Source organism: Mesorhizobium sp. M1182, from assembly GCF_040318335.1.
In the GTDB taxonomy this organism is placed as follows: domain Bacteria; phylum Pseudomonadota; class Alphaproteobacteria; order Rhizobiales; family Rhizobiaceae; genus Mesorhizobium.
This window is the reverse complement of record NZ_JAMYMD010000030.1, coordinates 1-55498: the sequence shown is the minus strand read 5'-3', so window position 1 is coordinate 55498 and position 55498 is coordinate 1. Positions and strand designations below refer to the sequence as shown.

The window sequence follows — 55498 nt, the reverse complement described above, 5'->3', positions numbered from 1 at the left end:
GCGTCACCGGCGGAAATTGCCCTGATCAGCTCGCGGGCGATTGGGCCGGTTCCGATCACTGGTTCTGTCGGCGGCACGCTGATTACCAACGACAGCGTCTATTTCTGGCCTGGATCGGTGTCTGCGGCCGATGAATATCTCTCGACCTTGGAGCTTGGATTCGGCGCCGTGCCAGGGACAGCCCATATTGTCTTCGCCCACCTCGAGGGCGACGGGACGCTTAGCCTTGTTTCCGAGCAAACGATATCCGTTCCAGCCGGCCCGTCGTCAGTTGTTTCGGGACTCGCGATTCTGAAGCCGGCCGGGAGCGTCATGGGCGTCCAGCGCACTGGAGTTGGCAGCTGGTACTATACTGCCGGGGCAATTCCGAACGGTGGAGTCGAGTGGTTCACAGCGGTGGTACCGACCTCGCATACTGCCAAGACCATAGGCGCGGCAAATGGCCCGCAGTGGAAGGCGACCTTCACCGGCGAAGTCGCCGTCAAGGCGCGCGCTGCCTATTCCACGGCAAACGGTCTCGTCTCCGCTGTCGGCATTAGCCAGGAAATCGGCTGGCCGGCGCTGGTCAACACCGGGTCGGACGTTCCGGGCAGCTACAGCGTCATCATGCAGACGCCAGCGCCGGCCGACGGCTATATTACAGCGGTCGAAGTTGGCGCTGGCGCTGGCGCCGGCGCTGCGCTCATTCATGTAGTGGACTATCTCGGCGGGTTGGTGGTCAACGTCCTAAGCACATATGCGGTGACGCTGATCAACGGGGTCGCCCATATTCCGCTGGGTATCCCAATCCCAGCCGGCAAATATCCGGCGATCAGCGGCGGCGCCTACAAGTTTCAAAACAGCGTCAACCCGCAAGGCATCCCGGCATGGATCAAGGCAGGCGCACTGTCGCTTGGCGCGACCGTAGCATCGTCCGCCCAGCATCGATATGAGCTTCGCTTTACGATCAAAACCGGTCTGCTCGCCGATGCCGACCGCGCCTTGACCCGGGGCGGCGGTAATGACGGCATGAATCTGCTGGCTGGCGCAGATCCGAATGGCGTCGTTGATGCGACCGCGCTGTTTGCGTCGGCGACCGCCGCTCATCCTAATCCCTATGTGCCGCCTGGGAATTTCGCTTTGACGGCCATTCCTGCATCTGGCGACGGTTTTTGGGGACCTGGCAAGCCGGCCGTCAACGGTAAGCGCTTCTTCATTCCGCGCCAGCCGTCGCTGCAAAATCTTTATGACGGCTTTCGCGCGAAGATGGCCGAACATATTGCCAACAACGATGTGTTCTGCCTGATCGCCGATAGCATCGGCCTTTGGGCACTTGCCAGCGACGGGCCGAAACACTGGTTCAACCTGGTTACCCGCTTTGCCAATATCGGCATTGCCGACGATGAACCGGGCATGACTGCTTTGCGGCCAAGCTCTACCTACGTTCCGACCTTCTATGGCGTCACTGTCGCCGGCAGCGTGTCGACAGGGTCGCGCGGGCCGATCGGCGAGAGCATCATCCTAGCGGCCGGCGCGACCCTGTCGTTCACCGGCGCCTATGAACAGGTCGACGTCCACTACACCCAGGACGCAGCCCAGGGCTCACTTGCCTTTGCCTTCGACGGCGGCGCGGCCTATAAAACCGTCAATTGCGCCGGCGCCCTGGCGCTTGACCGATATTCGGGGCCGTCGCTCACCGCGCAGGCGGCAAGCGGCAATTACACTCTTACGGCTGTCGGCGGTCCTGTCGAGATTACCGGGCTCATCAGGCTTGGCGTCAAGGCGGCCGGCTCGCGTCCGCGCCTGCGCACCTTGCGCGCGGCACACGGCAGCTATGCCTTCTCGTCATTCAACACTGCGCGTCTTACATCGGCCGCCGCTCAATGCGGCTACGCCGGCGGCAAGATCGTGCCCATCCTGGCGCTCGGCATCAATGACAGCTTTGGCACGCCGCCAGCCACGATATCGGCAAACATCGCAACAATCATCAACGCGCTGGAAGCGGCCGCTGCACCGCGTATCCTTGTCATGCCGCCGACGCGGCCTTCGGCGGCATGGGATGCAAGCTACACCGGCGGCCGAACTTATGACGCCGCTCTCGGCGCAATCCGACAGACCTACAGGTCCCGGAACGTGCTGACCATCCCGATCGACGGCTTCGATTACATCAACTCTGGGAACTACCAAGAGGGGTTGCATTTCAACGATGCCGGCCATGACGGCAATGCGCTGCGCTTCATCGAACAAGTTGCGGAGCGGGGATAGCCCAATGCCATCTGCTATTCAGCACAAGGGCGAAATCGGCACGCAGCCGTGAAATCCCGGTTCCTGACGGCGACATTGAGGGTCTCATTGAGGTCTGGGCAGGCGGCGCCGTAGTCGACGCTGGACGCCGTTCGCAGGCAATGGCAGGATGAGGTCGGCGGGGGCTATCCTTGGAGGATTGTCCCATGGCGCATGCCGGCAGCATCATCGACATCTATGATGACTATTACGCCGATGGAAAAGTAGCCGCAAAACGGGACATAGCTTCGAACCAGTCGGTCGGGCACATCGAAGCGATCATTCAAGGCCAGTTCTTCGACAGGATTCTTGACATCGGGGCGGGCGAAGGTGCGGTGCTGGATAAGCTGAACAGGAAGGGGCTCGGTAAGAAGCTTGGCGCCGTCGAGATTTCGAAGAGCGGCGTCGAGGCTATCAAGGCAAGAAAAATCGCCAAACTGGCCAGCATCGACGTATTCGACGGCTATCACATCCCTCATCCCGACAAGTCGTTCGATCTCGGGCTTGCCATTCACGTCGTCGAACACGTCGAACACGAACGGATGTTTCTCAGGGAGGCGGCTCGGGTCTGCAAGAAGCTGTATATCGAAGTGCCTTTGGAGCATACGCGAGATCTCAGCAAGGCCATTCGGATGTCAGGGCCGTATGGGCATATCAACTTCTACACAACCCAAACGTTTGAAAACCTTCTCAAAACGTCCGGGCTGAAGGTCGAACGGCTAAAGGTTTTTGCGCACGACCTCGCCTATGAACAGCACCTGGCTGGCGAAAAAAAAGGATGGGTAAAACACAGACTGCGGACCGAATTTCTCAGGTTTGCACCCAAGATGGCGATGCGCAGCATGGCCTACATGGCCGGAGCTCTGTGCTTAAGTCGCTGATCTAGCGGCAGCGCCGCCGATTTGCTTTGCAGGATTACCGCCAACCATACTAAAGGGCGGCACGTCTTTTGTGACGACAGACCCCGCACCAACGACCGATCCCTTGCCGATCGTTACGCCCTTGAGAATGATGACGTTGAAGCCGATAAAGACGCTGTCTTCAATCTTCACTGGCGCAATGGTGATCTTTGACCAGTCCTTTTTTCTCTGATGCCAGTCGGCGATATCTTCCTTGCGGTCTTGCCAACCCGTCGCGTGTGAGTTGTGATCGACGACTGTGGTACCCCAACTAATGATCACGTCATCCCCGATTTCGATCCTCTCAGCCGCGACGAGGTGGCTCTTGCCGATATAGGATCTTTTTCCCACGGTGATCTTTGCATCAGCGCGATCGAAGGAAAAGACGCCGTTGATGATGCATTCTTCGCCGATCGCATGCTTGCCTCGCCGCAAACTGCGGACGCTCCGCAAACTTAGCTTCGTCGCGGGACCGGAGTTGATGCCGGCTAGGCGGTAGAGGAATGATGGAACGAATGGCATATCAGTTACGGTCGAAGTGCGGCTTGGACAACCTCTCAGCGAAAGGCTGCGATTGCTCAAAGAATCTGAAATGCTTCCAATGTTGGTGTACCCCTTCGAAGAATGCCGGCGCCGCGTCTTCGAGGTCAGTATCAGGGATTATGGGTGGGATTAGTTGCCCTTCGGCTAACTGAACCGACAGCCGAAGTTGGCTGTTCGCAATAAGCAGGTCAGTCTCCATCATCCATGCGACTCCTCACGGCCTAGCTATTGCGACAAGCGGCGGCGGTTTGCAAGCTTGCAAAACGCCCGCGGCCGCCAGTCTGGACGCCGTTTTAAATCGCCGAAAAGACGTCAGAAGAATTGCTCTGCGAGGGCCGCTCGGGATGCTGTGCGCACCAACAATGGCACAGCAGGCCGACCAGAAATCCTACAACTGGGCGGTATTTCGGAATTGTCAGGGTTCATCGCCGACGCAGACCCACCGCGCCGGCGGGCTACCGTCTGCTGTCCTGCGGCTTCTGGTGAGGGTCCTGGCTTTTCGACCACCAGACAAAATACAGCGAGCCCATCTTCATCACAGGCACGCGGCGGTCGCGTTCCCTGGCCCGCAACTCACGATAGGTCTTCATCTTCAGAGTGCCGCCAGGCAACCTGATACGCACTGCCATCGGTTCAACTCCCGTTGTGCAACGCAGCAATTGTGTGCAATGCGGTAAGTAGAGACCTTCCGTTGCGGAAGAGTCAACAGCAGGATCATCAACTTATTTTGCGAGCTGCGGAGGCTTCGCGGTGCCAGGCGGGCAGGGCCGGCCGAAGGAGCTTCATCCTGGCGACTGATCATCAATCAGGCGCTGGCGGTTCGACCACCAGGTGAAATAGATCCGGCCGATCTTGAAGACGGGTATGCGGCGGGCGCGTTCGCGGTCGCGCAATTCGCGGTACACCTTCACCTTCAGTGTGCCGCCAGGCATCCTGATACGCACCGCCATCGATTCCGCCACCCCATTGTGCAATGCAGCATCAGAGACCTTCCGCTGCGGAAGAGTCAATGCCTGCCCGCTGACTATTTCTGGGACTAGTCGAGCGGTCTTGAGGTTTGGGCGCACGCGGCGGTTCCCGATCCCGCACGGGGGCGCCAGTGCCAGTCGGGATCGTCGGGTGCGCGGGCTATTTCCTGGGCGAGGATTTTCTGGGCGAGGATGGGCGATCGGACACGCCGCTCGGCCACCAGATGACGAAGTAATTGCCGACCTGCCAAACCGGCACCTCGCGGTTCTGCTCGCGGCGCCGCAGCTCGCTCCTTTTCTTGATCTTCAAGGTGCCGCCCGGAAGCCTGATTCTTATCGTCACGTGTCCTCCCGCTAAAGCTACGAACGATAGACGGGAACAGTTTCATCCCGGCTAGGCAATTTCATTCAGCCCGAGCAATTTCGGGGCCGAAAACGCAGCGCGCCTGACCGCAGCGATATCGCCGGAACCGGCTTCATTTGAAGAAATCCGCAATGCCGTTGATGGCCAGCACCGCATAGACGATCGGTCCGGCGATAAACGCACAATAGAGACAGAGGATCGCCGCCAGCACCGCGAGCAACGGCTTGTCGCGAGCGACGGCGCGGAGCTCGGACTTCACCGACCAGCGTGCCGCAGCGGTTTGTTCATCATCAGACATGTGCACCATCCCGCGGCCATTTCACACGGCGGGTCGAAAACATCAACCTTGCTTGCCACATCGGCGCGGGCTGCCGCCAAATTCTGCTTTGCCGCCGCGCATCTGCTTTTTCAACCTCAAAACCTTGCCCGCAAGGGCGGAAAGGACTGCCCATGGACATGACGTTCAGGGGCGCCGCCAGGCGCCTCGATGATATAGACTTGCCGAAACTCGGCGCCCGGATCGGCGTCGGCGAGGACGAGATGCACGCGTTCCTCGATGTTGAAACCAGCGGGCACGGCTTCGACGCCGTTGGCCGGCCGGTCATCTTGTTCGAACCGCACGTCTTCTACCGCAACCTGTCGGGTGCCAAGCGGGCACAAGCGGTAGCCGCCGGCCTCGCCTATCCGAAGTGGGGCGCAAAGCCCTATCCCAGGGATAGCTACCCACGGCTCAGAGCAGCTTGTGCGATCGACGAAACCGCGGCGCTCAAATCCGCTTCGTGGGGCTTGGGCCAGGTTCTCGGCGAGAATTTCATGGCGGCAGGCTTCCTTACCGTGCAGGCGATGGCCGAGGCGATGATGGCGGACGAGGCGCTGCAGCTCGGCGCGGCGATCGATTTCATCGTCGAGAAGCGGCTCGACGACAATCTGCGCAATCATGACTGGTCGGCATTCGCCAAGGGCTACAACGGCGCCGGCTATCGCAAGAACGCCTACGATACCAGGCTTGCCGAGGCCTATCGCAAATGGTCGCGCATCAAGGACACGCCCTGGCCGTCTGCCGGTCCGGTGTCATCGGCGGTCACCCCTGCAGTCCCGCCAGAGCCCGCTAAGCCAATTGCCGTTCCCCAAGCGACCGCTACGCCCTCTGTACCTCCCGTGGCTGTCGCCAAGCCCGGCTTCTGGGCAGCGCTGATCGCCGCCATCCTCAAATTATCAGCCATCCTCAAGCTATTCGGAAGGAAATGACATGTGGACCCGGATCAAGAGCTTTTTCCGCGACAGCGAGACAATATTCTGGGCGCGGCTTCAGGCGGCCATCGGCGTCATCGCGACTATCGTCACCTATGTCGACCCGCAGGTTCTTTCGCCGGTCGTTCCGGGGGAATGGTTCCCCTGGTTTCTTGTGATCAACGGCGTTTTGACCGAGTTCCTGCGCCGCCGCCGCGCGGAGGACTTGTGATGGCAGCGCTTCTCAGCATTCTCAGCGCCATCATCGGCAACAGGGTCGTCATGACGGCATTCGCTGCTGTGGCGGGCGGCATCGGCCTTTACGTTGCCGGCGGCATCAACCGGGCGAGGAAGGAGGCGGTCAAACAGGCAGAGGCAAAAGTCGCGGCCGCCGAGGATCGTCTGGAAATGAGGCGCGAGGCCGCCGCCGAAGAGCGCAAGGCCGCCGGCATGGCCGATGCGGCAGCAAGGGCGGAGGCTGAGAAATGGGCAAGGCGCTGATCCTCTGCGTGGTGCTCGCCGGCTGCACGACAACCGCGCCGGCCGGCAATCCGCGCCAGGTCTGGTGCGACCACAACCAGCCGCGCCGGCCATCCTCCCCGGTCGTTGCCGCCATGAGCCGGCCCGAGCTCGACGAGATGAACGCCTTCAACGGGCAGGGCGCCAGATGGTGCGGGTGGACGCCATGATGCACGAATTGCTCGACGTCCTGGGCATCAAGGCGCCGGTGTTGGTCGCCGGCCTGTCCGGCGGCATTTTGCGGGCCTTGTCGCGCCATCGCTACAAGGTCCGCGAAATGGTGGCCTCGCCGATCTGCGGCGCGCTGGCGGCGGCCTATCTGACGCTGCCGGTCGTGCATTATTTCCGCGCCGCCGGCCTGCCCATTCCTTCTCCGGACGACGACACCACGACGCTGGCCGCGGCGTTCCTCATCGGCGTCTCGGCGATGTGGATCTCGGACATCGTCTTCGAGGTTATCGTGCGCCGGTTCGGGCCGGTGAAGGAGGAATAAGCCGCCCAAGCCCGCCGAAATAGTGACGTTCAGTTGGAGCCCGCCGCGCCGAAAGGTGCGGCGGGCTTTTTGCATTTTTGCTCGCATTCTGTACGATCTTTCTTTCGCGACAGGGCGGCTCGATCCGGCGCTGCCCGACCAAGATGCGCGTTAGGCATGGGAGATGGTGTCATGCTTGCCAAGGTCCAGACACAAGCGGCAGTCCTGACAGCCGGGGCGCTTCTGTTTCCCGCAACGGCCGACGCGCGGCCGGACAGCCGCGCGATGACATGCGAACAGACGCAGCTTCTGATCCAGAGGCATCGCTCTGTCGTGCTCACCACCGGCCAGAACACCTACGACCGTTACGTCCGCCAATTCGGCAATGAATGCGACTGGCCGCAGGTGCCGCGCGCCGCGTATATCAAGACGCGTGACGGTCAATGTCTGGTCTATCGCTGCCAGGAGCCGCTCTTCGACCTCCCGAATTGAAAGCAGGCGGCGGCTCATTCCTCGTCGAAAGGGCCACCTTCGCGTGCGAGATCGCGCGAAATGACACGTTCATCCGTATCGTCCGGCAAGGCCTCGTCGCTGTCCTGGTAAGCGTTGTCGTCGTCCTCCTCCGGCAGTTCGCCGCTCTTCTCGACGTCATAGCGAATATCGCCGTTTTGCGGCACGCCGTCAGGGAGGATTCTCCCGCTCCGGATGGCATCCCAGTCCTGCTGCTGGATCGTCGGGCTCTCCGTCTCGTCGTCGGTTCGTTCTTTGCTGCGCGGTTCCATCGCCGGTTCTCCATAATGTCAGCGGCCCCGAATTGGCTCAGTGGTTGAACTCATAACTCTGGCAGCCGGTTCCGGGCCGCTGCGGTCCGCGCGCATTGCCGCACGACGGAACCAATCGCGCCGGCCCGCCTTCACATTCAGAAGATACTGGCGCGAAAGGAGCTCGACATGAGACCGCTCATTTTCTTGCCGTACATGTTAGGTGCGCTGCTGCTGGCGGTGCCGGCGGCCGCGCAGCCGGGCGAACAGGCGCAATCCGACCGCTGCAAAGTCGAGCCGCCGGACCAGAACAGCCAACAGCAGAAGCCGGCCGGCAACAATTTGTCCGATACGCTCGAGCCATGCGGTGGGGTCCTGAAGCCGCCGCCAACGGGCGATCAGGGCATGGCGGCGCCACCGCCGGATGAGGGCAAGACCCCGGTGATCAAGCCCGGCGAGGTGCCGCCACAGCCGCCAAAGCAGTAGCAGCGACGAGCGGCAACTTCGCGCCGCTCGCGCCGGCAGGTTTGTTGCACTCGCTGAGGAACATTAGCTTGTCCTAAATGTTATTTCAGACGCAGTAGATATCACCCCCCTCCGGTATCGCTGCTGATCGGGAAACCGATCGGCCCGCGTCTTGCGACGCGGGCCACCGCAAGCTCATTCGCAGTCCATTCGCCGCATCGCGCGGGCACTTCACCGCTGTTCGATTAGCCGCCACTTACGGAACAACAAGGTGGCGTGGGCGTTTGCCTAGAGGGTTCGCCGCTTCGACCGGAATGCCGCGTCGCAATTGTAAGGGCGAGGCCCGTAACAACAGGAGTAGACGATGAAAATCCACCTTGTTCCTGCTGCGGCGGGATTGGCGTTGCTTGCCGGCGTCGGCGTGGCCACCGCGGACCAGGTGATTGTCACGCCCAAACAGCAGACGGTCATCCGCGAATACGTCCACAAGCACCCGCTGGCGTCGATCAGTCTTCTGGGGGTGGAGCTCAATATCGGTTCCACGTTGCCCGATACGGTCGAGCTGCAACCGATCGATGTTCCAGACGTGCGGTACAGATACGTCGTCGTCGGCAATCGCACCGTGCTCGTCGACCCAGACACCCGCAAGATCGTGCAGGTCATCGAGTGATCGGCGTTGCCAAACCGCGAACCGGATTTGGAAGGTCATGGCCTAAATTATCAAATGAGAGCTCCATCCCGAGGGATCGGAGGAGCCGCTGTCGTCTCGAAACAAGGAAAGGAGCCATTCCCATGCTGCCGCATGTCGAGCCGGTCAACGTGGCCGCAGCCGTCGACAAACTGCTTGCTGAACGAGGCGATGGCCTGCTGTCGATGAAGGCGGCGATAGCACTGTTGCGCGAACGCACCGGAACCGAGCGCTCGGACGCGGACCTTGAAGGGCTGATCATCAAGAAGGCGGCGCTCCTCGGGGTCGCCGTCCTGTGTGACAGAGAGGTTCAATGACGGTGTCGCCTGCCGCTCAAGACGCCGGTCGAAATTTCAGCTAGAACAAGGTTGCTTACGCATCAACCGAGCCGACGGAGGTATCAGTGACGGACAGGCAGGAACGGATTCGCCAGCGAGCACACGCGATCTGGGAACAGGCAGGCAGGCCCGACGGGGCGCATCAGCAGCATTGGGATCAGGCTACCGCCGAAATCGACGCAGAAACCGCCGCGCCGGAGACCGCCAGCCGACCGAAGCCGAAAGCACGCCAGCCTAAGCCGGCCGCCAGCAAGGACGGAAGCAAATCCAAGGCGCGACCACGTAAAGCGTGAACGCAAGCGGATTTGATTCCAACGCTGGATCTCGCGGGTGGTCGGCCCATACATCGTTCCATGATCGGCAGCAAAACCAGTCCTGACCGGTCCTGCTGCCGCAAGCCCGCGATGGCAAGCCCGATTGGCGCGGCTAACTACTTACCGCAATTGTTGTCGTTGACAGTCGGTGAAACCGTCCCGGCAGGCTTGTTGGATGCATCGGGTTGAGCTCCTTGCGGGGTTGCAGGGCAGTTTTCATCCCCATTGGAGTTCATGGTACCCGTCGTGCCCATCGTGCTGCGGGTCGTGCCAGGGTCAATACCGTTCGGCTTGGGCTGGACGACGATGCTCTTCTCGCTGCCAGGCGCATTGTTGTCCGACCCGGCGTTCTGGGCCATCGCCGCGGTCGCCAGACCGGCTGCAAGTATGGAAGCTGTCACGATTTTCGTAAGCATGTTGATCTCCATCATTGGGTTATCATCATGTGGCGACTACAGAAAAAACAACCCGGGTGATGGAAAGGTTCCGGCAAAAATGACGCAGCACAGTGAAGCAAACCCGCGCAGCGCGGATCTTCTCGGCCCCCCTTGTTCTATTACCGTAGGTAGGTTTGATGTTGTGGTTTGCTGATTAGGAATTCGCCTTCTTTGGCCGCCGACCGTCGCAACGTTCGTCTGTTGCGGCGCCATCAGCTGAGTCTCGCATCGCTTCAATTGGTAGAGGCCATCCCAAAGTAAAACTTTCGGAAAATTTCAGTACAAATTTCACGCGGCTGTTATTTGAAAATATACCATGAGGCCAGCGAGCTGATCGGCAACGAAACCGATCATCTTCTTGCAAATTAGTAGGTATGCAACCGGCGACGTCGCGGGCTGTTCAGCGCAACTACAGCAAGGAGAGTGTTATGACCACCTTAATCAAAACAATCACCGATGCGGTGGCAGGCAGCGCAGTTATTTTCATGCTCTCGATGCCCGTGAATGCCGCGGACGGAATTGCCGTTGGTGTTGGAACATCCATCGGCGGCATCGGCGGCATCAAAGCCGGCCTCGGCGCGACGGTTGGCGGTCGTGGCGGCATCAACGCCGGTGCCGGCGCGACGGTTGGCGGCAGCGGCGGCATCAAGGCAGGCCTCGGTGCGTCGTTGGGCGGCAGTAGCGGCATCAACGCCGGTGCCGGCGCGACGGTTGGCGGTTCCAGCGGAATCGCGGCGGGCGCCGGCGCATCGGTCGGGGGCAGAAGCGGCATCAACGCCGGTGCCGGCGCGACGATCGGCGGTTCCGGTGGCATTGCTGCCGGCGCGGGGGTAGGTATCGGCAGCGGCGTTAGGGCTGGCGCGGGGGTCGGGATCGGCAGCGGCATCAATGTCGGCGCCGGTGTCGGGATCGGCGGTGGTACCAATCCGAGCAATCCGTCCAACCCGGGCAGCCCTTCCAATCCCAGCAACCCCAGCAATCCCAGCTTGCCTCAGGTCGTTGCCGACATGTCGGGCGACAAATTGGCCAGGATGAAGAAGCGCTGCGTTGACGTGCTCAGCAGCGGAGGCACTTACGACAGCGATCTGCGCCAATTGTGCCTGCTGATCGCCCGCCGCTAAGGCGAATACATCGGATGAATGTCGGACCAGGCCGAGAGGCCTTCGTCCACCAAAGCTCCAGCAGTCCAAAGCCCGCCATTGCGGCGGGCTTTTTTCCGAGCACGTGGCGTCAGCATGGCGGGGGCTCACACGAGCACGCGCTCAGTGTGTTTGACGGCCAGGATCCGGCGAAGCGGACGCTTCGTCTTCCAGGGAATCCCAGCCCGCGGCGGGGCTGCTTTGCATCAGCTGAGGGCACGCAAGCTCCGCCAGATCGGTTTCCGCGTAGCCGTCGAACTCGATGGCCGCCCCGTAGAGCTGGGCTGCTTGCATGACGAGCCATTCGATGTCTTCGCGCGCAACATTCTCGGCGAGGTTCTGCAGTCGCGCGGCTTCGGCGACAGCAGTCAGATTGATGGCAATCCCGGACCGCAATACAGCCCGAACTCGGGAACTGACGTCTTCGTGCAGGCGAACCGAAAATCCGTAGCGCATGGAAAACCTTCCCTTCAGGAGCGGTTTGTCCCTCATGTTCCACGATGCGCCCAGGATTCGCGATCGGCAAGCGAAATTCCTTAAAAACTCGTTTTATGTCAAATAGTTAGCATATATTGTTGATTGCCTATCTGACGCTTGATCCGCTTCATCTGACTTCTGCATGACTCGCTGATCCGAAGGCCTTGACGCATTCTGCTCACGTACCTAATTCTACAGAAAATTAGGAACACACTAACTCAGCTGCATTTAGGCTGGTGTGACAGGAGGCCGAGATGTCCGAACTGGAACGCCCGGAACGATTGCAGATCATGCTGACCGTCGATGAACTGGCGGCGTTGGAGAACTGGCGCTTCGACAAGCACATGCCGAGCCGGTCGGCCGCGGTACGTGAGCTTTTGAGGCGAGGTCTCACAGCCGATGGTTTCCTGACGGCGGCGCATGGGACCAAGTCGCGCGATTTCGGCATTCTGCCGCATTCTGCAGATGGTGACCGCAGCGCGGCCGACGGACCGTCCCAGAAGGAATAGCGCCGAAGGAATAGCGCCGTTTCCGCCGCGGATCGCCCGCTCTGCGACCGTGCTTCGCGTCTCTCTTGCTTCGCGATGAGCTGTGAACGTCTGGTCTGCTGACGGCTGCGAAGTAGAAGAGATCCAAAGCTCTGTCTTGCCAGACGCTCCGTAATCAGGGAGTGCTTGATCGGCATAGTGCGGGCTCGGGAATATTGCCGATGACGCTGGAATTGACGGCCGGCGACCAGTCGATGCTGCATGGCGAGCAAGGCTCGGCAGCGGCTGCCGCCATGACGATCCTGGTTGCCTTTTCGAAGGCGGTCGGCGCGCGCAAGTTGCTGGACATTGCCGGTGCCCATATAGACGGCTGCCTCTATCACGGCCAGGCCAGCCTCGATTTCGTCGAAAGGCTGATCGAGGGCGGCGGCCGCGTTCGGGTGCCGACGACGCTGAATGTCGGTTCGTTCGACCTCATCCATTCCGGATTGGTGAAGATGCCGGTGTCGCAAGAAACGCCGGCGCGACGCCTGATGAAGGCGCATCTGGAACTCGGCTGCCAGGCGACCTTCACCTGCGCACCCTATCAGACCCGGTTCCGGCCAAGGTTCGGCGAGCAGATCGCCTGGGGTGAATCCAACGCCATCGTCTTTGCCAATTCGGTGATCGGCGCGCGGACCAACCGCTATGGCGATTTTATCGATTTGTGCTGCGCAATTACCGGGCGCGCGCCGGCATGGGGGCTGCATCTGAGTGAAAATCGACGAGGCCAGGTCCTGTTCGAGCTGACTGACGCTGCTTTCGAGCCAAGCGACGCTCTGTTTGTCGGCGTCGGGCTGATCATCGGGCAAAGGGCTGGCGACCGCATCCCTGTCATATCGGGCCTGCCGCAGCCGCGCGACGAGGACCAATTGAAGGCGCTGGGGGCGGCGGCGGCAACGACGGGTGCCGTGGCGCTGTTTCATGCCGTCGGCATCACGCCGGAGGCGAAGACGCCGGATGAGGCGTTGCACGGCCTGGCGCCGGAGGAAAAAATCCGGATCTCTCGCGCTGACATCCACCATGCGCTGGCCAGGCTGTCGAGCGTTCCCGACGGCGTGCAGCTCGCAGCCGTGTCGTTAGGCACGCCGCATTTCTCCCATGAAGAGTGGATGCGCCTGTTGCCGCTGCTGCGCGAAGTCGGTCCAGGCAAAGGTGTCCCGATCTATGTCAACACAGGGCGCGCGACGCTGACGCGGCTGCAGGACGAAGGCGCACTGGCCGGCATGGAAGCCTTCGGCCTTGTCCCGGTCACCGACACCTGCACCTATGTCACGTCGATCCTCGAGCGTCTCGATGGCGTGGTGATGACCAATTCGGGCAAATGGGCGCATTACGCACCTGGCAATATCGGTGTCTCGGTGGCCTTCGGTGACATGGAAGACTGCGTCCGCTCCGCTGCGGCCGGCCGCGTCGTGCGAGGCGCGCCATGAAGACGCCGGCCAGAACCGGTACATTCCACCTTTCCGGCTCGGCACAAGGCCCAGCGCTGGTGCTTTCGCAGGCGCTCAGCTTCTGGGGCGGGATCGACGTCGAAACGGGCGACATCATCGACCATTCGCATCCGGACCTGGGCGGCAATATCGCCCGCAAGATCCTGGTGATGCCGAGCGGGCGAGGGTCGTCGTCCTCGTCTTCGGTTCTGGCCGAAGCGATCCGCAGAGGCACGGCGCCGGCCGGCATTATCCTGGAGCGGCCGGACCCGATCCTTGCCGTCGGCGCCATCGTTGCCGAATTCCTCTACGAAATCAGCATGCCGCTGGTTGTCTGCGACGTGTCAGGCATTGTCTCCGGCGACCGGATCGCAATCGGTCTGGGCGAAGATGCGCAAGCGATGGTGAGCAAGCTCTAGCCGGCCATCAGTCCCGCCGCGCCCCGCCGCCAGTAGGCTGCCGCCAGTGTTTCGTTGCGGCCGAGCGCCAGCGTGCCGCGCCAGTGTTCGCGCACCGTCGTGGCGGCTGCCGCTTCGGCCGCAAACCAGCCGAATGCCGAACCGGTCGGCCATGCGACTGACCGGATGGCGCGCGCCAGCCTGTCGTCGAGCCCGGCTGGCACCCCATTTCTCGGCAGCCAGTGCACCTCTATTCCGGTTGCGTTGTCGACGACCTGCCGTTCGCCATCGTCGGCGATCTCTATGAAGGCCACGCCTTTGGTCTCGGCGGGCAGCGTCTCCAGCATGCGAGCCAGCGCCGGCAGGCCGGTTTCGTCGGCGCCCATGAGATACCAGGACGCCGGTCGCACCCGACGGCCGACCGGCCCCATCATGCCGATCTTCATGCCGGGCGCCGCCTGCATGGCCCAGCGGGCGCCGACGCTGTCGCCGGGGTGGATGAGGAAGTCGACCTCGATGATGCCCATTTCGACGTCGAGGGCCCGGATGGTGTAGACGCGCGCTGCCGGGCGCCTGTCGTCCGAGGGCCATGCCGGGAGGCCATTGCTGCCGAGCACGGGCCAGAGCGGATCGGGGACGTCCCTGGTCGGAAACAGCATGCGGATATGCATGCCGCCGAATTTCGCAAAACGAGAGAGATCCTCGCCGGCGAAGCGGATGCGGCGCATATGCCGCGTCAGGTCGCCGACTTGGGTGACGACCATCTCACGGAACTGCGCGAGGCGGGTTTCTTCGGCGAGATCGCCGGTCCAGACGATCTCGGGACTTTCTTCCTTGGCATATACCTCTACGGCGGTGGCCAGCAGGTCCTTGATGTGGGCCAGCCCATCGCGGTCGGCGGCGTTGGCCCGCATCACCAGCCGCTCCATGTCAAGGGACGCGTCGCCGAAGGCGAAGCGGAAGTCGAGCCGCTGCCCCTCCCGCGAGGCATCGGCATCGAAGCTCTGCAGCCTGTCGCTGATGCGGTCGATGTAATGCGGCAGGTTGCGCAGGTTCAAGCGCGCTTCGCAGGCCAGTCCGCTCACTGAAGCTTCCCCCATTCTCAACCTCCGATCCTGCCTGTGAGCGCCACCTTGAAGGTGCGGCCCTTGCCCTGTTCCGTCGCCGCCGTCGTCGACCAGGCGCTTTGCGGGTCGGTGTAGGCGGTGTTGAAGACGTTATCGACGCTGAAATCGAGCTTGGCGTGGTCGTTGATGCGCCAGTTGGCAAAGACGTTGACCAGGTCGAAGCCGTCATCGACCACGACCGGCGCGTCGGGATTGGTGCGGCTTGTCCGGGTGATCTTGCCGACGCTGAGATATTGCGCACCGACGGTGAGCTGGTCTTCCAGCATTCGGAAGCCGACGGTCGCCGAGAAGCGGTCGAGCGGCGTGTTGTTCAACGTCTGGCCGGAATAGACGCCGCTGACGACCTTGGCGTCGATCAGGGCGCCGGCGAGGTTCGCGAACCCCCAGCCATAGTCGTAGACGGCTTCGGCCTCGATGCCCTTCAGCCGCGCGTCGCCGATGTTGATCGCCATACGCGGCAACACGGTGAGGTCGACGTCGATATAGTCTTCGACGGCGGTGTGGAAGACGTTGACCTTGGCACGAAACAGGTCGCCCGCGGCCAGCACATCGTCATATCTCAGATTGATCCCGGCTTCCCAGTTCTTCGCCGTTTCGGGCTGCAGAAGCAGGTTAGGCTGGTAACTGTCGCCGCCGCCATGCGCGCCGCCGCCGCGATAGACGTCCTGCAGGCCTGGTGCCCGGTAGCCTTCCGAATAGGTGCCGTAGAGCTGGAAGCCATCCAACGGCGTCACGCCGACGGTGAGGCGAGGCGACCAGCGATCGCCCGAAATCGAGGCTTCCGCCGGCGGCACGGTCTTCGTTTTGCCGTCGAGCTGGTAGCCGTCATAGCGCATGGCGGCGATGAGCTGCAGCCAGTCGCTGTAGTCGCCCTGCCATTGCAGGAAGCCGCCATAACCCTGCTGCTCGCCCGAACCGAAATGCGCGGCCTCCGACGTGGCCTCCAGATAGTAGTAGTCGAGGCCGTAGGTGAGGGTATGTGCCAACTCCCAGGCGTCGAAACGCGAGGAGTTCTTCAGGTTGAAGCCGGTCGTGGCGACGTCGTAATAGCGGAAGTTGCCGATCGCCGTTGCCGGCCAGACCTGCGTCTGCTCGGCGCGCGTGCGGTTGTGGTATGCGTTGACATTGAGGTCGATCAGCTCGTTGTCGTCCGGCCTCCACATATAAGCAGCCGTGTAGGTCTGGTTGGTCGTGTCGGTGTCGTAGCGGCTCAGCGTTGGCGAGGTCGAGCCGCTCGATCCGGTGATCTGGTCATTGTAGCGCTGCAGGATCGCGCCGAGCTTGAGCTCGTGGCCGTCGGCCGGCCGCAGGGTCGTCTTCATATAGCCGCTGGTGATGCTCTCGCCGGTCCATGGCACGGCGTCGCCATTGCCATCGGTGTAGCTGTCGCGGTCGCGATAAATGAGGTTGCCGATGATGTCGGCGTCGTCGCTGAAACGGTAGGCGCCGGTGGTGCTGGTGGTGAAGCCGTCGCCATTATCCTCATAGCCCAGCTTCTCGCTCAGCGCCCAGCGCTCCTCCTGCTTGAGGAAATCGCCGGCATCCCTGGTTTCGAAGGAGACAACGCCGCCGATGCCGCCCGAGCCATAGGCGTTCGAGACCGGGCCGCGAATGACGGTCGCTTCCTTGATTAGTTCCGGCTCGACATAGAACGAGCCCGAGCCGTGGCCGACGCGCCAGTAATCCTGGCGGGCGCCGTCGAGCGTCACCACCACGCGGCCATATTGTTCGAGGCCGCGAATGTTGATGGCGGTTGCCGGATCGTCGCCGTTCACCGAAGCGGCAACGCCGGGCGTGGTGCGGAACATGTCGGCGGCGGTGTCAGGCTGGATGCGTCCGAGCTCTTCCTGATCGACGGCGCTGATGGCGGCCATCGATTCGATAATCGCCGTCTTGATCATCGTCGCCGAGATGGTGATCAGGTCGAGCACGGTCGGCTCGTTCTGCCCAGTTCTAGCCTGCTGGGCGACCTTGACCGGCCGATCGGCCTTGGCGGCGGCGCCGTTCTTCTCCGGCTCCTGCGCGGCGGCCAGCGGCGCGGCACACAGGCCGAGCGCGAAGGCGAGCGCGGTGCTCGCCATCAAGGTCTTGTTGCTTGTCTGTTTCATGCGTGCAGCCCCGGGAAAAGCAAAGATTGCTGGCGGCGGCCGTTGGCCCTGGCTGGCATGATGGAGAAGCCTCGACACACGGCCGGGCAGGGGTACTTATTAAAACATGATGATAGTAGTCAACTTAATTTTGCAGGTCTGAGCCTGATCGAAGATTCTCGGTCGGACCCTTGATCTGGCCGCCAAAATCTCGCCCGAGCGATTATGAATTTGTGACGCATCCCGTGCTTCACCTGGTTCAGATCTCCGGAATGCTTTCCCTGAAGATCACCTGCAGCCGTGGCTGGTGCAGTTCGTAAGGCAAGCCCCTGACCGCATGGCTCAAGGTGTTGAGCGCCTCGCGGGCCTCGACGCGCGGGTTCTGGTCGATGACCGCGTCGAGCGTGCCGTCGAGCAGAAGCTCCTTGGTGCCTTCCGTCACCTCATGGCCGAGAAAGACCGTCGACAGCGCGCGCCCACGCTCCTTGAGGGCGCGGGCGATGCCGGTGTTGCCGGCGCCGACATTGTAGATGGCGGCCAGGTCCGGGTGCCGGTCGAGCAGGGCGGAGGCCTCCGAATAGGCCTTCTCCCGGTCGTCGAGCATCTCGCGCATCTCGACGATCTGCAGATTGGGCGATTCTTCCGCCAGTATGTGGCGGAAGCCCATCTCGCGCTCTTCGTGGCCGCGGTAGGAGAGCGAACCGGCGAACAGCGCGACCTTGCCCGGACGCCCTGCGCCCATGAAGCGGTTGAGCAGGTAGCCGGCGAGCCGGCCGGCGGCGCGGTTGTCGATGCCGATATAGGCAACCCTCGGCACATGCAGGATGTCGGAAGCGATGGTGACGACCCTGACGCCGCTGGTCGAAAGCGAGCGGATCGCCTCGCGGACCGTCGGATGGTCGAGTGCGATCACACCGACGCCTTGCGTCTGCCCGTGCAGTTCCTGCAGCAGACGCGCAAGCCGGTCCGGATTGAAACCTTCGATAGTAGCGACACGGACGTCGAGGTCGGGCCGCGCCTGCGCCTGCGCCTCGATCTGGCGGTGCAGCATCTTGATGAAGGAATTGGTGCCGGCGGGCAGGGCGAAATCCAGCCGTATGACCTCGCCAGTAACCGCGTTGAGCGAGCTCGGATTATTCGAATTTTCAGCGATATAGCCAAGCCGCTGTGCCGTTTCGAGCACGACCTCACGGGTGCGCGCCCTGACCCCGGCGCGGTTGTTGAGCACACGGTCGACCGTGGCGGCCGAAACGCCGGCCTCCCGGGCTATGTCTGTCAGGGTGGACCGCACTGTCGATCACCTCATTCCAAAACGCGCCAGGGGCGCATCGAGATCACGCATTTCATGGGTCCACCGTCGGAGAGCGGCTTCATCGCCGTCCGCGATTCTGATGGGAAATGATGTAACCGGCCTTGGCCGATGCGCAAGCCGTTGCGCTACACCAGAGTGCCCAAGCAGACCAAAGCGGGGAGGTGGGCAGCCGGGCTCCCTCAAATTCAAGCACCGGCTTCAGTATGAGAGCCCTTACAAACGCCATTCTTCCCCTCCCGTGAGATGTTATGATGTATTTTGATTATTTATGATGTTGACAGGCTTCGTATAGTGCCGTCAATATCCATCATAAGGGCCGTGGAGGAAACAAGGCCCTGAGGGAGGAGTTCCAATGTCGAATTTGGTCCGCGTGTCGCGGCGCCGTTTGCTGGCGTCCGGTGGAAAGGCGGCAGTCCTTGTTGCCGCCGCAGGTATTGCACCGAAATTCATTCGCCCGAGCCGTGCCTATGCGGCCGATGCCCTGGCGCCCGGCATGATCGGTGGCCCGACGGGTTTCGACGGTTCGGAGCGCTATCAATATGGTGCCGATACGCCGGAGGGCCGCGCCATCGAGGCGGCCAAGGCGATGAAGGGCGCCGGCAAGGCGCCGGCCAAGATCGTACTTGGCCTGTCCGACGGCTCGATCGGCCAGTTGACCCAGCCGTTTCCGGCCGGCGCGCCGTCGATCAAGGATCTCTGGGAGAAGGAAACCGGCATTCCGTTGGAAATCGTCGGTGTGCCAAACGGCCAGGAATTCACCAAGACGATGCAGGACATCTCCACCAAGGGTGGGGCGTATGACATCTACGCGGTCGAATGGAACCGTCTTGGCGACCTCGCCGAAACCGGCGGCATCCTCAAGCTCGACGACTTCGTCGCGCAATACAAGCCGGAATGGGACGATCCCGAGCGCGGCTATGTCGACGGCGCCAAGGGCGTCTCGCTGCTCAACCAGTATCGCGGCTCGACCTACGGCGTGTCGCTGGATGGCGATTTCCAGACCTGGGTCTACCGCACCGATCTGTTCGGCGACGCAGCCGAGAAGAAGGCTTTCTCCGACAAATACGGCTATGAACTGGCGGCGCCGAAGACCTGGAAGCAGCATGACGAGATCGCGGCTTTCTTCCAGCGCCCGGACAAGGGCCTGTTCGGCTCGACCGATCTGCGCAACCAGGGCTGGGGCTACACCAACTGGTATCAGCGTTATGTCTCAATGGCTTCGCCCAATCAGTTCTTGTTCGACGATACCGGTAAGCCGCTGATCAATTCGGAGCAAGGTATCGCGGCGACCAGCGAGTACATCGCGTCGCTTTCGCACCATTCGCCGGATGCGATCTCCTGGGGCTGGCCGGAGCAGTACGGCAATTTCGCCAAGGGCGGCGCGGCCATGACCTGTGCCTTCTCCAATCTGCCGAAATTCCTCGACAATGCCGGCAACAAGGATTCAGCTGTCACCGGCAAGATCGGCTCGATGCTGCCGCCCGGCCGCGAAATCGACGGCAAGCTGGTCAGCCGGTCGGTGCTGTGGCTCAATCTGTCGGCGTCGGTGTCCTCGCAAGCCAAGAATCCGGAGGCCTGCTACCTGTTCCTGCAGTGGCTGGGCTCAAGCCGCATCTACGCCTGGATGACTGCCAATCCGGGCGGCTACTTCGATCCGTTCCGGCTATCGGATTTCTCGGATCCGCTGGTTCGCCAGACCTACCACGCCTACCACATGGACGTGGTGCGCGAGACGGTCGCCCGCACCGTGCCCACCATCAACTATCCCGGCGCCACCGCCTTCCACAACGCGCTGGACGAGAACCTCGTCGCCGCGCTGACCAAGGCCAAGACAGCCGAGCAGGCGATGGCCGACACCGAGGCCGAGTGGAAGAAGATTGCCCGCCGCACCGGCGAGGAGAAGCTTCTCGAAGCGATCAAGACCAACAAGGAGGCCTGGCCGACCGTCCTCGATCCGATCGCCTGATCCTTCCAAGGATCCTACCAAGAAGGGGAGGAGCGGTCGCTCTTCCCCTCGGCAACGAAGGACCCAGCAAAGCCGCAAGATGAAGCGTTCAGTTCCTTTCGAGATATTCCGCTATGCCGCGATCCTTGCGGCGATGGCGGTGACGCTGGTGCCGATCCTGTGGATGGTGTCGATGGCGTTCAAGCCGATCGCCGAATGGTCGGCGACCGGCGCCGACCTGACATGGTGGCCGAAGAACCCGACACTCAGCAATTTCCGCTTCGTCTTCGGTGAATCGACCAACAATCTGATCGTCGCCCTCGACCGCACAGCTTTGAAGCCGATCCTGTCGTCGCTGCTGTCGGCCACATTCGGTACGGCAATCGCCATGTCGGCGGGCACCGCGGCGGCCTACGGGCTGTCGCGCTTCGGCTCGGGCCAGAACCTGCCGCTGGCGCTGATCCAGCTTCGCCTGTTTCCGCCGATGGCGGTCATGACCCCGGTGATGATCATGTGGGCCTTCCTCAACTTCACCGACAGCTGGTGGGGGCTGTCGTTGATCTACGGCATCGTCACGCTGCCTTTCGCGTTCTGGCTGATGAAGACCTTCTTCGACGACATGCCGCGCGAGATCGAGGAGGCGGCACTGGTCGAGGGCTGTTCGCGGTGGCGCGTCTTCATCCGCATCACGCTGCCGATGATGCGCGCGCCGCTGGCCAGTGCCGCGCTGTTCGTCTTCATCCTCAACTGGTCGGACTATCTGATTGCGCTGCTTCTGACGACGCGCGAATGGGTGACGGTCCCTGTCTACATGGCCTCGCTGTCCTCCTCGATGACCGGCCAACTCTACGGCGCCAAGGCGGCGCTCGGCCTGATAGCCGCAGTGCCGCCTGTCATCATGGGCATCGCCATCCAGCGCCATCTGGTGCGCGGGCTGACCTTCGGGGCGCTCAAGCAATGAGCACGGTGACTGCGACGATTTCGGAGGGCGACATGCAAGCCTTCAAAGCGGCGTCGGTGCTGCCGGACGAGGGCGCAAAGCTCGGCTTCCGGCTGACGCTGCCGGCGCAGATCCTGGTGCTGTTCATCGCCGTCTTCCCGCTCCTGATGCAGCTCTACATCAGCCTGACCGACTGGTCGCCGCTGTCGGGCACCGGCTGGTGGAACGCCTGGTCGATGTGGAACAGTTTCGCCAACTACACCGACCTTGCCGCCGATGCGCGCTTCTGGAGTGCGCTGAAGCGCACGGCCATCGTCATGATCGTCTGCGTGCCGACGGAGTTCCTGCTCGGCTTGGCGCTCGCGACACTGTTTGCCGACGAGTTCCCCGGCAAGCGGATCTTCTACTCGATCCTCTTGATGCCGATGATGGTGGTGCCGGCGGTGGCCGGCTACATGTTCTTCATGCTGTTTCAGTCGGGCGGCCCGGTCAACGACATCCTGTCGGCGATCTCAGGCTTTCCCGTCACCATCGCCTGGCTGTCAGACCCGACGCTGGCGCTCATCGCCGTCATGGTCGCCGATATCTGGCAGTGGACGCCGCTGATGTTCCTGATCCTGCTTGCCGGCCTGGTCGGCGTGCCTGAGGACCAGATCAAGGCGGCGACGCTGCTCGGCGCCAACCCCTGGCAGCGCTTCGTCACCATCGTGCTGCCGAAGATGAAGACGATCATCATCATCGCGCTGGCGATCAGGGTGATCGAGAACTTCAAGATCTTCGACACGCTCTACATCATGACCGGCGGCGGTCCTGGCGTCGCTACCGAAACCATCTCCGTTTACATCTACAAGCTCACCACCCAGGACCTGATCTGGGGCTATGTGGCGGCAATCGCGCTGGCCATATTGATCGTGCTGTCCATCGCCGCGGTGTTTGCCATGAAACGCATGGCTCGGGTACGCGAGGTGGCGGCCTGATGAGCACCATCCATCTGCAGAACCTGGTCAAGAAATTTGGCGATTTCACCGCGCTGAAGACGATGGATCTGGCCATTGCCGATGGCGAGTTCATGGCGTTGCTGGGGCCGTCCGGCTGCGGCAAGTCGACGACGATGAACATGATCGCCGGCATGGAAGAGCCGACCAGCGGCAAGATCCTGTTCGGCGAGCGCGACATGGCCGGCGTGCCGATGGGGCGGCGCGGCGTCGGCTTCGTCTTCCAGAACTATGCGATCTTCACTCATATGAGCGTGCGGCAGAACCTCGCCTACGGGCCGAAAATGCGCGGCGCACCAAAGGCCGAGATCGGCCGCCGTGTCGGCGCCATTGCCGAGATGCTGCAACTGACGCCGCTGCTCGACCGCAAGGCGGACAGGCTGTCGGTCAACATATTGCAGCGGGTGGCGATCGGCCGTTCGGCGATCATGGAGCCGGCGATCTTCCTGCTCGACGAGCCGCTTTCCAATGTCGATGCCGCATTCCGGGCGGTGATGCGGACCGAACTGAAGCAGTTGCAGCGGCAGTTCCGGCAGACCATGGTCTACGTCACCCACGACCAGCTCGAAGCGATGACCATGGCCGACCGCATCGCGGTGATGGACCATGGCGTGCTGCAGCAAGTCGGCACGCCACTGGAAGTCTACAACGATCCGGCCAATGTCTTCGTCGCCCGCTTCATCGGCGCGCCGGGCATGAACCTGCTCAAGGGCTGGCCGGCGGAAAGCGACCGTGGCCTGGTCGTCGATCTCGGCCCGCTCGGCGTGACACCGCCGCTGCCGGTCGAGATCGCCGATGCGGCACGCCTGATGCGCGGCGAGGTGTTTTATGGCTTTCGACCGGAGCAGGTGACGCTGGCTGAAGACGGCCGTGGCCTGTCGATGCCGGTGAGTTTCGTCGAGCGGATCGGCGCGCGCACCATCATCCACCTTGGCGACGGCGAGACCGCGGTTAAGGCGGTGTTCGACAATGATGTCGGGCTGGCGATCGGGCAGACAGCCGTCGTCGCACCTGCGGTGGAGGCGGTGCGCGTCTTCGACGCCGTCACCGGCCTTGCCTTGAGAGCGGGCTGAGACCATGGCCGATATCGCCTTCCGCAATGTGACCAAACGCTACGGCAACACGCTCGCCGTCGACGACGCCTCGTTCACTGTCAACGACAATGAGTTCTTCTGCTTCTTCGGGCCGCCGCTGTCGGGCAAGTCGACGATACTCCGTCTGGTGCTCGGGCTGGAAACCCCGGACGCGGGCGAGATCCTGATCGGCGGAAAGCCGGTCAACACGGTGTCGCCGGCCGAGCGCAACGTCGCCATGGTGTTCCAGAATTTGGCGCTGTTTCCACATATGAGCGCGCGCGACAACATCCGCTTTCCGCTGGTCGAACGCCGGGTCGCCGAAGCCGAGATCGAAAAGCGCGTCGCCGACGTCGCGGCCAAGCTGCATATCGGCCATATCCTGCACAAGCCGCCGGCGCAGCTTTCCGGAGGTGAGCGGCAGCGCGTGGCGATTGCCCGCGCGCTGGTACGGGATCCCGCCGCCTATCTGATGGACGACCCGATTTCGGCGCTCGACGCCCGGCTGCGCGAGGAAACGCGGGTCGAGCTGAAGCGCATCCAGCGCGAGCTCGGCAAGACGCTGATCTATGTCACGCACGACCAGGAAGAAGCGATGTCGGTCGCCGACCGAATGGCCATTCTGGAGAACGGCAAGATCAGGCAGATCGGCGCGCCGGCCGAGATCTATGACCGGCCGGCCAGCACCTATGTGGCGCGGCTGCTCGGGTCGCCGATGATGAACATATTGAAGTCGGTGCACGGCGCGGAAGGCGTAGAGGCGGCGGAAGGCACAGTCCGCATCGCGGATGCCGGCGCCCCGGCCGATGCCGTGGAAATTGGACTCAGGCCGGAAGACATCAAGGTCAAGGCCTGGTCGGAGGGGGGCGCGGGCCGCCCGGCGCGAGTGTTCGAGGTCGAGCCGCTCGGCGGCTACACCGTTGTGACGCTCGCCGCCGGGCAGGCGCGTCTGCGGGCGCTGTTGCGCGGCCAGCCGGACATCAGGCCGGACGCGATGGTGGCGATATCCTGCGAGCCGGGCAGGGTGCATTATTTCGGACAGAGCGGGGGAGCGCTGGCACGATGACGGCGGCTGCAAGGAACGAGCTTCGGGAGGAACATATGGCAAGCCAAGAAATGGTGGGCAACGGCTTCGAGCCGGACGTTGAAGTCCGTACCAGGGAATACAGGATCGGCTGCGTCGGCGCCGGCATGATCATGGCCGAATGTCACCTTGCCGCCTATAAGGAAGCCGGTTTCCCCGTGGTGGCGATTGCCTCGCGGACCAAGGCCAGCGCCGAGAAGGTCGCCAAACGCTGGGATATCCCAACCGTCCACGACACGCCGGAACAGCTCATCGAGGACAAGAACGTCGAGATCATCGACCTTGCCTTTCCGCCCGACCAGCAGCCGGCGCTGATCCGCCATGCGCTGAAGCAAGCACATATCAAGGCGATCCTGGCGCAGAAGCCATTGGCGCTGTCCCTTGAAGAGGCCGTCAAACTCCGCGACGAGGCGGCCAAGGCCGACAAGATCCTCTCGGTCAACCAGAACATGCGTTACGACCAGTCGATGCGCGTCTTGAAGCAGATCATCGACAGCGGCGCGCTCGGCGACATCGTTTTCGCCCAGATCGACATGCATGCGATCCCGCACTGGCAGAGCTTCCTCGAGGACTATGACCGGCTGACGCTCGCCAATATGAGCGTCCACCATCTCGACGTATTGCGCTTCCTGTTCGGCGATCCCCTGGAGATCACCACCCTGACCCGCAAGGACCCGCGCACCCGCTTCGACCATTCGGACGGCATCACCGTGTCGACGATCAAGTTCCCGTCCGGCGTGCTCGCCGTATCGCTGGAGGATGTCTGGTCCGGGCCGCGCCAGGAGGGCTACAAGGGCGACCAGCACATCAATTGGCGCGTCGACGGCACCAAGGGCGTCGCCAAGGGTACCATCGGCTGGCCGACTGGCGCTGCCTCGACGCTGACCTATGCCTCGACCGAGACCACCGGTGGTGAATGGGTGACACCCAGCTGGGACACGATGTGGTTCCCGCATGCTTTTATCGGCGTCATGGAGCAGCTCCAGCACGCGGTCAAGACGGGCGAGCCGCCGGCGCTGTCGGTCGCCGACAACGTCAAGACTATGGCGCTGGTCGAAGCCGGCTATCGTTCGATCGACAAGGGCCGGACAGTCAAACTTTCCGAAATATCAACTGACTGAATCACTTACAGGGAGGACTTCACACCATGATGCAGGCAGGTATTTTCACGGGTTATTTCCCGTATGGCCTCAAGGAGACCGCGCAGAAGATCCGTGCGCTCGATTTCAACACCGTGCAGCTCGACCTGCATTTCAGGGATATCGACCTTTCCGCCGGACAGATCACTAGGGACAAGGCCAAGACTGTCCGCGATACGTTCCGCGACCACAATCTGCCGATCTGCTGTGTATCGGGTTATACCAACATCATCCATCCGGACCTGGGCGAGCGCGAGCGGCGCGTCGGCTATTTGAAGGAGATCATCCGCAACGCACGCCATTTCGGCACCCCTTACGTGATCTCGGAAACCGGTACCTACAACACCGAGTCCGACTGGGTGCATCACCCGAAGAACAAGACCGAGGAAGGTTTTGAGGAATGCCGCAAGGTCATCGCCGACCTTGCCCAGACCGCCTATGACCACGGCGCGGTCTTCCTGCTCGAAACCTATGTCAACAATGTCGTCGGCTCGGTCGAGGAGACGGTGAGGATGTTCGCGCAGGTCGACCACCCAGGCCTCGGCCTGCTGATGGACCCGACCAACTATTTCGAAACGCACAACATCGACAGGATGGACCAGATCCTGAACCAGGTGTTCGACACGTTGACCGACAAGATCAAGATAGCCCACGCCAAGGACGTCAAGCGTTCCGGCGGCGACAAGTCGGAAAAGCACGCAGATATCGGCGACGACGACGCGCTGGAGAGCCACACTTTCCGCGGCGTCGGCGAGATCGAGCTGCCGGCCCCCGGTCTCGGTTCGCTGAACTACGACCTCTATCTCAAGCGGCTGGCCGAAAAGCACCCGAACATCCCGGTCATCATCGAACATCTTTCGGAAGACGACGTGCCGCGCGCCAAGAAATTCCTCGACGGGAAATTCCGCGCCAACGGACTGTGATGGCGCGGTTCGGCTACGAAACAAGGGAGGAAGAGAAATGTTGAAATTCGCGTTGAAAATCGCTGCCGCGGCGACCGTTCTCGCCGGTGTGGCGCTGGGTACGCCGGCGCTGGCGCAGGACGCCCAGAAGACGTTCTACCTGCTGTCGCATGGCGGCCCGTCGGATGCCTTCTGGATCGACTGGAATGCCGGCGCGACCAAGGCCTGCGACCAGCTCAAGGTGACCTGCAAGATCTCGTTCAGCGGCGGCGACATGGCGGCGCAGAAGGAGGCCTTCAACTCGGCCCTTGCCGCCAAACCGGACGGCATCGCCACCACCTCGGCGCAGCCCGGCCTGTGGACCGAGGAGGTCAAGGCAGCCAAGGCGGCCGGCATCCCGATCGTGTTCTTCAATACCGACGATCCGGCAACCGGCCGGCAGGCCTATATCGGCGCCGACCTTAAGGAAGCCGGTGTCATCTGGGCGAAATATCTGGTCGACCACAAGATGGTGAAGCAGGGCGACAAAGTGTTCCTGCCGGTCGAAGTGCCGGGCGCCAGCTACCAGCAGCTCGAGACCGAAGGCATCGCCAGCGTCTTCGATCCGCTCGGCATCAAATATGATGTGGTCGATTGCGGCACCGATCCGGCCGGCATCATCGCCAAGATGACCGACTACATAGTCGCCAACAACCCGCCGGCGATCATCGCGCTCGGCGATTCCGTCGCGGCCAGCGTCAAGCGGGTGTTCGACGGCGCCGGCGTGCCGGCCGGCAAAATCCCGGTCGTCGGCTGGGGCAATTCGAAGGAAACGGCCGAGTCAGTGAAGTCTGGGTTCATCAACGCGGCTGCCTGGCAGTTCCCGTCAGCGCAGGGCTTCATGCCGGTGGCGCTGCTCGGGTTGGCCGCCGCTGGCGAACCGATCGGCTACGACATCCACACGTTCAGTCTCTACGACGCCTCGAGCGTCGAACCGATCCTGAAACTCTACAACAAGTGATTGGAACTGACGCTCGCCGCGCAGGCGGCGGGCGTCACCCTGAGATATGGTCGAAACAGTCATGACAATTGCCGCAGAAGAGGAAATGCCGCGTGCCAAACGCAGGTCGAGCCTGATGCGCTCGCCGCAGTTCTCTTCGCTCGTCATCCTGATTGTCCTGCTGGCGGTGTTCGCGATCGCCGACGCCAATTTCCTGTCGCCGGTCAACATCTCCAACATGATGGCGTTCCTGCCCGAGCTCGGCATCATCGCCCTCGGGATGACGCTGCTTCTGACGGCGGGCGAGTTCGACCTTTCGGTCGGTGCCGTGTTCGGGCTGGCGCCGGTCGTGGTCATGCTGCTGGTGCAGAACGGCGGCTTTGATATTGGTGTCGCGCTGCTGGCCGGCCTGCTGATCTGCATAGCGATCGGTGCGATCAACGGGCTGATCGTCACCAAGATCGGCATCTCCTCCTTCCTGGTGACGCTGTCGATGCTACTGGTGGTACGCGGGGCAGCGCTTTACATCACCCAAGGCTTTCCGCTGAAATCCTGGAACCAGCCAGGCTTCTTCGTGACGCTGCTGGCCGGCAGCTTCAATATCGGAACGTTCCGTTTCTATACCTCGCTGTGGTGGTTCATCGGCCTGTCGCTACTGGCGATCTATGTGCTGCACTACGCCAAGCTCGGCAACTGGATCAGCGCTATCGGCTCGAACCGTAACGCTGCCGTGGCGCGTGGTGTGCCGGCCGATGCGGTCAAGATCTGGCTGTTCATCCTGACCTCGGTGCTTGCCGGTCTCGCCGGCATGATCAGCGCCTTCCGCATCTCTGCCGCCTCGCCGGTGGCCGGCACCGGCTACGAGCTCGAAGTGATCGCCATGGTGGTGGTTGGCGGCACCGCGCTGACCGGTGGACGCGGCACCATTTTAGGCACCATCGTCGGCGCGCTGATGCTGCGCAGCATCCGCAACGGCATCGTGCTGATCGGCGTGCCTGGGCTCGCCTACAACATCTTCGTCGGCGTCATCATCCTTGCCATGCTCATCCTGCACGCTTTGCTGCAGAAGAACGCCGCCAGGAGCTGACCATGGAAGTGCTTCGGCTGCAGAATTTGCAAAAATCCTTCGGCAGCGTCCGCGCCCTGAAGAACGCGTCCTTCGCGCTCAACGAGGGCGAAGTGGTGGCCTTGCTCGGCGACAACGGCGCCGGGAAATCGACGCTGATCAAGGCGATCTCGGGCGTGTTTCCGGTCGATCGCGGCGAGATCTATGTGCGCGGCCAGAAGGTCTCCATCCGCTCGACGCGCGACGCGATGGATCTCGGCATCGAGACCATCCACCAGGACACCTCGCTGGCGCCCGACCTCAGCATCGCGCGCAATCTTTTCCTCGGCCGCGAGCCGGTCAATCTCAAATGGCTCGGCGTGTTCGCGCCGCTCGATCTCGCTCGATTGCGCGATGCTGCGTCGGCTCTATTGAAGCGCGTCGGCATCTCGAAAAAACTCGACGCCGATGCGCTGGTCAGCACATTGTCGGGCGGCGAGCGCCAATCGATCGCCATTTCGCGTGCCATGCAATTTGCCGCCAAGGTCATCATCCTCGACGAGCCGACCAACAATCTCGGCGTCGAGGAAACGCACGGCGTGCTGCGCTTCGTCAAGGAAGTGCGCGACGCCGGTCACTCGGTGCTTTTGATCACCCACAACATCCATCACGTCTTCCAGGTCGCCGATCGCATCATCGTCATGCGCCGCGGCGAGATCGTCGCCGAGCAGACGGTCGCCGATACCGATCTGCTGACCGTGGAAAGCATCATCACCGGTGCCGACATATCGGCCCTGCTCAAGGAGACGAGAGCGAAGTGAAGGACCGGAGCAAAGTGAAAGAACTGGCCGTCACATGGTAGAGCTTTACGGCAAGACGCTGTCGCGCCGGCAGGTCTCGGAACGCTCGGGCATGCTGTCGCAGTTCGCCGGCGTGCGGCTGATGACGCTTGGCGACGGCGTCGAGCGCGGCATCCGCATGCTCGAATTCCGCACCGGCTCCGGCCTGCGCTTCACCGCGCTGGTCGACCGGGCGCTCGATATCGCCGATTGCGACTTCAGGGGCCAGGCGATCGGCTGGCACTCGCCGAGCGGTTTTCGCCATCCCGGCCTGCACGAATATGAAGGCGAGGAGGGATTGGCGTGGGCGCGGTCGTTTTCCGGCCTTCTGCTGACCTGCGGCCTCGACCATATATTGTTCATGAACGAGGTACCCGCCGACACCTACAACTACCCGCCGAAGAAGACGGTACGCCATTCGCTGCACGGCCGTGTCAGCACCATTCCAGCGCGGCTGACCGGCTATGGCGAGACCTGGGACGGCGACCGCTGCGTGTTGTGGGCCGAAGGCATCGTCCAGCAATCGACTGTATTCGGCGAGGATCTGCACCTGCTGCGGCGGATCGAGGCCGATGTCGGCGGCAACGAGATCCGGCTTTCGGACCGTGTCGTCAATCACGGTTTCAACCGTACGCCGCATATGTATTTCTACCACATCAATGTCAGTCATCCGGTGCTCGACGAGGGATCGCGCTACCTGGCGCCGATCCGCGACGTCGTCTGGGCCGGGCATGCCGGCGAGCGCTATGAAGCGCAGAAGGTCGGCTACCGCACGGTGCCGGCGCCGCAACCGGGATTCAAGGAACAGGTCTGGCAGCATGAACTCGGCGCCGACAGCACCGGCGAAGTCCCGGTGGCGGTGGTCAACGACAGGCTCGGCCTTGGCTTCGAGGTGGTCACGCGCAAGGACCAGTTGCCTTGCGCCTATGAATGGCAGAATTTCCAGGCCGGGCAGTACGCGCTGGGCATCGAGCCGTCGACGCATCATGTGCTGGGCAATCTGGCGGCGCGCGAACGCGGCGAGATGATCTGGCTGGAGCATGGCGAGAGCCGCTCCTACGATGCGGCGTTCCGGGTCCTCGACGGCGCCGGCGAGATCGCCGCCGCCGAAAGCCGGATCGCTGCAATCGCCAGGCAGCCGCAGCAGGATTATCCGCAGCCGTCGGGCCGTTTTCCTGTTCTTGGAGGCAGGTCGTGATAATGGCGAAGACGATACGGGACACCAGTTGGGAGGCTGGTTCCGGCCGGAGCGGGGAGGGTTCGCGGCCGATCGGGAATTGGAGGTCACAATGGCTGGCACGGTAAAGCGCGATTACAGCCTGGTCGGCGAAAGCACGCGCAGGGCGATCGAGACGGGACTGGCCTCGGCGGAGTGGTACCACACGGATGTCCCCCGCAAGGCGATCAAGGAGTTGATGCAGCGCTCAGACGGTCCGGCGATCCGCGACACGATCATCTGGATCGTCGCCATCCTCGGCTCCGCCGCCGGCGCCATCTATTTCTGGGGTACCTGGTGGTGCGTGCCGTTCTTCTTCGTCTACGGCGTGCTCTACGGCTCGTCCAGCGACTCGCGCTGGCACGAATGCGGCCATGGCACTGCCTTCCGCACGCGCTGGATGAACGATGTCGTCTACCAGATCGCCAGCTTCATGCTGATGCGCAACCCGGTGACCTGGCGCTGGAGCCATGCCCGTCACCACACCGATACCATCATCGTCGGCCGCGACGCCGAGATCGCCGTGATGCGCCCGCCGGACCTTTTGCGTGCGGCGCTGGCTTTCACCGGCATCCTCGATTTTCGCTATTCGCTTCCGGCACTGGTACGCCAGGCGTTCGGCAAGCTGACGCCCGACGAGAAAAGCTACGTTCCCGAGATGGAACAGCACAAGGCCGTCATCGCGGCGCGCTGGCATATTGCCATCTACATCGCCACAATAGCACTCGCCCTTTTCATGCAGTCGTGGGTGCCGGTGGTGCTCATCGGCGTGCCGCGCCTTTACGGCACCTGGCACATGGTGATGACCGGCCTGCTGCAGCACATCGGTCTGGCCGACAACGTCGTCGATCACCGGCTCAACACCCGTACCGTGTACATGAACCCGATCAGCCGGTTCATCTACTGGAACATGAACTACCACGTCGAGCACCACATGTTTCCGATGGTGCCCTATCACGCGCTGCCCAGGCTGCATGAATTGATCAAGCACGATCTGCCGGAGCCGAACCCGTCGATATGGCATGCCTATCGCGAGGTCTGGCCTGTCCTGCTCAGGCAGCTCAAATACGAGGATTATTTCCTCAAGCGCGAACTGCCGCCAACCGCACGGCCCTATCGTGGCGAATTCCACGAGGTGAACATGTCGGCAGCGGCTGAGTAGGTACTGCGCACAAGCGCAACGCAGAAATTTCAGGAGAGATAGAGATGGCCGATTGGGTCGAAGCGTGCGCCGTGGACGATGTCGAAGAGGAAGATGTCATCCGCTTCGACCATGGCGGCCGCACCTTCGCGATCTACCGTTCGCCGGACGATGAATTCTTCGCCACCGATGGGTTTTGTACGCATGAGAAGGCGCATCTGGCCGATGGGCTTGTGATGGACGACATCATCGAATGCCCCAAGCACAATGGCCGCTTCAATTATAAGACCGGGCAGGCGAAGGGCGCTCCCGTTTGCGTCAATCTCGCGACCTATCCAGTCAAGGTCGAAGCTGGCAAGGTGATGATCCAGATCGCCTGACCGGCCTTCTGTCACGTAGCAAAGGGGACCAAAATCCATGAGCCGGAAAAGACCGACCGTCGCAGACCTGCGTGCCATGAAGGGCAAGCGGCAGCTGACGATGCTGCGCGTGCTGACGATGGACGAGGCCGAGGCCGCCGAACGCGCCGGCGTCGATATCGTCTCGGTGCCGCCGGAGCTGGTACTCAATCCGCAATACCGCGATGCGGCACCCAGCCTGTTCACCATGCCGGGCGAGAATTTCTTCGAAATCGGCACCGCCGATGATTTCGTCCGCTGGGCGTTCCGGCTCTACAAGGCCAGCGCCGATGCGGTCTATTGCAGCGCCGGGTACGCCACCATCAAGCGGATGGCCGACGATGCCATTCCGGTGATCGGCCATGTCGGCCTCATCCCGTCACGCGCCACCTGGACGGGCGGCTTCAAGGCTGTCGGCAAGACCGCCGATACCGCCATGCAGGTGTTCGAGGCGGTGAAGCAACTGGAGGCCGCCGGCGCGATCGGCGCCGAGATCGAGGTGGTGCCGGTCGAGGTGGCCAAGGCGATTTCGGAACGCACGTCGCTGATCATGCTGTCGATGGGAGCGGGCACCGGCTGTGACGCGCAGTATCTGTTCGCCGACGACATCCTCGGCCAGAACCGTGGCCACATGCCGCGCCATTCCAAGGTCTATCGCAATTTCGCCGCCGAATACGATCGCCTGCAGGCCGAACGAATCGCTGCCTTCTCCGAATATGTCGCCGATGTGAACAGCCTGGCCTATCCCGAAGACAGGCACGTCGTGCACATGGACCCGGACCAGCTCAGCCTGTTCCTGGAGAAGATCGAAGCCGCATGAGACGCCCCGGCAGCGGCACGAAGCGTCATCGCGGATCGTAAAAGGCCGGTTCGGCGCCAGCGCCGGGTCATCGCATGGCCGGCTGCGATGCCACACGAAAGTTTGTTGGACCAGGTCTGGACGGCACCGGCCAGATACTGTTGAAACCGGTGGGTCATCGGTTTGCCGGATAATTGTGCGGTTGCCGATGGAGCGGGTGAAAATTCCCCTTCGGACAGTTCTGTGCATGACCGCCATTCCCGAAAACAAAGCCTTGCCCGAAACCGCGCCGGCGGCGCGGCAAGCTCGGCGGGTGGCGCTGATCGTCGCCGTCGCCTTTTTCATGCAGCTTCTGGATTCGACCATCATCTCGACCTCGCTGCCGCAGATGGGAGAATCCTTCGGCGTGCCGGCGGTGGCGATGAGCATCGGCATCACCGTTTATATGCTGACCATGGCGGTGTTCGTGCCGCTGTCCGGCTGGCTTGCCGACCGTTTTGGCGCGCGCAACATCTTCCTCGTGGCGATCGCCCTGTTCACGCTGGCCTCGCTCGTTTGCGGCATCTCACAGAACTTGGCCGAGTTCGTCGCCGCACGCGCGGTTCAGGGCCTGGGCAGCGCGCTGATGACGCCGGTCGGCCGCATCCTGGTATTGCGCAACGCGCCGAAATCCGAGCTTCTCAACGCCACGGCGCTGATCACCTGGCCGGCGCTGTTTGCGCCGGTGGTCGGGCCGGTGCTTGGCGGCTTCATCACCACTTATCTCTCCTGGCACTGGAATTTCTTCATCAACATCCCGCTTGGCGTTGCCGGTTTGGCACTGGTCGCCCGCTTCATTCCCGGCGACCGCGAAGCCGGAGCCAAGCCGCTCGACTGGCCGGGCTTCCTGCTGACCTCGGTGGGGCTCGCCGCGATGCTCTATGGCCTCGAGCGCATCGCGCATCCGGAAGAGGGTGTGTTGCCGACCGTGGCACTGCTCGGCACGGGCATTTTGGTCGGCTGGCTGGCGGTGCGGCATCTGCAACGCGCCAACCATCCGCTGCTCGACCTCACAGCTTTCAAGGTGCAGACCTTTGCCATCTCGACGCTTTCGGCCGGCACGATCTTCCGCATCGCCATCAACGCCACTCCATTCCTGCTGCCGCTTTTGTTCCAGGTCGGCTTCGGCCTGAGCCCGGTCGATGCGGGCATGATGATCCTGGCCTATTTCCTCGGCAATCTCGGCATGAAGGCGGTGACGACGCCGATGCTGAGGCGCTTCGGCTTCCGTTCGGTGCTGATCGTCAACGGGGTGATCGCCTCTTTATCGATCATGGCCTGCGCGGCGCTTTCGCCGCAGACGCCGCAAGCGTTGGTGGTGGTGCTGATGCTGATCGCCGGCCTTTCGCGCTCGATGCAGTTCACCGCGCTCAACACACTGGCCTTCGCCGATGTGGCCTCACCGCAGCGCAGCTCGGCGGCGACGTTGTCCAGCATGCTGCAGCAGATGGCGATGCTGTTCGGCGTAGCGGTCGCCGCGGCACTGCTCAACCTGTCGCAGATCGCCAGGGGCGCTGCGGCGCTCGATCTCGTCGACTTCCGACTTGCCTTCGTGGCGATCGGCGCAATCGGGCTCGTCGCCTCGTGTCGCTTCCTGGCATTGCCGAAGGCTGCCGGCGCCGAGGTCTCGGGCCATGTTTTGCGGATTTGACGCAGGAATCCAGCGGCAATCGCGGACATAAATTATGCCTGCTTCGCTCGTTCCGGAGCAAACCTTTGCCGGCGCTTCGATCGGCGCGATCAATTGCAAAACAGCTTGAGTTCCCGGCATTGCGCCAGCCTCGCCAATCGGTGCATCCAAGCGCGGAATTTCCTCGCAAGCCGGCCTGCAATGCGCGGATTCATTTGACGAATTGGTCTTGAGCCGATTAGCTTTCGTTCCGATGGCCGCAGAGGGAGCAGGGCGTAGCCATCGCGGGTGAAAGCGGGCAATGAACGCGACCGGCTGGCTAAACTGGAGAAGCCTGAACCAAGAGGGCATTGTCTTTGCCATCGCGGTTGTGCTGTTCATTGCCGCCGCCATCGGACTGCCCGGGTTTATCAATTCGAACAATCTCGTTGCCATCGTGCGCTCGGTCTCGGTGCTGGGCATATTGGCGCTCGGCATGGCGGTCGTTATCATCGGCAGGGGCATCGATCTCTCGGCGGTGGCGATCATGGCGATGTCGGTCGCGTGGTATCTGCAACTGCTGAATTCGGGGATGCCCGACGGGCTGGCCTTCGCCTATGTGCTCGCCGGCGTTCTCGCCATCGGGCTGTTGAACGGAATCCTGGTCGCCTACGCCGAGGTCCCGGCGATCTTCGTGACGCTGGCGACCGCGTCCTTCGTCTTCGGCTATGTGCGTTCACAATTGATCACGCAGGACGCCGTGCCGGTGCCGCCCGGCCATTGGGTCGAGCTTCTGGGCGGGCTGCGTTTCCTCGACATCCCGGTCGAGGTGTTTGTCTTCGCCGGGCTGGCTTTCGCCTTCTTCCTGTTCCTGCGCTACACCAAATGGGGCCGCTACGTCTATTTCGCCGGCGACAACCCGGTCGCGGCGCGCAATATCGGCATTCCAGTGCGCCCGATGCTGGTGCTGCGCTACGTGCTGTCGGCCCTGGTCTCGCTGGTTGCCGGCCTGCTCACTGCGGCCAGCCTGCATTCGATCAACACCCGCATCGTCAATTCCACGCTGCTCTACGACATCGTGCTGGTTGCGGTGATCGGCGGCATCGGTCTGTCTGGCGGGCGGGGCGGGGTGCGCAACGTGCTGGTGGGTGCCGCGCTGATCGGCATCCTGCTCAACGCCATGACCATCATCGACATTCCGCTGCTCTATCAGAACCTGATCAAGGCCGCGATCCTGCTGGCGGCGATCATCGTCGACGGGTTCATCAATCCGCGCGACGAGCAGACCGCGCAGCAAGGCGACATTTAAACTGACGCGAACGGTTGGGGCCGGCCGCGAACGACATACCAAACCAGAGGATGTGACATGAAAATCATCAGGACATTTATGGCTGCCGCGGCAGCGCTTGCCGTCTCCGCCTTCGTGGCGCCGGGCTTCGCTGCAGAAGATCCGGGTCCGGCCGCCTATTCGCAAGCGCTCAAGGGCAAGCGTGTGATGCTGGTGCCGATGGCGATGGGCTTCGACCTGGCACAGGGCTGGGCGCATTACCTGAAGACGGAGGTCGAGGCCTGGGGTGGCGTGTTCGAGACGCGTGACCCGAACTGGGTGGTCGATGCCGGCGCGCAGGCGATAACCGACGCAATCTCGTCGGACGCCAGGCCGGACGTGCTGATCATCCATTCGCCGGACCTCAATTCCTATGCCAAGCTGATGAAGAAGGCGCAGGCGGCCGGCACCTATGTGCTTTTGGTCGACAATCCGGCGAACTTCCCGGCCGATGCCTTTGTCGGCAGCGACTGGGATCGCCTCGGCCAGCTGGAAGCCGAAGCGGCGATCAAGGGTTGTGGGCCGAACTCCTCCAAGAAGATCGGGCTGGTGCAGGGCGACCAGGCCAACTCATCGAGCCTCTACCAGTATGCCGGCATCATGAAGGTGCTGGACAAGAACCCCGACTTCAAGGTCGTGGCCAAGCCGGACTCCAACTGGGATGCGACGACCTCGCGCAACGTGACGACGACGATGCTGCAGCAGAACCCCGACATCTGCGCCATCATCGATTTCTGGGACGGCGACGCGACCGGCGCATCGGCTGCGATCCGCGATGCCAAGCTCGAGGGCAAAGTCTTTCTGGTCACCACCGGCGGTGGCGAAAAGACCGCCGACTGCGACAAGCTGCAGGACGGCACTTATGGCGCGGTGGTGATGACCGATCTTGCCCGCCAGTCGGGCGACATGAACGCCGTCATAAAATTCCTGTTGCAGAGCGGCCAGCCGGCCGGCACCTCGCACACCTACATCTACACGCTGGAGAAGGCGACGACCAAGGCCGACCTCAAGCCGGACAGCTGCTGGGACTTGAAAGCACTGCAAGCCCAAGCTGCGGCCAAGTAGGCCGGCTTTCCTGAGCTTCGCGCTGCCCCTCATCCGCCTGCCGGCACCTTCTCCCCGTATAGTGACGGAGAGAAGGGATACGCTCCAACGCTGGCGACCCCCTCTCCCCGTCTCTATACGGGGAGAGGGTAAGGGTGAGGGGCAGCGCAAACCTGAGGCGATTGTTCTGCGGATAGCCCGGCCCCTTTTTCCCTTTTCTCTCGAATAGCAGCAACCGATGTCCTTTCGCGAACGCCTCCAGTCCTGGCGCTACAATCTCGTGCCCGACCATCTCGTCGGCGAGATATTGAGCAAACGCTGGACCGACAACGCCATTCCGTTCCTGGCGCTGGTGGCGACGCTCGGCGTGTTCGGTTCGATCATTCCCGGCTTCTTCAAGCCGATGTCGCTACAGGAATCGACCCGCCAGCTCGGCGAGTTCTCGCTGGTCGTCACCGGCATGACGGTGGTCATGCTTGGCGGCGGCATCGACCTTTCGGTCGGCTCGATCTTCGCGCTGTCCTGCTTTTCCGCCGTCTTCGTCTTCTTCATCCTCGAACAATCGGTGTGGCTGGCGCTGGTCGCCTCGATCGCCACCGGCCTGCTGTTCGGCGCGATCAACGGTTACCTGATCGGCTATTTCAGGCTGCGCGCTTTCCTGACGACACTGGTCACCTTCATCTTCGGGCGGGCGCTGTTCGACATACTGGTCACCACCTATGCCGCCGACGTCCAGCTTTCCGATGCCACATCGGATGTGCTGGACTTCATCGGCGACGATACCTTCTGGGGCCTGTCGGTCGCAGTGTGGGCGGCGATTATCCTGGCGATTATTACGCATGTCGCGCTGACGCGCTCGCGGCCCGGCTGGCATGTGCAGGCGGTGGGCGGGTCGCGGCGATCGGCTCACAATGCCGGCATCCGCGTACGCCGCACCGTGTTCATGACCTATGTGTTCTCCGGCTTCTGCGCCTCGCTCGGCGGCTTCCTCATCGCCTGCCGGCTGAGCGGGGCAGGGCCGGGCACAGGCCTCAACCTCGAGGTCATGGCACTGACAGCGGCGGTCGTCGGCGGCGTCAGCCTGGGCGGCGGCCGCGGTTCGGTGATCAAGGGGCTGATGGGCGCAATCATCGTGCTGACGATGACCAACGGGCTGATCCGGCTGGGCTATGGCACCGGCACTAACCAGATGGTGCTGGGCATCATGCTGGCCGTCGCCGTCACCATCGACATTCGCTGGCTGAAGAACCGCCACAAGGTTCTGGACGAGGTCTATGTCGCACCGGTCTATTTGAAAATGGGCGCAACGCAGTCGGCTGCACCGGGCTCGGGCACCCCCTACGAGCTCGACAATCGGCTGTCTGGGGCTGACCATATCGGGCTCGGCGAGCTGGAAGGGCCGGAAGACGTCATCCTCGACCGCGACGACAATCTCTATTGCGGCACCAGGCATGGCGAGATCGTCCGCTTCTTCGCGCCGGACTACAAACGTTCGGAGGTCTTTGCGCATATTGGCGGCTTTCCGCTCGGCCTGGCCTTCGACAAGACAGGCAATCTGATCAGCTGCGTCGGCGCGATGGGCCTCTATTCGGTCTCACCGCAGCGGGAGGTGAAGCGGCTTTCGGCGGAAACGTCGCGCTCCTGGACCTCGATCGTGGACGATGCGCGGCTGCGCGACCCCAATGATTGCGACATCGCGCCGGACGGCCGCATCTACTTCACCGATTCCACCAAGCGCTATGACGCGCACGACTGGGCGCTGGATTCGATCGAGAACCGCGCCACCGGGCGGCTGCTCGTCTATGACCCGAAGGACGGTTCGACCAAGACATTGCTCGACGGCTACCGTTACACCAACGGCGTCTGCATGGCGCATGACGGCAAGTCGCTGTTCTTCGCCGAAAGCTGGGCCTGCCGCGTGCACCGCTACTGGCTGGAAGGGCCGAAGGCGGGCGTTGCCGAATGCGTCATCCGCGACATGCCGGGCTACCCCGACAACATCAACCGTGCCTCCGACGGCAATTACTGGATGGCCTGGCTCGGCATGCGCACGCCGAGCTTCGACCTGTCGCTGCGCCATCCCGACATGCGCAAGCGCATGACGCGCCGGCTGCCGCAGGACGAATGGCTGTTCCCCAACATCAACACCGGTGGCGTGGTGAAATTCAACGAGAAGGGCGGCATCGTCGAGGCGATGGGCGACCTGTCGGGCGCCGCGCATCCGATGGTGACTTCGATGCGCGAGCACAAGGGTTTTCTGTTCGTCGGCGGCATCCTCAACAACCGCATCGGCCGCTACCGGATTGCCGACGCCGACCCGAACTGGACCAGCCCCGCTTCCTACTGGGGTGCCAAGCCATGATGCTGGACCCGATCCTCGACATCTTCCGCGGCAAGGCAGTGACCATCCCGCCGCTCGACGGTGCCTTCAGGCCGAACACGCTGCTGGACGATGTTGCGGCCTTCGCCGAACTGCCCGAGCCCGACAATCTGCTGGTCGCCGACGGCCGGCTGCTGGCGTCCAGCGGCAATGCCCTCTACGCGCTCGCCGCCGGTGGCGCGCCTGTTCTGGTCGAGACATTTCCGGCCGCGGTCACCGCGCTCGCGCGCTCGCCCGCCGGCGAACTGACGGTCGGGCTCGAAAGCGGCAGGCTGCTGATTGCAGGCAACGAGGCCGCCCTGCCGGCCGAGATCCGCTGCATAACAGCACTCGCCTACGCGGAAGACGGCACGCTTTGGCTGGCCAATGGCTCGGCCGAACACGTGCCGTCGGAATGGGCCGCCGATCTGATGAAGAAGGGTGCGTCGGGTTCGCTGTGGAAGCGCGATCCGGCAGGCAGCGAATTCCGCAAGCTCGCCGGTGACATCGCCTTTCCCTATGGGCTGCATCCAACCGGCAAGGACGTGTTGGTCGGCGAGAGCTGGCGGCACCAAGTCGTCCGCTTCGACGGCGCGACAGGCAGCCGCTCGACGGTGCTGGCGCATCTGCCCGGCTATCCCGCGCGGCTGTCGCCCGCCGCCGATGGCGGTGCCTGGCTGGCGCTGTTTGCGCCCCGCAACCGTCTGATCGAATTCGTGCTGCAGGAAACGCACTATCGGAACGACATGCTGGCGCAAGTGTCGCCGCAACACTGGATCGCGCCGGCGCTCGCCTCCAACCGCAGCTTCCTCGAGCCGCTGCAATGCGGCGGCATCCGCACTATGGGCATCCACAAGCCGTGGTCGCCGAGCCGCTCTTACGGGCTGGTGGTCAGGCTCGATCGGGAGATGCGGCCGCAATTCAGCCTGCACAGCCGCGCCAACGGCACGCGCCACGGCATCTGCAGCGTGGCGGAGACAGACGGTCGCCTGTTCATTGCCTCGAAAGGCGGCGATTGCCTGCTGGCCATCGATCTGACTTCAGGAGAGCATCGCTGATGGAACCGATCGTCCGCCTGGAGAACGTGACCAAGACCTATCGCGGTGTTCCCGCAGTGAAGAATGTCAGCTTCGAGCTGCGCAAGGGCGAGATCCACGCGCTGCTCGGCGAGAATGGTGCTGGAAAATCGACGCTGACCAAGATCATCGCCGGCGTTGTCGACGCGACATCGGGAACGATGTTCCACAAGGGTCAGGAGATCGCCTACGCCTCGCCGCATGCGGCACTTGAAGCCGGCATCGCCATGGTGTTCCAGGAAACCAGCCTGGTGCCGTCGATGACGGTGGCGCAGAACCTCTACCTCGGCACGGAGCGCTTTCTCAACCGGCTGCGCGGCACCTATATCTCGGCGCAGCAGTTCCTGCAGTCGCTGAATTTTCCCGTCGACCCCAATGCCATGGTGGCGACGCTGGGCGCCGCCAAGCGGCAGATGGTCGAGATCGCGCGCGCCGTCCACCACAATGCCGAGATCATCATCTTCGACGAGCCGACGGCGACGCTGACGCCAGAGGAAAAGCGGCACTTCTTCGCGCTGATCCGCCGGCTTAAGGCAAGGGGCGTGTCGATCGTCTTCATCAGCCATGCGCTCGAGGAGGCGCTTGATATCGCCGACCGCATCACCATCCTGCGCGACGGCGAGCTGGTGATCACCGACGATACCGCCGCCTTCGATCGCGACAGGATCGTCGCGGCGATGGTCGGGCGCACGCTGTCGGGGCAGCTCTACAGCCAGCGCGACGAGACCAGGCTGCGCAAGGCCGGCAAGAAGGTGCTGTCGGTGCAGGACATCTCGATGAGCAATGTCGTGCGCAACAATTCCTTCTCGATCTTCGAGGGCCAGATCACCGGCGTGTTCGGGCTGATCGGCTCGGGCCGCACCGAGACATTCAAGATCGTCTCCGGCATCTACAAGCGCGATTTCCTGCGCGGCGGCACCATCGAGCTGGACGACCGGCCGGTGCGCTATCTCGTGCCGAGCGAGGCGGTGGCGGACGGCATCGTCTATGTCACCGAAGATCGCAAGAGCGAGGGGATTTTCGAGACGATGGACGTCGCCGAGAACCTGTTCGGCGGCTTTTTGGCGGCGGGGCGGGAAAAGGGCTGGGCAATCAATGCGCAGGAGATGCGGGCGCTGTCGGCCGAATGGACCAGGACGCTGAACGTCAAGGCGATCAACGACAATGCGCGCGTGATCGAGCTTTCCGGAGGCAACCAGCAGAAGGTGGTGATCGGCAAGGGGCTGGTGCAGAAGCCGCGCATCGTCATCTTCGACGAGCCGACGCGCGGCGTCGATGTCGGCGCCATCGCCGAAATCCACCAGATCATCAACCGCCTGGCCGACGAGGGCCTCGCCGTCGTCGTCATCTCGTCCTACCTGCCGGAGATCATGAACCTGTCCGACCGCATCCTGGTCTGCCGGCAAGGCCGCATCGTCGAGGAGTTCTCGCCGGTGGAAGCGACGGAGGAGAAGATCATGTACGCGGCGGTTCACTAGGTTCCCTGGGCGCGGAAGGTTGACATTTGGACGGTTTTGCGCGGGCGGATCGTACACTTTGGAGATCGGCCGAGGCGCCCGTCGTTTCGTCATCCTGGGGCGAAGCAAGGAGCGAAGCGACGCGGCGCAGATCCCAGGATCCATGCCGCTACATCAGAGCGCTGCAGCGGTGCAGCATCCTGCTCCGCTGCACCCCTCGGCTAAGGTCACGGCATGGAACCCAGGGTCTCCGCGACGGAGCTTCGCTCCTGCTTCGCCCAGGGATGACGAAGGTGAGGGGCCCCGGCCAGCCTTACGGTCTTGCCTCAGCGCGTCAATTGCTGATTCATCCAAGGCGGTTAGCCGCCTTTTCTCCCGACCTGATTCAACGACCTCGCATAACGATTCAAAGCGAAAGGACCAAGCCATGACCACGACGAAACTTCTGAGCGATGCCGAGGTGGAAAAAATCCCGGCGGTCAAGGCGGTGTTCGACGACATCCGCGCGACGCGCAAATCCGATTTCGTCAACAATTTCTGGCGTGGGCTGGCCAATGATCCGGTCTCGCTGAAGCGGGTGTGGGAGCAGCTCAAGGCGGTGATGGTCACTGAGAGCGCCATCGATCCGCTGACCAAGGAGATGATCTACATCGCCGTCTCGACCGCCAATGGCTGCTCCTATTGCGTCCACTCGCACACCGCCGCAGCGCGCGCCAAAGGCATGACCGACGCGCAGCATGGCGAACTGGTGTCGATCATCGGGCTGGCCGGGCAGACCAACCAGATGGTCACCGCGCTGCAGATCCCGGTCGATCCGCAGTTCGAGGTGCGGTGAGGTGAGGCGCGGCGCCTTCCCTTCTCCCCTTGTGGGAGAAGGTGGCCGAGCGAAGCTCGGTCGGATGAGGGGTGCTGGACGGATCGCGGCCGTGGAGACGTAAGTGCTTCAAATCGCTGGGATTTTCTCCGCCTAGTTTCTTCCAGCACCCCTCATCCGTCTCGGCGCTACGCGCCGATCCACATTCTCCCACAAGGGGAGAAGGGACGCGCGCTACACCGGCCGATAAACCTTCTCCGCCGTGTTCCAGAAAATATCGGCCTCGGCCGCCGCGCCGTGTTTCGCCACCGCCTCCCGGTGCGCCCTGATCAGCTCGGCGTGGCTGGTCCACAGCTTCTCGATCGGGAAGTTCGAGCCGAACATCAGGTGGTCGCTGCCGAGGATGTCGATGGTGTTGTCGACGATATAGCCGATCAGCGCCGGGTCGTTGTGGTGGACGAAGGTGCCGAGGCCGGACAGCTTTGCATAGAGGTTGGGCGCCGCTGACAGCGTGCGCAGGCCTGCCTTCCAGGCCTCGGTGGTTTCGGGCTCCATGTCGGTCAGCATGCCGGCGTGGGTGAGGATGAAATTGGTCTCGGGGTTCTCGCCGACGAGCGTCAGCCCATCCTTCATCTGGGCGGGGAAAAGCTGCAGGTCGAAGGACAGGCCGTAATGCTTGAGCCGCGCGACATTGGCCCGCACCTTCGGGTCGATGACCTGATCGGCCGAGGCGGCGAAGCGGAAGGCCGGCGTTTGGTGCCAGTGCAGCTGCATGCGCACGCCGCGCAGCAGCGGATACTTGATCAGCCGGTCGATCTGGGAACGCACGTCGTCCACGGTCATGTCGGCATAGCCGACGATGGCGTGCGGCCAACCGGTTTCTTCCGCGGTCTTCTGCAGGAACGCGACCTCGTTCTCGAAATCCTCCTTGGCCCAGTTGGTCTGGACATAGACCGCCTTCTCGACGCCCGAGCCTTGCTCGTCGGCGAGGAATTCCTCGATCGGATAGTCGCGGCGGATCGGCTCGTAAGGGCCAAAGATGCGCGGCACCATCGGCCCGACCAGCCATGGCTGGTCCTTTTGGCGCCAGATGTGGAAATGCGCGTCGATCGCCTTCTGCATCACGAAACCCTCTTCCAGATTGCCGCGGCCGCCGGGGCGGGGCGGGCGAGCGACAGGATGAACTCGGTGACGCCCGCGATGGACGAGCCGTCGACCAGGTCGTCGAGCACCGGCAGGATGGCGCGAAGTGCTGCCGTGGCCGGCCGGAAGCGCGGATCGCCGGCCAACGGCGTCGCCAGCGAAAGCCGAAAGGCGCGGGCGCTCAGCCGGCGCATCGCCGTCTCCAGCTCGGCATGATCGCCGCGCTCCAGCGCATCCGACAGGATGACGATCGCCGCCCCGCGTGCAAAGGCGGAGAAGCGCGGCACCGATAGAAACGCGAGCAGCGTCGGTCCCATACGGGTGCCGCCGTCCCAGTCGTCGACCTGGGCAGCGGCGCGGGCCAGCGCCTGGTCGCGGTCGCGAATGCGCAGCGGCGAGGTGATGCGGGTCAGCCGTGTGCCGAAAGTGAAGACCTCCGCCTGGTCGGCGCCTTGCACGGCCGCATGCGCCAGCTTGAGATAGTCTGATGTGTAGAGTTTCATCGAGCCGGACACATCGATGATGATGAGAAGCTTGCGCGGCACCGCCTGCCGCCGGCGCAGCAGCGGCGAGGGGATATCGCCGTCGGCGCTGACGATCTCCCTAAGCGAACGGCGCAGATCGAGCTTGCCGCGCGCATGCGTGCGTACGGTGCGGAAGGAGCGGCGCGCGGGCAAAGCGGTGGCGAGCTTGCGGCGGAAGGCGGCAAGCCCGTCGCTGTCGCGCTGGAACTCGCGGACGCTCAACTGTTCGCTGGCCGAAGACAATTCGCCGCCTTGCTCCTGGCGGACCACTTCGATTTCTTCTTCGCCCGTTGCACCATCGTCCTTGATGCGGGTTTCCTCGTCGGCCTCGCCCTCGATCAGCGCCGCGGCATCCCCATAGAAATGGCTCCGGAAATGCGCCTCGAATTCGTCGCGGCGGTCGGGCGGCGGCGCCAGCGTGGCGAGGGCCGCCTCGCGGATGTCGTTCATCGAGCGGGGTCCGAGCAATGTCACCGCTTGCATGAAGCCGGTGATTTGTTCGGGTGCGACGGCGAAGGCGTGGCTGCGAAGCAACCGGGCGAAGCCGAGGAACGGGGTGGTTGCACGGGGCAAGCTTTCCGCACGCATCATTCCTTCGCGCCCCCCTCTGTCCTGCCGGACATCTCCCCCTCAAGGGGGGAGATCAGACATCTCGCCGGCTTTCGCCAATCTTCAACGTTGCAGAATTGAGCGGAGCGCCCAAGCTGCCAATCTCCCCCTTGAGGGGGAGATGTCCGGCAGGACAGAGGGGGGCGCTGTCCCGCCAGCGTCGCGCACTAGCCCTGGGGTATCGCGCTAGCGCGCTTCGATCGTGCATCACGCCAGCGCCTCCTCGACAATCTTGCCGAGCTCGGGCGCGATGCAGGAAAGGTCCTCCTCGTCCTTGATCAGCACGCCGATGGCGCGGCGGAAGGCTTCCGGCCAGGGGCTGCCGCCCTTTTCGAGGATGGTCGCGGCATTGGCCCATTCGACCGCCTCGGCGATGCCTGGCGGCTTAGCCAGCGGACGCGCGCGGATGTCGCGCACGGCGGAGGCCACGGCGCGCGCCGTGGCCTCGGCGACATCGCCGGCGCGCAGCATGATGATCTCGGCCTCGCGCCCGGCGTCGGGATAGGTGATCCAGTGATAGACGCAGCGCCGCCGCAGCGCTTCGGCCAGTTCACGGGTGCGGTTCGAGGTCAGGATGACGATCGGCTGCGCCGTGGCGCGAATGGTGCCGCGCTCGGGAATGCTGATCTGGAAATCGGACAGGAACTCCAGCAGCAGCGCTTCGAATTCATGGTCGGACCGGTCGATTTCGTCGACCAGCAGCACGCGTTTTTCCGGTGCCTTCAGCACCTGCAGCAGCGGCCGCGCGATAAGGAAACGGTCGTCATAGATGTCGACCTCGTGCTCGCCGGCATGGCGGATGGCGAGCAGCTGGCGCTGGTAGTTCCACTCGTATAGCGCATGTGCGGCGTCGATGCCTTCATAGCATTGCAGCCGCACCAGATCGCGCCCGAGCAGCTCGGCTATCGCCTTCGCCGCCTCCGTCTTGCCGACGCCGGGCGCGCCTTCGAGCAGCAGCGGCTTACCCAGCCTGATTGCCAGGAAGATGGCGGTGGCCAGGCTTTCATCGGCGAGGTAGCGCGAGGCGGCGAGGCGGGACGCCACCGCCTCCGGCGAGGTCGCGACTGTCTCTGCGCTTGAAGTCCGGGCGCTTCTCTTGGGCATTTCCGGCACTCAGTTCGGGGCTTGCGCCTTCAGCGCCCGCAGAATGCGCTCCGGCGTGATCGGCAGCGTGTCGATGCGCACGCCGACGGCGTCGAAGACGGCATTGGCGACCGCCGGGATCTGCGGGTTGGCGCACATTTCGCCCGGCCCCTTGGCACCATACGGCCCGTCCGCCGAGGGCCGTTCCAGCACGATGATCTCGGTTTGCGCCAGATCGCCTAGTCCCGGCATAAGATACTGGTTGAAATCGGTGCCGCCATGATCGCGATTGGGATAATAGGGTTCGGTCGTCTCGTAGAGAGCATGGCTGATGCCCATCCACGAACCGCCGACGAGCTGCTGCTCGACCATTTTCGGGTTCAGCGCGCGGCCGATCTCAAACACGTTCTTCACCGTCAGCACGGTGACTTCGCCGGTCTCGTCGTCGACCTCGACCTCGGCAACCGTGCAGGCGTGGGCGTAGCAGGTCGACGGCTTCATCGCGCCGGTTTCCTTTTCGGGATAGGAGCGCGGGATCAAAAACATGCCTCGGCCGGAAATTGAACGGCCGCGCTTGAAATGCGCCGACAGCGCGACATCGAAGATCGAGATCGATTTTTGTGGCGCGCCCTTGACCAGGATGTTGCCCTCGCCATCGGTCTCGAGGTCGGACGCATTGACCTCCAGCTCCTCGGCCGCCACTTCCAGCATCACCTGGCGGGCTTCCCTGGCCGCCTGGATGACAGCGTTGCCGGCGCGGTGCGTGCCGCGCGAGGCGAAGGTGCCCATGCAATGCGGGCCGGTGTCGGTGTCGGCGGTGTCGACGACGACACGGTCGGTCGGCACGCCGATCGTCTCGGCGCAGATCTGCGCCATGATCTGCTTCATGCCCTGGCCGAGATCGACGCTCGACAGCGTCACCATGAAATTGCCGGTCGGCGTCGAATGCACCAGCGCCTGGGTCGGGTCGCCGCCGAGATTCATGCCGGTCGGATAATTGATCGCGGCGACGCCGCGTCCGCGCCTGATCGCCATCTCAAACCCCCTTCGCGTAGGACGACATCGCCATGAATTTTTCTGCCACCGGCCAGTTGGCGGCGCGCGAGGCTTCCTGCATGCACTCGATCAGCGCAGCACCCTCGGTCGGCTGCCGATGTGCTTTGATGTCGCCGTCACGATAGGCGTTGATGAAGCGGAATTCGAGCGGGTCCATGCCGATCAGCCGCGCGAGCTTGTCCATCTGCACCTCCAGCGCGAAATCGCCGATGGTGACGCCGAAGCCGCGCATCGCCGAGGACGGGGTGCGATTGGTGTAGACGCAGTAGGTGTCGATCCAGACATTTTGGATCGTATACGGGCCGGGATAATGCCCGGCGCCCTTCTGCGCGCCGTAGGGCGAATGGCGCGAATAGGCGCCGGCGTCGGTGTAGCCGGTCACTTTGCGCGCGACGATGCGGCCGTCGTTCATGACGCCGTCCTTGATGACGACTTTCTCGGCGGCGCGCGGCGAGGAAATCTGCATCTCTTCCTCGCGGCTGTAGATAAAACAGACCGGTCGTCCTGTTATTTTGGCGCCAAGGATGGCGATCGGCTCGACGATGACGTCGACCTTGCCGCCAAAGCCGCCGCCGACAGTGCCGCCGACGAAATGCAGCTTGGTGCCGGGCATCTGCAGGATGATCGAGGCGTTATCGAGGGTGAAGAACATCGCCTGCGTGTTGGTGTAGCAGGTGAAGCGGTCGTTACCCTCGGGTGCGACGATGCAGCCGGTCGTCTCGGTCGGCGCATGCTCGATCGGTGAAGACTGGTAGGTCTGTTCGAGCACGTGGTCGGCCTCGGCGAAGCCGGCTTCGACATCGCCGAAGCGCACCTTGCGGCATTCGCCGCTGTCGTAGAGGTAATAATTCCGGCCGTGATATTCATTGACGATCGGCGCGCCGGGCTTCAGCGCTTCGTCCATGTCGAAGACGGCCGGCAGCACCTCGTAATCGACCTTGACCTTGGCGGCGGCTTCCTGCGCGGCACGCTCGGTCTCGGCCAGCACCGCGACCACCGCCTCGCCCTTCCAGCGCACCTTGCCGTCGGCCAGCACCGTCTCGTCCTCCGGCCCGATCTGGATCAGGATCAGGATGGTGTAGACATTGTGCGGCACATCCTTGGCGGTCAGCACCTTGACGACGCCGGGGTGCTTTTCCGCCTCTGACGTATCGATGCTGCGGATGCGGGCGTGATGATGCGGGCTGCGCACCATCTTCAGGTGCAGCATGCCGGGAAAATTGCGGTCGGCGAAATAGGCGGTCTTGCCGGTGACATGGCCGGGCGAATCCGAACGCGGCCGCGGCTGGCCGATCTCGTGCAGATCGTCCTTGCGCTGGTCGGCAAAGTAGCTCTTGCGGAGTTCCATCTTTTTGACTCCCCTCAAGCCGCGTTCTGCGAATTGGAGCGCGCGGCGCTCAGCACCGCCTGGATGATCGGTTCGTAGCCGGTGCAGCGGCAAATATTGCCGGACAGTGCCTCGACCACATCCTCGCGGCTGGGGTTCGGGGTTTGGTCGAGCAGCACCTTGGCGGCCATGATCATGCCCGGCGTGCAGAAACCGCATTGCGTGGCGAAGGCGTCGAGGAAAGCGCGTTGCAGCGGATGTAGAACGCCGCCATTCGAAAGCCCCGACGTCGTGGTGACGGCCGCACCGTTGCAGGTCTCGGCCAGCGTCAGGCAAGACAGCCTGAGCTCGCCGTCGATGATGACCGAGCAGGCGCCGCAGGTGCCTTGGTGGCAGCCGCCCTTCGGCGAGGTGTCGCCGATCTTGTCGCGCAGCGCATGAAGCAGCGTCGTGCCGCTGTCGATGAATTCGGCCTTTTCGGCACCATTGAGCGTGAACTGAACCGGGACCTTTGCCATCTTTTTACTCCTTTCGCCGCAGCCAGGCGGACATACGCGCCACGGTCTTTCAGGCGAGCAGCAGCCGGCCGAGATGGACCGGCAGGACTTCGTTGCGATACCAGGCACTGGCGATCGCATCGGTTCGCGGCGAAGTGCCGTCGCGGGCAACAGCCAGTGCCGGTGCGATGCCGTCGCTGCTGAGTTTGCGGCCAATCAGGGCCTTCTCCGCCGCCCTGGCACGGATCGGCCGGTCGGCCATGCAGCCGAGCGCGATCCGCGCTGACGACACGGTGCCGTCCGGTGCGTGCTCCAGCACGGTGGCGATGCTCAGCACCGAGACGCCCTTTGGCTTGACCCGCGACACTTTCAGGAAGCGAAAGCCGCCTTCCTTCGGAAGCGTGAAGCCGACCGCGGTGACGATGGCGTCATTGCTCTCGCGCTTTGCCAGGAATGTCTCGATCGGGAGTTCGCCGTCGCCGGTGCTGACAGTTGCATCCAAAGCCAGCAGCGCAACGGTGAAATCGCCGTAAGGCGCTGGCGCGAAGAGATTGCCGCCGACGCTCGCCATGTTGCGGATCGCCGGGCCGCCGACAGCGCGCGCGGCGTGGGCCAGCGGGGCGAGATCCGGATGGCGGGCGATCGCCGCCATGGTCACCGAGGCGCCGATACGGACCGTGCCGCCGGAGACGATGATGGCCGACAACGCCGGGTCGCTCGACCTGACGAAACCGGAGATCAACACGTCGCCTTCATTGACGGCGCGCACGACCAGCGTGCCGCCACCGAGATAGCGGGTGCCGGCGGCTTTCAGCGCCGCGCCGGCGTCCTTCACCGTCGCGAAAGTCTGCAGTGCAAGCGCCATGGAACACTCCCTTTTTCGGGCTTAGTCCGTCATTCAACTCTGGCCGGCAAAGTGGTTCTTCAGGGCGTTGAACCCGCCCTGGAAGACGTTGGCGCCCATGCCTTCGGCCAATTTATCGGCTTCCTCGGGAGCGGCGTCGAAGCTGGCGGTCCATTCGGCATAGGTGCGGTCGCCGTCGGTCACCCGCCGCAACTGCAACGTCGCCTTGTGGTTGGTGAGCGGCTGCGGCGTCTCCAGGATGGCGTAGCTGACGAGGAAGTTCTCGTCGGAGAAATCGAGCAGCTTTTCGCGCAGGCGGGCGCCACTGGCGAGCTGGAAATTGCGCACGCAGCCGATCGTGCCGGCATCCTTGCCGTCCTCGATATGGCTTTCGACCATGCGCGGGTGCCAGGTCGGCAGGCCGTTGAAGTCGCGTATGCGCGCCCAGACCTTTTCGACCGGCGCGTCGATGACGCTGGAGATGGTGACTTTCGCCATTTGAACGTTCCCTCGCAAATCAGCTGCCTGGGAGGGTAGGGCGGCAGGCTCGGCGGCGCTTATCAATGCGTCTTGAACGCCTATCAAATAGTCTGAAAAACAGGCGCTCAGCTGATCGCCCGCGCCGCTTCGCGGTAAAGCGTCGGCGGGACGCCGACATGGTCGCGGAAGAAGCGCGAGAAATTGCCTTGCGTGGTGAAGCCCAGATTGCAGGCGACCGAGATCAGCGGCTCCTGCGACCACTGTAACTGCCGCACCGCTTCCTCCATGCGCAGCGTGTTCCAATAGACGTTGGGCGTCAGATTGGTCTGTTCCTTGAACAGTGCGAAGAAATGCGGCCGCGACAGGCCGACGCTGCGCGCCACGTCGTCGAAGCAGATGCGCTCGCAGACATTGGCTTTCATCAGCTGGATCGCCTTGCGGACGCGGAAATCCTGCATGGTGCTGACGCGGGCACGCACGGTCTGCGGTGCGGACGCGTCGGCGGCATCGAGCACGCTGTCGATGAAGCGCTCGATCTCGTAATTGGCGATGTCGTCGATGCTCTCATTGTCGCTGAGATGGTCGAGAAGGTTGGCCGCTGCCTTGTGCAGCCAAGGCTCGAGCGTGATTGCCGGAGTGGAGAACAGCGGCGCGGCGGAAGGCAGCTCGCGGCGCCTTCGAGCCCAGTCCGGATCGATGTAAAAGGCGAGGAACAGGCCGGGCGTGCCGTCGCGGGACAGAGCGTGGCTGTGCGGCTGGAAGGAATTGATGCCGGCGGCGGTGCCCGGTCCAAGCCGCACCGTCTCGCGGCCGATGGTCATCTCGCCGGCGGTGCCTTCCAGCCAGATGATGATATGCGCCTCGACGTGGGCATGGGTGACGAAGTCGCTGGCGACGTTCAGGACAGAAACATGTCCGAACCGGCCCCAGTAGAGCCTGATCGCTTCCGTCATGGGTATATCCTCCCGCAGGCGACTGGCCTCCCTTCGCCTGCTGCGAGCGATTGTGCGGCGCAGTTCGGGCTTGCGTCAAGACGCATGTGCACGTCCGGGCGCCGGCCATGCGCCGCAGCGGCGGATTATCAGACCCGGCGATAGGAGCGCGTCCCCTTCTCCCCCTGTGGGAGAAGGTGGATCGGCGCGCTAGCGCCGAGACGGTTGAGGGGTGTTGGAAGAAATGAGGCGATGCCAAACTGGAGCACCCCTCATCCGTCGCCTTCGGCGACACCTTCTCCCACAAGGGGAGAAGGGGGAGGCTGCGCTTGAACGTCAGTCGTTGCGCCTGAAATTGCGGATGCGGTCGAACAGCACGGCGAGCAGGATGGCGCCGCCGATGAACACGCCTTGCCAGAAGGCATTGATGCCGAGCAGGCCGAGGCTGTTGCGGATGACCTCGATCAGCGCCGCGCCGACGACCGCGCCGAAGGCGGTGCCCATGCCGCCGGCCAGGTTGGCGCCGCCGATGACGGTGGCGGCGATCACCTGAAGCTCCATGCCGTTGCCGAGATTGGTGGTGACCGCGCCCAGCCAGCCGGTCTGGATGATGCCGGCAAGGCCAGCCGCCAGTGCCGAGATCATGTAGACGACGACCTTGATCTGGCGCACCGGAACGCCGGTCAGCGTTGCCGCATGCTCGTTGCCGCCAATGGCGAAGATGTGCCGGCCGAATTTCGTCCAGCGCAGTACAAAGCCGGTGATCAACGCCAGCACGATCATGTAAAGCACCGGATTGGCGATGCCGAACACCCAGGCGCCGCCGCCCAGCGCCAGCAGCTTGTCGTGATCCGGCCCGAACTGGAAGACGACGGTGTTGTTGGAGGCGACCATGGCTAGGCTGCGCGCAATCGACAGCATGCCGAGCGTCACCACGAAGGGCGGGAAGCCGAGATAGGCGATCAGAACCCCGTTGAAGGCGCCGATGATCAGCGCCGTCGCGATCGCAGCGCCAATGCCGATCTCGATGCCGTAGCCGGCATGCATGGTGACGGCCAGCACCATCGAGCACAGGCAAAGCACCGAGCCGACCGACAGGTCGATACCGCCGGTGATGATGACGAAGGTCATGCCGAGCGCCACGATGGCGACGAAGGTGACGTTGCGGGTGATGTTGTAGAGGTTCTTGGTCGTGGCGAAGGAATCCGTGGCCACCGACAGGAACAGGCAGGCGAGGATGACCGCGATCACCACCCAGAAGGTCTGGCTGGCAAACACCTTGCTCAGCAAGGTGTGCTGCTTGTGCGCGATCGTCTGATCAAGGGTGACTGCCATTATCGACCTTTTTTACTCATGGTTGAGGCGTCAATCATACCTGTTCGATGGCGCCGGTGATGAGCCCGGTGACTTCTTCCGGCGAACTCGATGCGATCGTCTTGTCGGCGACCTTGCGGCCGCGCCGCATGACGATGACGCGGTCGGCGACGTCAAAGACGTCGGGCATGCGGTGGCTGATCAGCACGACGGCGATGCCCTGGTCGCGCAAATGGCGGATCAGGTTCAGCACCTCGGCGACCTGGCGCACCGAGATCGCCGCGGTCGGCTCGTCCATCAGCACGATCTTGGCCTGCGAAAGCATGGTGCGGGCGATCGCCACCGCTTGCCGCTGGCCGCCCGACATTTGTTTGACCAGGTCGCGCGGGCGCGTTTCGGATTTCAGCTCGGCGAAGATCTGGCCGGCGCGCTTGTACATCGCGGCATAGTCGAGGATGCGAAGCGGCCCGAGGCCGCGGCGCAATTCACGGCCGAGATAGACGTTGGCGGCGGCCGTCAGATTGTTGCACAGTGCCAGGTCCTGATGGACGATTTCGATGCCGTGCTGGCGCGCCTCGACCGGCTTGTGCAGGATCAGCTCCTTGCCGTCCATCTGCATCGTGCCATGGCTCGGCGGGAAATTGCCGGCGATCATCTTGACCAGCGTCGACTTGCCGGCGCCGTTGTCGCCCATCAGGCCGACAACCTGTCCGGCCTCGATCGACAACGAAACGTCGTTGACCGCCTGGATGGCGCCAAAATGCTTCGAGATGTTGGTGAGTTCGAGAACCGCCACCAGCCTTCTTGCCTCCCCGTGCTTTGCGGCCTGCGGTTCTGCCGCGGCCATTCGCTCTCCCCAGTTCCTCCCGGAAGCAGCGATTTTGCCCATTTACGCATAAGCCTCCTTGGCGTCAACCACGGCTTCTTTCGAAAAATCAGTTTTGTAGGACAAATAGCATTGACGTCGGTGACAAGGCGATATTAGCTAAGTGTCGGAGGAGCTTGCGCCGAGCCACCGGGTTGCCGGAAGGAATCGGTGAGGGTTTGTCGGTCAGGGATCTGGTAACCAGCGATATCTGTCGGTGCCGGTCTGAGACTGAATATGAAAATGCTTATCGACCTGGCTTGGCGACACGAGTGCGACGTCCTCTGTCATCTTGCTCCGGGTCGATCTGTGTGTGGCGGGCACGCCGTGTCCGTTTGTTTCAAAGGGAGGACTGACATGAGGAAATCACTATTGCTCGCTGCCGCCGCCGTCATGGCGCTGGGTGCCGGGCCGGCCATGGCCAAGAAACAGCTCGTCATCGTCGTGAAGGGTCTCGACAATCCATTCTTCGAGGCCATCCACCAGGGTTGCGAGAAATGGAACAAGGAAAACGCCAGCTCGGAATATGAGTGCTTCTACACCGGACCGGCATCGACCTCGGATGAGGCCGGTGAAGCCCAGATCGTCCAGGACATGCTGAGCAAGCCCGATACGGTGGCAATGGCGATTTCGCCGTCGAACGCGCCGCTGATCGCGCAGACGATCAAAAGCGCCAATCCGTCGATCCCGATCATGACCCTCGACGCCGACCTCAGCAAGGAAGATGCGGCGCTGCGCAAGACCTATCTCGGCACCGACAATTACCTGATGGGTCACAAGATCGGCGAATACATCAAGAAGGCCAAGCCGAATGGCGGCAAGATCTGCACCATCGAAGGCAATCCGGCGGCCGACAACATCCTGCGCCGCGCGCAGGGCATGCGTGACGCGCTTTCGGGCAAGGACGGCCTCGCGGCGCTGGCAGGGGAAGGCGGCTGGACGGAAGTTGCCGGCTGCCCGGTGTTCACCAATGACGACGGCGCCAAGGGCGTGCAGGCGATGACCGACATCCTCGCCGCCAATCCCGATCTCGATGCCTTCGGCATCATGGGCGGCTGGCCGCTGTTCGGCGCTCCGCAGCCCTACCGCGACCTGTTCAAGCCGATGGCCGACAAGATCGCCAGCAACGCCTTCGTCATCGGCGCCGCCGACACGATCGGCGACGAGGTGGCGATTGCCCGTGACGGACTGGTGACCGCGCTGGTTGGCCAGCGGCCGTTCGAGATGGGCTACAAGGCGCCCTCGGTGATGATCGACCTGGTCGACGGCAAGCCGGTCGCCGATCCGGTGTTCACCGGTCTCGACGAATGCACCAAGGACACCGTCGACACCTGCATCCAGAAGTAGGTTCGCAGTTTCGGGGCGCCCGTCGGGCGCCCCGTTACGCATCGTCCATACAAACGCACGAGGCGACGCTGCTTTGGAGCGTAGGCCGCTGCTTTGCCGTGCCCTGAGTTCAGGCTTTCGACAAGCAGTTGCCGGGGAATACCAATGCCGGACGCGACATCAAAAAAGCGACCCGCCAAATTCAAGGCAGAGCCTGGGCGGCCGGCCGTCGTTCGGCGTGCCGATGCCGCACACTTTCCCGGCTCCAGTGTGCACGCCTCGCTCGCCAACGAAATCGGGCTGAGGATCGTGCGCGGCGACTATCCGCCGGGAACCATCCTGCCCAACGAAGCCAAATGGTCAGAGACCTTCGACGTCAGCCGCTCGGCGGTGCGCGAAGCCATAAAAATGCTGATGGCGAAGAGCCTATTGGCGTCACGCCCGAAGATCGGCAGCTGGGTCGAGCCGAAGGAGCGCTGGAACCTGCTCGATCGCGACGTGCTGGCCTGGTACGCGAC

General features: G+C 63.0%; 61 protein-coding genes (1 of these 61 cut by a window edge). 39 read left to right on the top strand and 22 right to left on the bottom strand.

The genetic code is table 11. From position 1 onward, the window contains the following. Both NKH33_RS26205 and NKH33_RS26200 read left to right on the top strand, forming a co-directional pair. Positions 1-2244, top strand: partial view of an SGNH/GDSL hydrolase family protein gene (locus NKH33_RS26205; RefSeq protein ID WP_352922176.1) — the 3' portion only. The gene continues 960 nt to the left of window position 1, outside the view; only the last 2244 of its 3204 coding nucleotides appear in the window; the start codon falls outside the window, past its left edge; the stop codon is at positions 2242-2244. 185 nt (positions 2245-2429) lie between these two features. Next, a complete protein-coding gene (locus NKH33_RS26200; protein ID WP_352819314.1) occupies positions 2430-3143 on the top strand; it encodes a class I SAM-dependent methyltransferase in 714 nt (237 codons plus the stop codon). Here NKH33_RS26200 and NKH33_RS26195 read toward each other — a convergent pair. The 5 genes from NKH33_RS26195 to NKH33_RS26175 all read right to left on the bottom strand — a co-directional run bounded on the left by NKH33_RS26195 (position 3132) and on the right by NKH33_RS26175 (position 5334). Then, positions 3132-3596 carry an acyltransferase gene (locus NKH33_RS26195; RefSeq protein WP_352501167.1) on the bottom strand — a complete coding sequence of 155 codons (465 nt, stop codon included), beginning with the start codon at positions 3594-3596 and terminating at the stop codon, positions 3132-3134. The genes NKH33_RS26200 and NKH33_RS26195 overlap by 12 nt on opposite strands. A gap of 563 nt (positions 3597-4159) precedes the next feature. Then, positions 4160-4333 (bottom strand): hypothetical protein, encoded by a 174-nt coding sequence (locus tag NKH33_RS26190; RefSeq protein ID WP_352452704.1) that lies wholly within the window; start codon positions 4331-4333, stop codon positions 4160-4162. Between the two features lie 153 nt (positions 4334-4486). Further along, entirely contained in the window at positions 4487-4654 is a 168-nt protein-coding gene (locus NKH33_RS26185; protein WP_352922172.1) for a hypothetical protein, read from the bottom strand. A gap of 178 nt (positions 4655-4832) precedes the next feature. Then, complete coding sequence (locus tag NKH33_RS26180; protein ID WP_352491000.1) at positions 4833-5015, bottom strand: hypothetical protein; 183 nt, start codon at positions 5013-5015, stop codon at positions 4833-4835. 133 nt (positions 5016-5148) lie between these two features. Continuing rightward, on the bottom strand, positions 5149-5334 hold the full coding sequence (locus tag NKH33_RS26175) for a hypothetical protein (RefSeq protein ID WP_352474196.1): 186 nt from the start codon (positions 5332-5334) through the stop codon (positions 5149-5151). Between the two features lie 152 nt (positions 5335-5486). Between NKH33_RS26175 and NKH33_RS26170 the strand changes: the two genes are divergently transcribed. The 6 genes from NKH33_RS26170 to NKH33_RS26145 all read left to right on the top strand — a co-directional run bounded on the left by NKH33_RS26170 (position 5487) and on the right by NKH33_RS26145 (position 7749). Continuing rightward, the gene (locus NKH33_RS26170) at positions 5487-6284 is read left to right on the top strand and encodes an N-acetylmuramidase family protein (RefSeq protein ID WP_352922170.1); all 798 of its coding nucleotides are present in this window, start codon (positions 5487-5489) and stop codon (positions 6282-6284) included. A gap of 1 nt (position 6285) precedes the next feature. Then, on the top strand, positions 6286-6498 hold the full coding sequence (locus NKH33_RS26165) for a hypothetical protein (RefSeq protein ID WP_352474200.1): 213 nt from the start codon (positions 6286-6288) through the stop codon (positions 6496-6498). Beyond that, the gene (locus NKH33_RS26160) at positions 6498-6767 is read left to right on the top strand and encodes a hypothetical protein (protein WP_352773023.1); all 270 of its coding nucleotides are present in this window, start codon (positions 6498-6500) and stop codon (positions 6765-6767) included. The genes NKH33_RS26165 and NKH33_RS26160 overlap by 1 nt, the downstream gene beginning before the upstream one ends. After that, positions 6752-6955: a hypothetical protein gene (locus NKH33_RS26155; protein WP_352491004.1), complete on the top strand. Its 204-nt coding sequence runs from the start codon at positions 6752-6754 to the stop codon at positions 6953-6955. The genes NKH33_RS26160 and NKH33_RS26155 overlap by 16 nt, the downstream gene beginning before the upstream one ends. Continuing rightward, complete coding sequence (locus NKH33_RS26150; RefSeq protein ID WP_036245970.1) at positions 6955-7278, top strand: hypothetical protein; 324 nt, start codon at positions 6955-6957, stop codon at positions 7276-7278. The genes NKH33_RS26155 and NKH33_RS26150 overlap by 1 nt, the downstream gene beginning before the upstream one ends. Positions 7279-7449: 171 nt before the next feature. Continuing rightward, positions 7450-7749, top strand: coding sequence for a hypothetical protein (locus NKH33_RS26145; protein WP_352922168.1), 300 nt, complete (start codon positions 7450-7452; stop codon positions 7747-7749). Positions 7750-7763: 14 nt separating this feature from the next. On the opposite strand, the gene NKH33_RS26140 is transcribed toward NKH33_RS26145, so the two are convergent. Then, positions 7764-8039 (bottom strand): hypothetical protein, encoded by a 276-nt coding sequence (locus tag NKH33_RS26140; protein WP_352474207.1) that lies wholly within the window; start codon positions 8037-8039, stop codon positions 7764-7766. A 168-nt stretch (positions 8040-8207) separates the two neighbouring features. Here NKH33_RS26140 and NKH33_RS26135 point away from each other — a divergent pair, with 168 nt between their 5' ends. The 4 genes from NKH33_RS26135 (at position 8208) to NKH33_RS26120 (ending at position 9802) form a co-directional block, all read left to right on the top strand. Continuing rightward, positions 8208-8504, top strand: a complete 297-nt coding sequence (locus NKH33_RS26135) for a hypothetical protein (protein WP_352474209.1) — start codon at positions 8208-8210, stop codon at positions 8502-8504. Positions 8505-8847: 343 nt separating this feature from the next. Further along, the gene (locus NKH33_RS26130; protein ID WP_352474210.1) at positions 8848-9153 is read left to right on the top strand and encodes a DUF1236 domain-containing protein; all 306 of its coding nucleotides are present in this window, start codon (positions 8848-8850) and stop codon (positions 9151-9153) included. 122 nt (positions 9154-9275) lie between these two features. Next, positions 9276-9488, top strand: coding sequence for a hypothetical protein (locus NKH33_RS26125; RefSeq protein WP_352452715.1), 213 nt, complete (start codon positions 9276-9278; stop codon positions 9486-9488). 86 nt (positions 9489-9574) lie between these two features. Next, positions 9575-9802 carry a DUF2934 domain-containing protein gene (locus NKH33_RS26120; RefSeq protein WP_352474214.1) on the top strand — a complete coding sequence of 76 codons (228 nt, stop codon included), beginning with the start codon at positions 9575-9577 and terminating at the stop codon, positions 9800-9802. Between the two features lie 137 nt (positions 9803-9939). Here NKH33_RS26120 and NKH33_RS26115 read toward each other — a convergent pair whose 3' ends face one another. Then, positions 9940-10254: a hypothetical protein gene (locus NKH33_RS26115; RefSeq protein ID WP_352922166.1), complete on the bottom strand. Its 315-nt coding sequence runs from the start codon at positions 10252-10254 to the stop codon at positions 9940-9942. A 380-nt stretch (positions 10255-10634) separates the two neighbouring features. Between NKH33_RS26115 and NKH33_RS26110 the strand changes: the two genes are divergently transcribed. After that, complete coding sequence (locus NKH33_RS26110) at positions 10635-11381, top strand: hypothetical protein (RefSeq protein WP_502896519.1); 747 nt, start codon at positions 10635-10637, stop codon at positions 11379-11381. A gap of 141 nt (positions 11382-11522) precedes the next feature. Here the strand turns inward: NKH33_RS26110 and NKH33_RS26105 are convergent, their stop codons facing one another. Next, positions 11523-11855, bottom strand: coding sequence for a hypothetical protein (locus NKH33_RS26105; protein WP_352922165.1), 333 nt, complete (start codon positions 11853-11855; stop codon positions 11523-11525). Positions 11856-12130: 275 nt separating this feature from the next. On the opposite strand from NKH33_RS26105, the gene NKH33_RS26100 reads away from it, so the two are divergent. The 3 genes from NKH33_RS26100 (at position 12131) to NKH33_RS26090 (ending at position 14255) form a co-directional block, all read left to right on the top strand. Continuing rightward, positions 12131-12385, top strand: a complete 255-nt coding sequence (locus NKH33_RS26100) for a hypothetical protein (protein ID WP_352474222.1) — start codon at positions 12131-12133, stop codon at positions 12383-12385. Between the two features lie 200 nt (positions 12386-12585). Further along, positions 12586-13836: an aconitase X gene (locus NKH33_RS26095; RefSeq protein ID WP_352922163.1), complete on the top strand. Its 1251-nt coding sequence runs from the start codon at positions 12586-12588 to the stop codon at positions 13834-13836. After that, positions 13833-14255 carry an aconitase X swivel domain-containing protein gene (locus NKH33_RS26090; protein ID WP_352474226.1) on the top strand — a complete coding sequence of 141 codons (423 nt, stop codon included), beginning with the start codon at positions 13833-13835 and terminating at the stop codon, positions 14253-14255. Before NKH33_RS26095 ends, NKH33_RS26090 begins: the two co-directional genes overlap by 4 nt. On the opposite strand, the gene NKH33_RS26085 is transcribed toward NKH33_RS26090, so the two are convergent. From NKH33_RS26085 to NKH33_RS26075, 3 genes are all read right to left on the bottom strand, one after another. Then, on the bottom strand, positions 14252-15334 hold the full coding sequence (locus NKH33_RS26085; RefSeq protein WP_352922161.1) for an SIP domain-containing protein: 1083 nt from the start codon (positions 15332-15334) through the stop codon (positions 14252-14254). The genes NKH33_RS26090 and NKH33_RS26085 overlap by 4 nt on opposite strands. Before the next feature lie 2 nt (positions 15335-15336). After that, positions 15337-17469 (bottom strand): TonB-dependent hemoglobin/transferrin/lactoferrin family receptor, encoded by a 2133-nt coding sequence (locus NKH33_RS26080; protein WP_352922159.1) that lies wholly within the window; start codon positions 17467-17469, stop codon positions 15337-15339. 238 nt (positions 17470-17707) lie between these two features. Further along, a complete protein-coding gene (locus NKH33_RS26075; RefSeq protein ID WP_352922157.1) occupies positions 17708-18739 on the bottom strand; it encodes a LacI family DNA-binding transcriptional regulator in 1032 nt (343 codons plus the stop codon). A 373-nt stretch (positions 18740-19112) separates the two neighbouring features. Here NKH33_RS26075 and NKH33_RS26070 point away from each other — a divergent pair, with 373 nt between their 5' ends. The 21 genes from NKH33_RS26070 (at position 19113) to NKH33_RS25970 (ending at position 43001) form a co-directional block, all read left to right on the top strand. Further along, on the top strand, positions 19113-20726 hold the full coding sequence (locus NKH33_RS26070; RefSeq protein ID WP_352474231.1) for an extracellular solute-binding protein: 1614 nt from the start codon (positions 19113-19115) through the stop codon (positions 20724-20726). A gap of 79 nt (positions 20727-20805) precedes the next feature. Beyond that, positions 20806-21666: a carbohydrate ABC transporter permease gene (locus tag NKH33_RS26065; RefSeq protein WP_352541114.1), complete on the top strand. Its 861-nt coding sequence runs from the start codon at positions 20806-20808 to the stop codon at positions 21664-21666. Continuing rightward, entirely contained in the window at positions 21663-22622 is a 960-nt protein-coding gene (locus NKH33_RS26060) for a carbohydrate ABC transporter permease (protein WP_352922155.1), read from the top strand. Before NKH33_RS26065 ends, NKH33_RS26060 begins: the two co-directional genes overlap by 4 nt. Then, complete coding sequence (locus NKH33_RS26055; protein ID WP_352922153.1) at positions 22622-23713, top strand: ABC transporter ATP-binding protein; 1092 nt, start codon at positions 22622-22624, stop codon at positions 23711-23713. Before NKH33_RS26060 ends, NKH33_RS26055 begins: the two co-directional genes overlap by 1 nt. Before the next feature lie 4 nt (positions 23714-23717). Then, positions 23718-24779 carry an ABC transporter ATP-binding protein gene (locus tag NKH33_RS26050; protein ID WP_352819969.1) on the top strand — a complete coding sequence of 354 codons (1062 nt, stop codon included), beginning with the start codon at positions 23718-23720 and terminating at the stop codon, positions 24777-24779. 50 nt (positions 24780-24829) lie between these two features. Next, entirely contained in the window at positions 24830-25918 is a 1089-nt protein-coding gene (locus NKH33_RS26045) for a Gfo/Idh/MocA family protein (RefSeq protein ID WP_352922197.1), read from the top strand. 26 nt (positions 25919-25944) lie between these two features. Beyond that, on the top strand, positions 25945-26859 hold the full coding sequence (locus NKH33_RS26040) for a sugar phosphate isomerase/epimerase family protein (protein WP_352922152.1): 915 nt from the start codon (positions 25945-25947) through the stop codon (positions 26857-26859). A 37-nt stretch (positions 26860-26896) separates the two neighbouring features. Continuing rightward, entirely contained in the window at positions 26897-27838 is a 942-nt protein-coding gene (locus tag NKH33_RS26035; protein WP_352922150.1) for a sugar ABC transporter substrate-binding protein, read from the top strand. Between the two features lie 61 nt (positions 27839-27899). Further along, positions 27900-28904, top strand: a complete 1005-nt coding sequence (locus NKH33_RS26030) for an ABC transporter permease (protein WP_352922148.1) — start codon at positions 27900-27902, stop codon at positions 28902-28904. Then, on the top strand, positions 28901-29683 hold the full coding sequence (locus NKH33_RS26025; RefSeq protein WP_352505663.1) for an ATP-binding cassette domain-containing protein: 783 nt from the start codon (positions 28901-28903) through the stop codon (positions 29681-29683). The genes NKH33_RS26030 and NKH33_RS26025 overlap by 4 nt, the downstream gene beginning before the upstream one ends. 34 nt (positions 29684-29717) lie before the next feature. Further along, a complete protein-coding gene (locus NKH33_RS26020; protein WP_352686245.1) occupies positions 29718-30899 on the top strand; it encodes an aldose 1-epimerase family protein in 1182 nt (393 codons plus the stop codon). 91 nt (positions 30900-30990) lie between these two features. Then, the gene (locus NKH33_RS26015) at positions 30991-32079 is read left to right on the top strand and encodes a fatty acid desaturase family protein (RefSeq protein ID WP_352452737.1); all 1089 of its coding nucleotides are present in this window, start codon (positions 30991-30993) and stop codon (positions 32077-32079) included. A 44-nt stretch (positions 32080-32123) separates the two neighbouring features. Further along, the gene (locus NKH33_RS26010) at positions 32124-32438 is read left to right on the top strand and encodes a MocE family 2Fe-2S type ferredoxin (protein ID WP_023675786.1); all 315 of its coding nucleotides are present in this window, start codon (positions 32124-32126) and stop codon (positions 32436-32438) included. A gap of 37 nt (positions 32439-32475) precedes the next feature. After that, positions 32476-33276 (top strand): 3-methyl-2-oxobutanoate hydroxymethyltransferase, encoded by an 801-nt coding sequence (locus NKH33_RS26005; RefSeq protein WP_023675787.1) that lies wholly within the window; start codon positions 32476-32478, stop codon positions 33274-33276. Positions 33277-33502: 226 nt separating this feature from the next. Beyond that, positions 33503-34945 carry a DHA2 family efflux MFS transporter permease subunit gene (locus NKH33_RS26000; RefSeq protein WP_352819967.1) on the top strand — a complete coding sequence of 481 codons (1443 nt, stop codon included), beginning with the start codon at positions 33503-33505 and terminating at the stop codon, positions 34943-34945. A gap of 280 nt (positions 34946-35225) precedes the next feature. Continuing rightward, positions 35226-36212 carry an ABC transporter permease gene (locus NKH33_RS25995; protein WP_352452739.1) on the top strand — a complete coding sequence of 329 codons (987 nt, stop codon included), beginning with the start codon at positions 35226-35228 and terminating at the stop codon, positions 36210-36212. 57 nt (positions 36213-36269) lie between these two features. After that, positions 36270-37295 (top strand): sugar ABC transporter substrate-binding protein, encoded by a 1026-nt coding sequence (locus tag NKH33_RS25990; RefSeq protein ID WP_352571250.1) that lies wholly within the window; start codon positions 36270-36272, stop codon positions 37293-37295. Positions 37296-37512: 217 nt separating this feature from the next. Then, positions 37513-39636, top strand: a complete 2124-nt coding sequence (locus NKH33_RS25985; protein WP_352922145.1) for an ABC transporter permease — start codon at positions 37513-37515, stop codon at positions 39634-39636. Continuing rightward, positions 39633-40691: a hypothetical protein gene (locus NKH33_RS25980; RefSeq protein ID WP_352922143.1), complete on the top strand. Its 1059-nt coding sequence runs from the start codon at positions 39633-39635 to the stop codon at positions 40689-40691. Before NKH33_RS25985 ends, NKH33_RS25980 begins: the two co-directional genes overlap by 4 nt. Further along, on the top strand, positions 40691-42187 hold the full coding sequence (locus tag NKH33_RS25975) for a sugar ABC transporter ATP-binding protein (protein WP_352922141.1): 1497 nt from the start codon (positions 40691-40693) through the stop codon (positions 42185-42187). Before NKH33_RS25980 ends, NKH33_RS25975 begins: the two co-directional genes overlap by 1 nt. Before the next feature lie 406 nt (positions 42188-42593). After that, positions 42594-43001, top strand: a complete 408-nt coding sequence (locus tag NKH33_RS25970) for a carboxymuconolactone decarboxylase family protein (RefSeq protein ID WP_352922139.1) — start codon at positions 42594-42596, stop codon at positions 42999-43001. A 213-nt stretch (positions 43002-43214) separates the two neighbouring features. Here the strand turns inward: NKH33_RS25970 and NKH33_RS25965 are convergent, their stop codons facing one another. The 11 genes from NKH33_RS25965 to NKH33_RS25915 all read right to left on the bottom strand — a co-directional run bounded on the left by NKH33_RS25965 (position 43215) and on the right by NKH33_RS25915 (position 53585). Next, positions 43215-44102, bottom strand: coding sequence for an amidohydrolase family protein (locus NKH33_RS25965; RefSeq protein ID WP_352819778.1), 888 nt, complete (start codon positions 44100-44102; stop codon positions 43215-43217). After that, positions 44102-45238, bottom strand: a complete 1137-nt coding sequence (locus tag NKH33_RS25960; RefSeq protein ID WP_352922137.1) for a vWA domain-containing protein — start codon at positions 45236-45238, stop codon at positions 44102-44104. The genes NKH33_RS25965 and NKH33_RS25960 overlap by 1 nt, the downstream gene beginning before the upstream one ends. A gap of 225 nt (positions 45239-45463) precedes the next feature. Then, entirely contained in the window at positions 45464-46360 is an 897-nt protein-coding gene (locus NKH33_RS25955; protein ID WP_352922135.1) for an AAA family ATPase, read from the bottom strand. 9 nt (positions 46361-46369) lie between these two features. Then, on the bottom strand, positions 46370-47374 hold the full coding sequence (locus tag NKH33_RS25950; protein WP_352922133.1) for a xanthine dehydrogenase family protein molybdopterin-binding subunit: 1005 nt from the start codon (positions 47372-47374) through the stop codon (positions 46370-46372). A 1-nt stretch (position 47375) separates the two neighbouring features. Continuing rightward, the gene (locus tag NKH33_RS25945) at positions 47376-48743 is read right to left on the bottom strand and encodes a xanthine dehydrogenase family protein molybdopterin-binding subunit (protein ID WP_352771372.1); all 1368 of its coding nucleotides are present in this window, start codon (positions 48741-48743) and stop codon (positions 47376-47378) included. Between the two features lie 14 nt (positions 48744-48757). Further along, positions 48758-49240 (bottom strand): (2Fe-2S)-binding protein, encoded by a 483-nt coding sequence (locus NKH33_RS25940; protein WP_352922131.1) that lies wholly within the window; start codon positions 49238-49240, stop codon positions 48758-48760. 49 nt (positions 49241-49289) lie between these two features. After that, positions 49290-50084, bottom strand: coding sequence for an FAD binding domain-containing protein (locus NKH33_RS25935; RefSeq protein ID WP_352922129.1), 795 nt, complete (start codon positions 50082-50084; stop codon positions 49290-49292). A gap of 33 nt (positions 50085-50117) precedes the next feature. Further along, a complete protein-coding gene (locus NKH33_RS25930) occupies positions 50118-50561 on the bottom strand; it encodes an SRPBCC family protein (protein ID WP_352836277.1) in 444 nt (147 codons plus the stop codon). Positions 50562-50668: 107 nt separating this feature from the next. Then, the gene (locus NKH33_RS25925; protein WP_352922127.1) at positions 50669-51496 is read right to left on the bottom strand and encodes an AraC family transcriptional regulator; all 828 of its coding nucleotides are present in this window, start codon (positions 51494-51496) and stop codon (positions 50669-50671) included. Positions 51497-51811: 315 nt separating this feature from the next. Further along, entirely contained in the window at positions 51812-52810 is a 999-nt protein-coding gene (locus NKH33_RS25920; protein WP_254820532.1) for an ABC transporter permease, read from the bottom strand. Positions 52811-52844: 34 nt separating this feature from the next. Beyond that, complete coding sequence (locus NKH33_RS25915; protein ID WP_023675804.1) at positions 52845-53585, bottom strand: ATP-binding cassette domain-containing protein; 741 nt, start codon at positions 53583-53585, stop codon at positions 52845-52847. A 426-nt stretch (positions 53586-54011) separates the two neighbouring features. On the opposite strand from NKH33_RS25915, the gene NKH33_RS25910 reads away from it, so the two are divergent. Beyond that, positions 54012-55001: a sugar-binding protein gene (locus NKH33_RS25910; protein ID WP_023675805.1), complete on the top strand. Its 990-nt coding sequence runs from the start codon at positions 54012-54014 to the stop codon at positions 54999-55001. Between the two features lie 144 nt (positions 55002-55145). Continuing rightward, on the top strand, positions 55146-55498 hold a 353-nt coding region (locus NKH33_RS25905), incomplete at its 3' end, for a FadR/GntR family transcriptional regulator (protein ID WP_352922125.1).

Bases quoted from the DNA above. Each gene is read 5' to 3' on its own strand.
- NKH33_RS26030 (WP_352922148.1), top strand. From the start codon at position 27,900: ATGACAATTGCCGCAGAAGAGGAAATGCCGCGTGCCAAACGCAGGTCG.
- NKH33_RS25980 (WP_352922143.1), top strand. From the start codon at position 39,633: ATGATGCTGGACCCGATCCTCGACATCTTCCGCGGCAAGGCAGTGACC.
- NKH33_RS26085 (WP_352922161.1), bottom strand. From the start codon at position 15,334: ATGGGGGAAGCTTCAGTGAGCGGACTGGCCTGCGAAGCGCGCTTGAAC.
- NKH33_RS26000 (WP_352819967.1), top strand. From the start codon at position 33,503: ATGACCGCCATTCCCGAAAACAAAGCCTTGCCCGAAACCGCGCCGGCG.
- NKH33_RS26100 (WP_352474222.1), top strand. From the start codon at position 12,131: ATGTCCGAACTGGAACGCCCGGAACGATTGCAGATCATGCTGACCGTC.
- NKH33_RS25985 (WP_352922145.1), top strand. From the start codon at position 37,513: ATGTCCTTTCGCGAACGCCTCCAGTCCTGGCGCTACAATCTCGTGCCC.
- NKH33_RS26010 (WP_023675786.1), top strand. From the start codon at position 32,124: ATGGCCGATTGGGTCGAAGCGTGCGCCGTGGACGATGTCGAAGAGGAA.
- NKH33_RS25975 (WP_352922141.1), top strand. From the start codon at position 40,691: ATGGAACCGATCGTCCGCCTGGAGAACGTGACCAAGACCTATCGCGGT.
- NKH33_RS26055 (WP_352922153.1), top strand. From the start codon at position 22,622: ATGAGCACCATCCATCTGCAGAACCTGGTCAAGAAATTTGGCGATTTC.
- NKH33_RS26175 (WP_352474196.1), bottom strand. From the start codon at position 5,334: ATGTCTGATGATGAACAAACCGCTGCGGCACGCTGGTCGGTGAAGTCC.
- NKH33_RS26155 (WP_352491004.1), top strand. From the start codon at position 6,752: ATGGGCAAGGCGCTGATCCTCTGCGTGGTGCTCGCCGGCTGCACGACA.
- NKH33_RS26150 (WP_036245970.1), top strand. From the start codon at position 6,955: ATGCACGAATTGCTCGACGTCCTGGGCATCAAGGCGCCGGTGTTGGTC.
- NKH33_RS26170 (WP_352922170.1), top strand. From the start codon at position 5,487: ATGGACATGACGTTCAGGGGCGCCGCCAGGCGCCTCGATGATATAGAC.
- NKH33_RS26160 (WP_352773023.1), top strand. From the start codon at position 6,498: ATGGCAGCGCTTCTCAGCATTCTCAGCGCCATCATCGGCAACAGGGTC.
- NKH33_RS26095 (WP_352922163.1), top strand. From the start codon at position 12,586: ATGACGCTGGAATTGACGGCCGGCGACCAGTCGATGCTGCATGGCGAG.
- NKH33_RS25955 (WP_352922135.1), bottom strand. From the start codon at position 46,360: ATGCCCAAGAGAAGCGCCCGGACTTCAAGCGCAGAGACAGTCGCGACC.
- NKH33_RS26105 (WP_352922165.1), bottom strand. From the start codon at position 11,855: ATGCGCTACGGATTTTCGGTTCGCCTGCACGAAGACGTCAGTTCCCGA.
- NKH33_RS26200 (WP_352819314.1), top strand. From the start codon at position 2,430: ATGGCGCATGCCGGCAGCATCATCGACATCTATGATGACTATTACGCC.
- NKH33_RS26060 (WP_352922155.1), top strand. From the start codon at position 21,663: ATGAGCACGGTGACTGCGACGATTTCGGAGGGCGACATGCAAGCCTTC.
- NKH33_RS25970 (WP_352922139.1), top strand. From the start codon at position 42,594: ATGACCACGACGAAACTTCTGAGCGATGCCGAGGTGGAAAAAATCCCG.
- NKH33_RS26080 (WP_352922159.1), bottom strand. From the start codon at position 17,469: ATGAAACAGACAAGCAACAAGACCTTGATGGCGAGCACCGCGCTCGCC.
- NKH33_RS26185 (WP_352922172.1), bottom strand. From the start codon at position 4,654: ATGGCGGTGCGTATCAGGATGCCTGGCGGCACACTGAAGGTGAAGGTG.
- NKH33_RS26005 (WP_023675787.1), top strand. From the start codon at position 32,476: ATGAGCCGGAAAAGACCGACCGTCGCAGACCTGCGTGCCATGAAGGGC.
- NKH33_RS26015 (WP_352452737.1), top strand. From the start codon at position 30,991: ATGGCTGGCACGGTAAAGCGCGATTACAGCCTGGTCGGCGAAAGCACG.
- NKH33_RS26050 (WP_352819969.1), top strand. From the start codon at position 23,718: ATGGCCGATATCGCCTTCCGCAATGTGACCAAACGCTACGGCAACACG.
- NKH33_RS26135 (WP_352474209.1), top strand. From the start codon at position 8,208: ATGAGACCGCTCATTTTCTTGCCGTACATGTTAGGTGCGCTGCTGCTG.
- NKH33_RS25930 (WP_352836277.1), bottom strand. From the start codon at position 50,561: ATGGCGAAAGTCACCATCTCCAGCGTCATCGACGCGCCGGTCGAAAAG.
- NKH33_RS26165 (WP_352474200.1), top strand. From the start codon at position 6,286: ATGTGGACCCGGATCAAGAGCTTTTTCCGCGACAGCGAGACAATATTC.
- NKH33_RS25960 (WP_352922137.1), bottom strand. From the start codon at position 45,238: ATGATGCGTGCGGAAAGCTTGCCCCGTGCAACCACCCCGTTCCTCGGC.
- NKH33_RS25995 (WP_352452739.1), top strand. From the start codon at position 35,226: ATGAACGCGACCGGCTGGCTAAACTGGAGAAGCCTGAACCAAGAGGGC.
- NKH33_RS26130 (WP_352474210.1), top strand. From the start codon at position 8,848: ATGAAAATCCACCTTGTTCCTGCTGCGGCGGGATTGGCGTTGCTTGCC.
- NKH33_RS26070 (WP_352474231.1), top strand. From the start codon at position 19,113: ATGTCGAATTTGGTCCGCGTGTCGCGGCGCCGTTTGCTGGCGTCCGGT.
- NKH33_RS26140 (WP_352474207.1), bottom strand. From the start codon at position 8,039: ATGGAACCGCGCAGCAAAGAACGAACCGACGACGAGACGGAGAGCCCG.
- NKH33_RS26045 (WP_352922197.1), top strand. From the start codon at position 24,830: ATGGTGGGCAACGGCTTCGAGCCGGACGTTGAAGTCCGTACCAGGGAA.
- NKH33_RS26040 (WP_352922152.1), top strand. From the start codon at position 25,945: ATGATGCAGGCAGGTATTTTCACGGGTTATTTCCCGTATGGCCTCAAG.
- NKH33_RS25910 (WP_023675805.1), top strand. From the start codon at position 54,012: ATGAGGAAATCACTATTGCTCGCTGCCGCCGCCGTCATGGCGCTGGGT.
- NKH33_RS26065 (WP_352541114.1), top strand. From the start codon at position 20,806: ATGAAGCGTTCAGTTCCTTTCGAGATATTCCGCTATGCCGCGATCCTT.
- NKH33_RS25950 (WP_352922133.1), bottom strand. From the start codon at position 47,374: ATGGCGATCAGGCGCGGACGCGGCGTCGCCGCGATCAATTATCCGACC.
- NKH33_RS26020 (WP_352686245.1), top strand. From the start codon at position 29,718: ATGGTAGAGCTTTACGGCAAGACGCTGTCGCGCCGGCAGGTCTCGGAA.
- NKH33_RS26110 (WP_502896519.1), top strand. From the start codon at position 10,635: ATGCAACCGGCGACGTCGCGGGCTGTTCAGCGCAACTACAGCAAGGAG.
- NKH33_RS26115 (WP_352922166.1), bottom strand. From the start codon at position 10,254: ATGATGGAGATCAACATGCTTACGAAAATCGTGACAGCTTCCATACTT.
- NKH33_RS25925 (WP_352922127.1), bottom strand. From the start codon at position 51,496: ATGACGGAAGCGATCAGGCTCTACTGGGGCCGGTTCGGACATGTTTCT.
- NKH33_RS25920 (WP_254820532.1), bottom strand. From the start codon at position 52,810: ATGGCAGTCACCCTTGATCAGACGATCGCGCACAAGCAGCACACCTTG.
- NKH33_RS26145 (WP_352922168.1), top strand. From the start codon at position 7,450: ATGCTTGCCAAGGTCCAGACACAAGCGGCAGTCCTGACAGCCGGGGCG.
- NKH33_RS25935 (WP_352922129.1), bottom strand. From the start codon at position 50,084: ATGGCGCTTGCACTGCAGACTTTCGCGACGGTGAAGGACGCCGGCGCG.
- NKH33_RS26125 (WP_352452715.1), top strand. From the start codon at position 9,276: ATGCTGCCGCATGTCGAGCCGGTCAACGTGGCCGCAGCCGTCGACAAA.
- NKH33_RS26190 (WP_352452704.1), bottom strand. From the start codon at position 4,333: ATGGCAGTGCGTATCAGGTTGCCTGGCGGCACTCTGAAGATGAAGACC.
- NKH33_RS26090 (WP_352474226.1), top strand. From the start codon at position 13,833: ATGAAGACGCCGGCCAGAACCGGTACATTCCACCTTTCCGGCTCGGCA.
- NKH33_RS25940 (WP_352922131.1), bottom strand. From the start codon at position 49,240: ATGGCAAAGGTCCCGGTTCAGTTCACGCTCAATGGTGCCGAAAAGGCC.
- NKH33_RS26035 (WP_352922150.1), top strand. From the start codon at position 26,897: ATGTTGAAATTCGCGTTGAAAATCGCTGCCGCGGCGACCGTTCTCGCC.
- NKH33_RS25965 (WP_352819778.1), bottom strand. From the start codon at position 44,102: ATGCAGAAGGCGATCGACGCGCATTTCCACATCTGGCGCCAAAAGGAC.
- NKH33_RS25945 (WP_352771372.1), bottom strand. From the start codon at position 48,743: ATGGAACTCCGCAAGAGCTACTTTGCCGACCAGCGCAAGGACGATCTG.
- NKH33_RS25990 (WP_352571250.1), top strand. From the start codon at position 36,270: ATGAAAATCATCAGGACATTTATGGCTGCCGCGGCAGCGCTTGCCGTC.